Origin of the sequence: Brevibacillus sp. AG, assembly GCF_028369215.1 — a bacterium.
Classification (GTDB): domain Bacteria; phylum Bacillota; class Bacilli; order Brevibacillales; family Brevibacillaceae; genus Brevibacillus; species Brevibacillus porteri.
Genome location: NZ_JAQMYO010000015.1, coordinates 1 through 55,789, shown reverse-complemented (window position 1 = coordinate 55,789; position 55,789 = coordinate 1). Strand labels below are relative to the sequence as shown.

Annotated in this window: 62 protein-coding genes, 2 tRNA genes, 1 other RNA gene and 1 other annotated feature (1 of these 66 cut by a window edge); of the genes, 18 read left to right on the top strand and 47 right to left on the bottom strand. The window is 46.5% G+C overall.

Going from position 1 to position 55,789, the window contains the following annotated elements; all coding sequences use genetic code 11:
* On the top strand, positions 1-457 hold the 3' portion of the coding sequence (locus POF51_RS28210; RefSeq protein WP_271756537.1) for a hypothetical protein. It extends 71 nt beyond the left edge of the window; the window shows 457 of its 528 coding nt (coding positions 72-528); its start codon lies off the left edge, out of view; the stop codon is at positions 455-457.
* A 16-nt stretch (positions 458-473) separates the two neighbouring features.
* Here the strand turns inward: POF51_RS28210 and POF51_RS28205 are convergent, their stop codons facing one another.
* The 10 genes from POF51_RS28205 to POF51_RS28160 all read right to left on the bottom strand — a co-directional run bounded on the left by POF51_RS28205 (position 474) and on the right by POF51_RS28160 (position 9,346).
* Positions 474-740 carry a pro-sigmaK processing inhibitor BofA family protein gene (locus POF51_RS28205; RefSeq protein ID WP_271756536.1) on the bottom strand — a complete coding sequence of 89 codons (267 nt, stop codon included), beginning with the start codon at positions 738-740 and terminating at the stop codon, positions 474-476.
* Between the two features lie 12 nt (positions 741-752).
* Entirely contained in the window at positions 753-983 is a 231-nt protein-coding gene (locus POF51_RS28200) for a DUF2508 family protein (RefSeq protein WP_012683849.1), read from the bottom strand.
* Positions 984-998: 15 nt separating this feature from the next.
* Positions 999-1,976: a CPBP family intramembrane glutamic endopeptidase gene (locus POF51_RS28195; protein WP_069852540.1), complete on the bottom strand. Its 978-nt coding sequence runs from the start codon at positions 1,974-1,976 to the stop codon at positions 999-1,001.
* Between the two features lie 59 nt (positions 1,977-2,035).
* Entirely contained in the window at positions 2,036-2,509 is a 474-nt protein-coding gene (locus POF51_RS28190) for an SRPBCC family protein (protein ID WP_069852538.1), read from the bottom strand.
* A gap of 263 nt (positions 2,510-2,772) precedes the next feature.
* On the bottom strand, positions 2,773-3,369 hold the full coding sequence (recR, locus tag POF51_RS28185) for a recombination mediator RecR (RefSeq protein WP_017246916.1): 597 nt from the start codon (positions 3,367-3,369) through the stop codon (positions 2,773-2,775).
* Positions 3,370-3,397: 28 nt separating this feature from the next.
* Positions 3,398-3,709 (bottom strand): YbaB/EbfC family nucleoid-associated protein, encoded by a 312-nt coding sequence (locus tag POF51_RS28180; protein WP_026042919.1) that lies wholly within the window; start codon positions 3,707-3,709, stop codon positions 3,398-3,400.
* A 45-nt stretch (positions 3,710-3,754) separates the two neighbouring features.
* Positions 3,755-5,458, bottom strand: a complete 1,704-nt coding sequence (gene dnaX, locus POF51_RS28175) for a DNA polymerase III subunit gamma/tau (RefSeq protein ID WP_069852537.1) — start codon at positions 5,456-5,458, stop codon at positions 3,755-3,757.
* 140 nt (positions 5,459-5,598) lie between these two features.
* Entirely contained in the window at positions 5,599-7,032 is a 1,434-nt protein-coding gene (locus tag POF51_RS28170) for a PAS domain-containing sensor histidine kinase (protein ID WP_069852535.1), read from the bottom strand.
* A gap of 230 nt (positions 7,033-7,262) precedes the next feature.
* Positions 7,263-7,527: signal recognition particle sRNA large type (gene ffs / locus POF51_RS28165), an RNA gene on the bottom strand.
* Between the two features lie 55 nt (positions 7,528-7,582).
* Complete coding sequence (locus POF51_RS28160) at positions 7,583-9,346, bottom strand: HD domain-containing phosphohydrolase (protein WP_069852533.1); 1,764 nt, start codon at positions 9,344-9,346, stop codon at positions 7,583-7,585.
* 212 nt (positions 9,347-9,558) lie between these two features.
* Between POF51_RS28160 and POF51_RS28155 the strand changes: the two genes are divergently transcribed.
* Positions 9,559-10,449 (top strand): EamA family transporter, encoded by an 891-nt coding sequence (locus tag POF51_RS28155; protein ID WP_069852531.1) that lies wholly within the window; start codon positions 9,559-9,561, stop codon positions 10,447-10,449.
* A gap of 116 nt (positions 10,450-10,565) precedes the next feature.
* Here POF51_RS28155 and POF51_RS28150 read toward each other — a convergent pair whose 3' ends face one another.
* Positions 10,566-11,225: a DedA family protein gene (locus POF51_RS28150; protein WP_069852529.1), complete on the bottom strand. Its 660-nt coding sequence runs from the start codon at positions 11,223-11,225 to the stop codon at positions 10,566-10,568.
* A gap of 12 nt (positions 11,226-11,237) precedes the next feature.
* Entirely contained in the window at positions 11,238-11,837 is a 600-nt protein-coding gene (locus POF51_RS28145; protein ID WP_017246909.1) for a class I SAM-dependent methyltransferase, read from the bottom strand.
* A 239-nt stretch (positions 11,838-12,076) separates the two neighbouring features.
* On the opposite strand from POF51_RS28145, the gene POF51_RS28140 reads away from it, so the two are divergent.
* On the top strand, positions 12,077-12,385 hold the full coding sequence (locus POF51_RS28140) for a DUF4870 domain-containing protein (protein ID WP_069852527.1): 309 nt from the start codon (positions 12,077-12,079) through the stop codon (positions 12,383-12,385).
* Between the two features lie 78 nt (positions 12,386-12,463).
* On the opposite strand, the gene POF51_RS28135 is transcribed toward POF51_RS28140, so the two are convergent.
* From POF51_RS28135 to POF51_RS28100, 8 genes are all read right to left on the bottom strand, one after another.
* On the bottom strand, positions 12,464-13,096 hold the full coding sequence (locus POF51_RS28135) for an NAD(P)-dependent oxidoreductase (RefSeq protein ID WP_069852525.1): 633 nt from the start codon (positions 13,094-13,096) through the stop codon (positions 12,464-12,466).
* A 188-nt stretch (positions 13,097-13,284) separates the two neighbouring features.
* The gene (locus POF51_RS28130) at positions 13,285-13,674 is read right to left on the bottom strand and encodes a rhodanese-like domain-containing protein (protein ID WP_069852523.1); all 390 of its coding nucleotides are present in this window, start codon (positions 13,672-13,674) and stop codon (positions 13,285-13,287) included.
* Positions 13,675-13,698: 24 nt separating this feature from the next.
* Positions 13,699-13,965: a metal-sensitive transcriptional regulator gene (locus POF51_RS28125; RefSeq protein WP_012683835.1), complete on the bottom strand. Its 267-nt coding sequence runs from the start codon at positions 13,963-13,965 to the stop codon at positions 13,699-13,701.
* Between the two features lie 113 nt (positions 13,966-14,078).
* The gene (locus tag POF51_RS28120; protein WP_017246905.1) at positions 14,079-14,564 is read right to left on the bottom strand and encodes a DsrE/DsrF/DrsH-like family protein; all 486 of its coding nucleotides are present in this window, start codon (positions 14,562-14,564) and stop codon (positions 14,079-14,081) included.
* 84 nt (positions 14,565-14,648) lie between these two features.
* Entirely contained in the window at positions 14,649-15,437 is a 789-nt protein-coding gene (locus POF51_RS28115; RefSeq protein WP_069852521.1) for a sulfite exporter TauE/SafE family protein, read from the bottom strand.
* A 327-nt stretch (positions 15,438-15,764) separates the two neighbouring features.
* On the bottom strand, positions 15,765-15,989 hold the full coding sequence (locus POF51_RS28110; RefSeq protein ID WP_007719853.1) for a sulfurtransferase TusA family protein: 225 nt from the start codon (positions 15,987-15,989) through the stop codon (positions 15,765-15,767).
* 95 nt (positions 15,990-16,084) lie between these two features.
* Positions 16,085-17,236, bottom strand: coding sequence for an MBL fold metallo-hydrolase (locus tag POF51_RS28105; RefSeq protein ID WP_271756535.1), 1,152 nt, complete (start codon positions 17,234-17,236; stop codon positions 16,085-16,087).
* Positions 17,237-17,249: 13 nt separating this feature from the next.
* Positions 17,250-17,831: a sulfurtransferase TusA family protein gene (locus tag POF51_RS28100; protein WP_106836603.1), complete on the bottom strand. Its 582-nt coding sequence runs from the start codon at positions 17,829-17,831 to the stop codon at positions 17,250-17,252.
* 175 nt (positions 17,832-18,006) lie between these two features.
* Here POF51_RS28100 and POF51_RS28095 point away from each other — a divergent pair, with 175 nt between their 5' ends.
* Positions 18,007-18,435 carry a DUF4275 family protein gene (locus POF51_RS28095; RefSeq protein ID WP_069852513.1) on the top strand — a complete coding sequence of 143 codons (429 nt, stop codon included), beginning with the start codon at positions 18,007-18,009 and terminating at the stop codon, positions 18,433-18,435.
* 477 nt (positions 18,436-18,912) lie between these two features.
* On the opposite strand, the gene POF51_RS28090 is transcribed toward POF51_RS28095, so the two are convergent.
* Positions 18,913-19,494 carry a DUF3238 domain-containing protein gene (locus tag POF51_RS28090; RefSeq protein ID WP_069852511.1) on the bottom strand — a complete coding sequence of 194 codons (582 nt, stop codon included), beginning with the start codon at positions 19,492-19,494 and terminating at the stop codon, positions 18,913-18,915.
* Between the two features lie 436 nt (positions 19,495-19,930).
* Between POF51_RS28090 and POF51_RS28085 the strand changes: the two genes are divergently transcribed.
* Complete coding sequence (locus tag POF51_RS28085; protein ID WP_244521843.1) at positions 19,931-20,389, top strand: hypothetical protein; 459 nt, start codon at positions 19,931-19,933, stop codon at positions 20,387-20,389.
* Positions 20,390-20,823: 434 nt separating this feature from the next.
* On the opposite strand, the gene POF51_RS28080 is transcribed toward POF51_RS28085, so the two are convergent.
* Both POF51_RS28080 and POF51_RS28075 read right to left on the bottom strand, forming a co-directional pair.
* Positions 20,824-21,177, bottom strand: a complete 354-nt coding sequence (locus tag POF51_RS28080; RefSeq protein ID WP_017246897.1) for a hypothetical protein — start codon at positions 21,175-21,177, stop codon at positions 20,824-20,826.
* 575 nt (positions 21,178-21,752) lie between these two features.
* A tRNA-Ser gene (locus POF51_RS28075) sits at positions 21,753-21,841 on the bottom strand.
* A gap of 158 nt (positions 21,842-21,999) precedes the next feature.
* On the opposite strand from POF51_RS28075, the gene POF51_RS28070 reads away from it, so the two are divergent.
* Complete coding sequence (locus POF51_RS28070) at positions 22,000-22,719, top strand: pseudouridine synthase (RefSeq protein WP_069852507.1); 720 nt, start codon at positions 22,000-22,002, stop codon at positions 22,717-22,719.
* 39 nt (positions 22,720-22,758) lie between these two features.
* On the opposite strand, the gene tadA is transcribed toward POF51_RS28070, so the two are convergent.
* Positions 22,759-23,241: a tRNA adenosine(34) deaminase TadA gene (gene tadA / locus POF51_RS28065; protein ID WP_017246893.1), complete on the bottom strand. Its 483-nt coding sequence runs from the start codon at positions 23,239-23,241 to the stop codon at positions 22,759-22,761.
* A 184-nt stretch (positions 23,242-23,425) separates the two neighbouring features.
* Here tadA and POF51_RS28060 point away from each other — a divergent pair, with 184 nt between their 5' ends.
* The 6 genes from POF51_RS28060 to nagE all read left to right on the top strand — a co-directional run bounded on the left by POF51_RS28060 (position 23,426) and on the right by nagE (position 29,411).
* Positions 23,426-23,923, top strand: a complete 498-nt coding sequence (locus POF51_RS28060; protein ID WP_056496045.1) for a ribonuclease H-like YkuK family protein — start codon at positions 23,426-23,428, stop codon at positions 23,921-23,923.
* Between the two features lie 370 nt (positions 23,924-24,293).
* Positions 24,294-25,151: a glucose PTS transporter transcription antiterminator GlcT gene (gene glcT, locus POF51_RS28055; protein ID WP_069852505.1), complete on the top strand. Its 858-nt coding sequence runs from the start codon at positions 24,294-24,296 to the stop codon at positions 25,149-25,151.
* A 129-nt stretch (positions 25,152-25,280) separates the two neighbouring features.
* Positions 25,281-25,778, top strand: coding sequence for a PTS sugar transporter subunit IIA (locus POF51_RS28050; RefSeq protein WP_017246890.1), 498 nt, complete (start codon positions 25,281-25,283; stop codon positions 25,776-25,778).
* Between the two features lie 30 nt (positions 25,779-25,808).
* Complete coding sequence (locus tag POF51_RS28045; RefSeq protein ID WP_012683821.1) at positions 25,809-26,075, top strand: HPr family phosphocarrier protein; 267 nt, start codon at positions 25,809-25,811, stop codon at positions 26,073-26,075.
* A gap of 31 nt (positions 26,076-26,106) precedes the next feature.
* Positions 26,107-27,819, top strand: coding sequence for a phosphoenolpyruvate--protein phosphotransferase (gene ptsP / locus POF51_RS28040; RefSeq protein ID WP_069852503.1), 1,713 nt, complete (start codon positions 26,107-26,109; stop codon positions 27,817-27,819).
* Between the two features lie 152 nt (positions 27,820-27,971).
* Positions 27,972-29,411: an N-acetylglucosamine-specific PTS transporter subunit IIBC gene (nagE, locus tag POF51_RS28035; RefSeq protein WP_069852501.1), complete on the top strand. Its 1,440-nt coding sequence runs from the start codon at positions 27,972-27,974 to the stop codon at positions 29,409-29,411.
* An 18-nt stretch (positions 29,412-29,429) separates the two neighbouring features.
* On the opposite strand, the gene POF51_RS28030 is transcribed toward nagE, so the two are convergent.
* Together POF51_RS28030 and POF51_RS28025 are read right to left on the bottom strand one after the other, a co-directional pair.
* A complete protein-coding gene (locus POF51_RS28030; RefSeq protein WP_271756547.1) occupies positions 29,430-29,690 on the bottom strand; it encodes a hypothetical protein in 261 nt (86 codons plus the stop codon).
* Positions 29,691-29,703: 13 nt separating this feature from the next.
* The gene (locus POF51_RS28025; RefSeq protein WP_017246886.1) at positions 29,704-29,916 is read right to left on the bottom strand and encodes a helix-turn-helix domain-containing protein; all 213 of its coding nucleotides are present in this window, start codon (positions 29,914-29,916) and stop codon (positions 29,704-29,706) included.
* A 166-nt stretch (positions 29,917-30,082) separates the two neighbouring features.
* On the opposite strand from POF51_RS28025, the gene POF51_RS28020 reads away from it, so the two are divergent.
* The gene (locus POF51_RS28020) at positions 30,083-30,439 is read left to right on the top strand and encodes a helix-turn-helix domain-containing protein (protein WP_069852497.1); all 357 of its coding nucleotides are present in this window, start codon (positions 30,083-30,085) and stop codon (positions 30,437-30,439) included.
* 95 nt (positions 30,440-30,534) lie between these two features.
* Here POF51_RS28020 and POF51_RS28015 read toward each other — a convergent pair whose 3' ends face one another.
* Positions 30,535-30,882: a winged helix-turn-helix transcriptional regulator gene (locus POF51_RS28015; protein WP_017246884.1), complete on the bottom strand. Its 348-nt coding sequence runs from the start codon at positions 30,880-30,882 to the stop codon at positions 30,535-30,537.
* A gap of 199 nt (positions 30,883-31,081) precedes the next feature.
* Between POF51_RS28015 and POF51_RS28010 the strand changes: the two genes are divergently transcribed.
* Positions 31,082-31,492 (top strand): DoxX family protein, encoded by a 411-nt coding sequence (locus POF51_RS28010; RefSeq protein ID WP_017246883.1) that lies wholly within the window; start codon positions 31,082-31,084, stop codon positions 31,490-31,492.
* 68 nt (positions 31,493-31,560) lie between these two features.
* Here the strand turns inward: POF51_RS28010 and POF51_RS28005 are convergent, their stop codons facing one another.
* A complete protein-coding gene (locus POF51_RS28005) occupies positions 31,561-32,169 on the bottom strand; it encodes a hypothetical protein (RefSeq protein WP_244521842.1) in 609 nt (202 codons plus the stop codon).
* 93 nt (positions 32,170-32,262) lie between these two features.
* Here POF51_RS28005 and POF51_RS28000 point away from each other — a divergent pair, with 93 nt between their 5' ends.
* The gene (locus POF51_RS28000) at positions 32,263-32,439 is read left to right on the top strand and encodes a hypothetical protein (protein ID WP_007719793.1); all 177 of its coding nucleotides are present in this window, start codon (positions 32,263-32,265) and stop codon (positions 32,437-32,439) included.
* Positions 32,440-32,508: 69 nt separating this feature from the next.
* Here POF51_RS28000 and POF51_RS27995 read toward each other — a convergent pair whose 3' ends face one another.
* The 3 genes from POF51_RS27995 to POF51_RS27985 all read right to left on the bottom strand — a co-directional run bounded on the left by POF51_RS27995 (position 32,509) and on the right by POF51_RS27985 (position 36,018).
* Positions 32,509-33,690 carry a NupC/NupG family nucleoside CNT transporter gene (locus POF51_RS27995; protein WP_069852492.1) on the bottom strand — a complete coding sequence of 394 codons (1,182 nt, stop codon included), beginning with the start codon at positions 33,688-33,690 and terminating at the stop codon, positions 32,509-32,511.
* Positions 33,691-33,830: 140 nt separating this feature from the next.
* Entirely contained in the window at positions 33,831-34,238 is a 408-nt protein-coding gene (locus POF51_RS27990; protein ID WP_069852490.1) for a RidA family protein, read from the bottom strand.
* Positions 34,239-34,377: 139 nt separating this feature from the next.
* Positions 34,378-36,018 carry a hypothetical protein gene (locus POF51_RS27985; RefSeq protein WP_271756534.1) on the bottom strand — a complete coding sequence of 547 codons (1,641 nt, stop codon included), beginning with the start codon at positions 36,016-36,018 and terminating at the stop codon, positions 34,378-34,380.
* Between the two features lie 187 nt (positions 36,019-36,205).
* Here POF51_RS27985 and POF51_RS27980 point away from each other — a divergent pair, with 187 nt between their 5' ends.
* Together POF51_RS27980 and POF51_RS27975 are read left to right on the top strand one after the other, a co-directional pair.
* Positions 36,206-36,631 carry a DUF7832 domain-containing protein gene (locus POF51_RS27980; protein ID WP_271756533.1) on the top strand — a complete coding sequence of 142 codons (426 nt, stop codon included), beginning with the start codon at positions 36,206-36,208 and terminating at the stop codon, positions 36,629-36,631.
* 94 nt (positions 36,632-36,725) lie between these two features.
* Positions 36,726-37,463, top strand: coding sequence for a hypothetical protein (locus POF51_RS27975; protein WP_271756532.1), 738 nt, complete (start codon positions 36,726-36,728; stop codon positions 37,461-37,463).
* A 106-nt stretch (positions 37,464-37,569) separates the two neighbouring features.
* On the opposite strand, the gene POF51_RS27970 is transcribed toward POF51_RS27975, so the two are convergent.
* From POF51_RS27970 to guaB, 16 genes are all read right to left on the bottom strand, one after another.
* Positions 37,570-38,109 carry a hypothetical protein gene (locus POF51_RS27970; protein ID WP_069852482.1) on the bottom strand — a complete coding sequence of 180 codons (540 nt, stop codon included), beginning with the start codon at positions 38,107-38,109 and terminating at the stop codon, positions 37,570-37,572.
* Between the two features lie 112 nt (positions 38,110-38,221).
* A tRNA-Arg gene (locus tag POF51_RS27965) sits at positions 38,222-38,298 on the bottom strand.
* Positions 38,299-38,371: 73 nt separating this feature from the next.
* Positions 38,372-39,400: a histidinol phosphate phosphatase domain-containing protein gene (locus POF51_RS27960; RefSeq protein ID WP_069852480.1), complete on the bottom strand. Its 1,029-nt coding sequence runs from the start codon at positions 39,398-39,400 to the stop codon at positions 38,372-38,374.
* Positions 39,394-40,194 (bottom strand): DeoR/GlpR family DNA-binding transcription regulator, encoded by an 801-nt coding sequence (locus POF51_RS27955; RefSeq protein ID WP_017246872.1) that lies wholly within the window; start codon positions 40,192-40,194, stop codon positions 39,394-39,396. Before POF51_RS27955 ends, POF51_RS27960 begins: the two co-directional genes overlap by 7 nt.
* Entirely contained in the window at positions 40,178-41,197 is a 1,020-nt protein-coding gene (locus POF51_RS27950; protein ID WP_069852478.1) for an ABC transporter ATP-binding protein, read from the bottom strand. Before POF51_RS27950 ends, POF51_RS27955 begins: the two co-directional genes overlap by 17 nt.
* Entirely contained in the window at positions 41,197-41,985 is a 789-nt protein-coding gene (locus POF51_RS27945; RefSeq protein ID WP_017246870.1) for an ABC transporter permease, read from the bottom strand. The genes POF51_RS27950 and POF51_RS27945 overlap by 1 nt, the downstream gene beginning before the upstream one ends.
* Positions 41,982-42,827 (bottom strand): ABC transporter permease, encoded by an 846-nt coding sequence (locus tag POF51_RS27940; protein ID WP_017246869.1) that lies wholly within the window; start codon positions 42,825-42,827, stop codon positions 41,982-41,984. The genes POF51_RS27945 and POF51_RS27940 overlap by 4 nt, the downstream gene beginning before the upstream one ends.
* Before the next feature lie 60 nt (positions 42,828-42,887).
* On the bottom strand, positions 42,888-43,697 hold the full coding sequence (locus tag POF51_RS27935) for an alkaline phosphatase family protein (protein WP_017246868.1): 810 nt from the start codon (positions 43,695-43,697) through the stop codon (positions 42,888-42,890).
* Complete coding sequence (locus tag POF51_RS27930; RefSeq protein WP_069852476.1) at positions 43,687-44,784, bottom strand: ABC transporter substrate-binding protein; 1,098 nt, start codon at positions 44,782-44,784, stop codon at positions 43,687-43,689. The genes POF51_RS27935 and POF51_RS27930 overlap by 11 nt, the downstream gene beginning before the upstream one ends.
* A 192-nt stretch (positions 44,785-44,976) precedes the next feature.
* A complete protein-coding gene (gene aceA, locus POF51_RS27925; protein WP_069852474.1) occupies positions 44,977-46,266 on the bottom strand; it encodes an isocitrate lyase in 1,290 nt (429 codons plus the stop codon).
* Between the two features lie 26 nt (positions 46,267-46,292).
* Complete coding sequence (gene aceB / locus POF51_RS27920) at positions 46,293-47,900, bottom strand: malate synthase A (protein ID WP_271756531.1); 1,608 nt, start codon at positions 47,898-47,900, stop codon at positions 46,293-46,295.
* Positions 47,901-48,320: 420 nt separating this feature from the next.
* On the bottom strand, positions 48,321-49,601 hold the full coding sequence (serS, locus tag POF51_RS27915) for a serine--tRNA ligase (RefSeq protein ID WP_069852472.1): 1,281 nt from the start codon (positions 49,599-49,601) through the stop codon (positions 48,321-48,323).
* Positions 49,602-49,654: 53 nt separating this feature from the next.
* Positions 49,655-49,880, bottom strand: a binding site (T-box leader).
* A gap of 128 nt (positions 49,881-50,008) precedes the next feature.
* The gene (pdxT, locus tag POF51_RS27910; RefSeq protein ID WP_271756530.1) at positions 50,009-50,584 is read right to left on the bottom strand and encodes a pyridoxal 5'-phosphate synthase glutaminase subunit PdxT; all 576 of its coding nucleotides are present in this window, start codon (positions 50,582-50,584) and stop codon (positions 50,009-50,011) included.
* A gap of 10 nt (positions 50,585-50,594) precedes the next feature.
* The gene (gene pdxS, locus POF51_RS27905) at positions 50,595-51,479 is read right to left on the bottom strand and encodes a pyridoxal 5'-phosphate synthase lyase subunit PdxS (protein WP_069852468.1); all 885 of its coding nucleotides are present in this window, start codon (positions 51,477-51,479) and stop codon (positions 50,595-50,597) included.
* A 105-nt stretch (positions 51,480-51,584) separates the two neighbouring features.
* Positions 51,585-52,901 (bottom strand): D-alanyl-D-alanine carboxypeptidase family protein, encoded by a 1,317-nt coding sequence (locus POF51_RS27900; protein WP_069852466.1) that lies wholly within the window; start codon positions 52,899-52,901, stop codon positions 51,585-51,587.
* 187 nt (positions 52,902-53,088) lie between these two features.
* On the bottom strand, positions 53,089-54,549 hold the full coding sequence (gene guaB, locus POF51_RS27895; RefSeq protein ID WP_069852464.1) for an IMP dehydrogenase: 1,461 nt from the start codon (positions 54,547-54,549) through the stop codon (positions 53,089-53,091).
* A 166-nt stretch (positions 54,550-54,715) separates the two neighbouring features.
* Between guaB and POF51_RS27890 the strand changes: the two genes are divergently transcribed.
* The gene (locus POF51_RS27890; RefSeq protein ID WP_069852462.1) at positions 54,716-55,729 is read left to right on the top strand and encodes a YaaC family protein; all 1,014 of its coding nucleotides are present in this window, start codon (positions 54,716-54,718) and stop codon (positions 55,727-55,729) included.
* The last annotated feature ends 60 nt before the right edge of the window (positions 55,730-55,789 follow it).

Below are 55,789 nucleotides of genomic sequence, written 5' to 3'. Positions count from 1 at the left end.
CTACCTTTTTCAACTGTTGTTACTAGGCTTGTCCCTTATTTCGCACTCTTTCATGCTACAAGTACCCGCTTATACGCTGATTGTGACGTTAGCGATTCTACCTGTAATACCGATCTGTCATTTGGTTTTATTTCGACTGTATGCCCTTCTACGCGGCCATAAGCCAAAGACAACTGCCGATATGCTCGTCTCTCCGTGGTGGGGTGCAGGCTATCCACTTCCCATCCCGCTATCTGTCTATCGGGGCAGTGAGCTCACGGTAATCGTAGGAAGTATGGCGATAGCAGCCGGGGCTTATGTGTGGCTTTCGAAAGGATACGCGCTCGCCTTGATCACCGGAACGTTGATCGTTGCGCTGCCACGCCTCCTCGCCCTCCTTGCTTCCTTTCGTCAGCCAAGTCGTAGCCGGGTGAAATACGAGGATCGCGGCGTTGCTTTTTTGCTTACCGATGGATAACCGAATCGATACACCTTTACATAACCCATAGCTTGATGACAATCAACGCCGCCAATCCAGGCAAGCGGAGAAGTCCGACGAGCAGAGCCGTCACCGGGTTGATCGGGATGTGGAAGTTAGCCAACTCTCCAACCAGATTGGTGAAAAACAGCAATAGTGCGCCAATTACAACTTGCATGATCCCCAATCCAATCCACCTGATTGGGCCCGTGACAGATTTGCTGGCGGAAATCACCAGCAAAATCCCAACTACAATCAGTGCTATAACCCACCCTGTAGTCATCGGCTTTTCCTCCTATGCCTGTTGGCGATTCCTCTCGCGCTTTGCTTGCGCGAGCAAATACATATACCGCTTTTCGGTCACATGCAAATAATAAATGACATCATCCAAACCGCCATCCGGTTCACTGATCTCCACAAGATGGCGAGCATGCTGCCAGTCCATTCGCGCCTGATTGACTGCCACATCCAAGCTCGCTTCATTCCATTCCACCACGAACCGCGCTTTTTTTCTCCACCTACTCACCTGCAAGCTTCCCCCTCAGTGAAAGTAGTAAAGTACTCCTGTCATGTTGTTCACTGCATGCAACAAAACAGCTCCCCAAATTGATTGGTACCGATGTCGAACGAATCCGAGTAGAAGTCCAATGACAAAAAGCGGAGCGAACAGAGCGATATCCATATGCAGGAGCCCAAACCAGAAACTGCTCAGGAAGATACCCATAATGGGCCCGATTCTCCGAACCAGATAAGTCTGAATCACGCCGCGAAACAAAATCTCCTCCGCAATCGGAACCAATATGCCAATGACCAGAAGTGAGGTGAGCGCCGCCAAAATATCCGTTTCTTTCGCCTGCACAATCTCTTTTTCGATCAGCTGCTCTCGCTCTGATGACAGAGACAGTCCAAACCAGTCCGCAATCGGGTTAGTCACCACCGCATCCAGCACCAGTGCAATCAAAAGAAACAGAGCAGCGAGCATCAACAGCATCCGGCCTAGTCGTACAGGTCGGCGAACGCCGATTTCCCCCAGTCTTCCACGAAACCACAGCGGAATCAAAATCAACAGGAATAGTTGAAAAATAGCTGATTCCAATATCCCTCCGATCGTACCGGTGGAAAAGAAGGTACCTTCCAGTAAAAACCCATACAACAGCAGTACGCCTGTTTGAAACACATGCAGCCAAGCAACAATATGCAGTACATCATTCCCTGTGAGTTCGTCATATTGCCATAGCCATGACGTCTTCTGCCGTCTTTCTCGGAGCAAGCTCACAATAAAACCAACGGTCGCAATGAAGCTAAATACCGTCACTGCAAATGCAAGTAATCCTAGCCATACCTCCGGTTGCCCGATGGTGGTAGCGACCCACTTTCCGTCTTCCCCCTTGTGAAAACGAATCATGGATAGCTCCGCAGCAAACATGAGCCAATACCCAATAAACAGCATGATCGCCCATGGAGTGGACTTTTGTCGCCGTATCCCACTCGCAAGCGACAGTCCTGGTCCTGTCAGCATCTCCTCACGCTCCTATTTCACTGTATGTCTCGTCCATTCAAAAAAGTCCGGCATTTCTATCAGGATTGCAAAGCTTTTATCTGTGCTTCTGCTACTTGCTTGAGATATTCATTACGCGTCCGCAAAAACCGCGTCATATACGCCTCCAAGAACAACCAATCCGCGAGCTTCCCCAAAATACCCAGCGGAGATGTGTAGTCAAAAATATCGATCATCCTCGTCTGATTCTCCGTTATCGGAATGAACTCATGCGTGTGATGAAACCGTTTGAATGCGCCAGAAACCAACTCATCCACGAAATAGCGCGGTTCCTCCATCTCTGTGATTTTCACCGTCAAATTCTGCTTGATACCGAAGTGAATGGCTTCCCAGGTAACCGTCTCCCCCAGGTTTATCAGTCCGCTCGTTACTCCCCCAATCGCTTTCTCCTTTGTGCTTGCGGTCGATTCCATATGCAAATCAATGCTTCTGGCAGCATCGAAGCAGTCCTGTCGCGGAGCATCTATCAAAAACTCCATACGAATAACCGGCATACTGCACCCTCCTCTCGAAACGAAAAAAAGACAGGCAGCCCCCGTCTTCTTTTTTTAATCTATATCGTTCGTATTGAATTCTCTAGGGTGATATTTAAAAAGTCGTCCTTTCAGCACCGAGAAAGTGGCGAGAACCTGAAGAAGGAGGAGCGGAGTGTAGGGGACCTACATGAGCACCGGACTTCGAAGGTGAACGCCAATTTCGATGTCGAATGATCAGCCTTAAACTACATCGTGATCAAAGGACGACTTTTTCAATTTCCTTACAGGTCGCGTCTGCCTTCCAATGCTTTGGTCAGCGTGACTTCATCGGCGTACTCCAAATCTCCACCGACTGGCAAGCCGTGCGCGATACGCGTCACGCGAATGCCAAAAGGTTTAATCAGCCGGGAAATGTACATCGCTGTCGCTTCCCCTTCGATATTCGGATTGGTCGCCAAAATGACTTCCTTCACCTGCTCGTCACCGAGGCGCTTCAACAAGTCGGGAATGCGAATATCCTCCGGACCGATCCCATCCATAGGAGAAATCGCCCCGTGCAAAACGTGATAATACCCTTCAAACTCTCTCGTCTTCTCCATCGCTACCACGTCTCGCGGCTCTTGCACCACACAGATGACTGAGCCGTCACGACGTTTGTCCCGACAAATATGGCATGGATCGAGATCGGTAATATTGTTGCAGACCGAGCAGTAATGAAGCTGACGCTTGGCATTGACCAATGCTTTTGCCAGATCAAGCACGTCGTCCTCTTTCATATTGAGCACAAAAAAGGCAAGCCGCCCAGCGGTTTTTGGACCAATGCCGGGCAACTTCATAAAACCATCAATGAGCTTTGAGACCGGTTCTGGATAAAACATCGCCTACTCCTCTTTTCCTGCCCAATTTTTAGAACAGGCCTGGGATGTTCATGCCTCCGGTAAATTTGCCCATTTCCTTACCTACCATTTCATCTGCTTTGCGCAGTGCATCGTTCACAGCAGTTAGCACCAGGTCTTGCAGCATTTCTACATCTTCAGGGTCTACTACTTCTGGCTTGATCACGATGTCTTTGATTTGCTTATGTCCATCGATTTTCACAGTGATAGCACCGCCACCAGCAGAGCCTTCCACGATTCTCTCTTTCAAGCCTTCTTGCGCTTTTTGCATATCTTCCTGCATTTTTTTCACTTGCTTCATCATTTGTTGCATTTGCTGCATGTTTTTCATTGAGGTATCCTCCCTAAATGGTTATGAGTGTATGATTTAGTCTTTGACTTCAACAAGACCTTCTCCGACGAGCTTGATGGCTTCCGCCAAAAACGGGTCCTCTTCTGGCTCATCAGAAGCGTCTTTTTGACCAACCTGCTGGTCTACACTTTGCCACTCTTCCTCCATGACAGACAAGAGCTGCAGGGGCTTGCCCAGCACCGTAGACATAACGCGCTCGATCACGCTCCGAAGCTCTGCCTCCATCGTCTTATCGCAATGGATGGCACTGTTGAAGGTTACGACAACAGCTTCATTGCCGGCAGCTACCGGTTGACCATTGACTAGCCAAGCCTGGTACTGGATCTTGATCTTTTTCAGTTCGGTCAAAATTTGACTCCACTGCCCGCGCACCTGTCTCGCCAAATTCTCATCCATGGCCTTCGCGACTTCCCTGACTCTATTCATCGGGGTTCGTGAACCACCAGAAGCGGCGGCTATACGCCTTGGCTCGTTCTTGCGCGTTTCTTCGGCCTTTTGTTGGCCGGGAATGCTCACCTGACCTTGCATCACTTGAACCAAACGCTCTTCCAAAACGCGGATGCGATTGGACATCGCGGTCAGTTCCTCGCTGTTAACGGGTGAGGCTCCCATAGATTCCGTCGCATTCGCATTCGCATTAGGCTGGCACATTTTGGCGAGGGTCAGTTCAACCAACACCCTTGCATAGGTCGACCATTTTAATTGCGACAAAGCCTGATTGCAGGTCTCAATCGCTGCGTAAAGCACCGGAAACGAGTACAGCTTTGCAACCTCTGCAAACTGATCATCAATCATGGTCCGCTCGACAATCTCTTCCAACTGCGGCGCTGTCTTCAATAACAGCATATCGCGGTAATAGTAGAGGAAATCGTGCAGGAATTGCTCCGGGTCCTTCCCTTGCACCATGACTTTATCAAATTGCTCCATGACCTGTGCAACATCGTTTTCGGCAATATGTCGCGCAAGCACAGAAAAGTAAGATTGGGCAACTGTGCCCGTAATCTGCATAATATCACTAGCACGAACCTCGTCCTTGCTATAGCTAATCGCTTGGTCCAACAAGCTAAGAGCATCACGGGCTCCACCTTCAGCCATCTTCGCTACGAGCTGCAGGGCCTGCTCCTCCACCTGCACCCCTTGTGATTGGCAAATCTTTTGCAAAAGATCGACCATCACTCTCAGTGGAATTCGGTGAAAATCAAAGCGCTGGCAACGAGAGATAATCGTCGCTGGCAGCTTGTGCGGCTCTGTTGTCGCCAAAATAAAAATGACGTGGGACGGCGGCTCTTCGAGGGTTTTTAACAAAGCGTTAAATGCCTCTGTCGTCAGCATATGCACCTCATCGATGATGTACACTTTATACCTGACGTCGCTCGGGGCAAATTTCACTTTGTCGCGAATGTCGCGGATCTCTTCAACACCACGGTTGGATGCCGCGTCGATTTCCAGCACATCCGTTACAGAACCGTTGGAGATGGCTCTACATGTATCGCATTGATTGCATGGTTCGCCATCTATGGGCTGCTCGCAGTTCACTGCTTTCGCCATAATTTTGGCTGCACTTGTTTTTCCCGTACCTCGGGGACCGTTGAATAAATAGGCATGGGACAGCCTATTTTCGCGTAAAGCATTACGCAAGGTTGTCGTAACATGCTCTTGTCCGACTACGTCTTGAAAAGTCTGCGGTCGGTATACGCGGTATAGCGCGGTATAAGCCATGTTCGTGTGACACTCCCCATCTGCACAGTCCTCTTCTATATCCTATTCAGTATACACGATTGCCACCGTTCGTACAAAGTGAACGGACATGTCTCACAGAAAAACGCCCCGTTCACAATTGTGCGGGACGCATTCTACTCCTAATACGGCAGCATGATATGGAAGGTCGTCCCAAACCCTTTGGAGGAGACACGGATTTGACCGCCAATATCGTGAATGATTTTTTGGCAGACAGACAATCCGAGCCCTGTCCCTTCCTCTTTTGTCGTAAAAAACGGATCAAAAATCTTATCAATAATGTAAAGCGGGATACCCGGACCTGTATCGTGAATATCGATACTCACTTTGTCGCCATCCTGATCGAAATGATGGGAAATCCGAAGCGACCCTTGCTCTCCCATTGCTTCTATTCCATTTTTGCAGATATTAATGAACACTTGCTTCAATAGCTCGGTATCCCCTACGACCATCGGAAGCTTACCCCGAGAGGCAAACTGGACATCAATTCCGTACAGATTTGCCTGTGACTCGACGATCGGCAAAATTTCCTCAAAAACAGTATTTAAGTCGACCATAGAATATTGAATATTACGCGGCTTGCTCAATAGTAGGAATTCACTGACTAAAGAATTGATGCGATTGATTTCGGTGAGCATGATTTCGGTGTACGTTTTCTCCCTGTCCATGCCGCTGTCACCGAATAACCTGAGGAACATTTGCAGAAATCCTTTGATTGAGGTAAGCGGATTGCGAATCTCGTGTGCTGTACCAGCAGCAATTTGCCCGATCATCGCCAAGCGTTCATTCCGCTCGAGCTTTTGGGCGAAGGATCGCAGGTTTGTTATGTCTTTGAATAGAATAAACGCCCCTACTGTTTTCCCTGACTCGTCTTGGAGCGTATTTGCGTCGACAATCAGCTCATAGCGTTGGTTGTCATTGGTCCAGGAAGTCGCGACATTTTGCAGCTTTACGCCTTCCAACAGTTCTTTTTTAATGAACCGATGCGGTTCGGGGATGCCGCTAAATACTTGATCAACGTGTTTATTGATGACGTCCAGTCTCTCCATACCCAGTAGCTTGCACGCCGTCTGACTGGCTTCGATAATGATCGATTTCTCGTCGAGGATAAACAAGCCCATGCTTGTATCATAGGTCAGTTTGGTCAGCAATCGTTGCGACAAAAGCTGGTCGCTTTCTTTTGCGAGTTGGGGAAAATGGATCATGTACAGAAGTTCTTCTGCTTGCTGTGCCATGATCATGACAGATGTGCTCCTGTATCCCCCCTGTTTATTACACCATTCCAGTTCGACCTCGCCTTTGGTTCCCACTTCTTCTTCCTTTCGCAAATATTCCTCATATAGGTGCTCCATGGAGCCTCGATGGGGAAGAAGAGAGCTGATAGGCTGATTGATAAGTTGATCGCGTGAATATCCGGTTACACGAAGCAGTTGTTCGTTGACCTCCACGATACTACCCGCTTGATTCACCAATAAAACGGCAGTAGGCAGTTGATGCATGAACCGCTGCAATCGACCGGACGAGCCAACGAGATGTAACGAAGAAAGAGCACTCATAGCTTGTCCCTCCTGGCCTATGACGTATTTTGAAAGGAAAGAAACCAAATCCTTTCCGCCTATTATGAAAATTCGTGAAAATACTTATAAAACCTTCATTCTATCCACTTGAAAAGCACGGAAATGTTTCGCTAGTTATCGTCAATTTCCAACAAAAAATAATTGGATCGCAAAATAAAAATAGCATGCTTCCCTTCGGAAACATGCTATCTGTACATGCGTGATAAGTACCGTGCACCTATCTTCGATAATCCTTATCCGAGCGTTACTTATGGTAGCAGCTCAGAGCAGGCTACCCTGCGGCACACGCGATGATCCACTTATGGCTGCTTCCTTCCGGACCTGACCAGGTTCATGGGTTCGCGTTGCACAGGACCCGCTCCTCAACACCGCCGCCATAAGGCAGCCTCACATAAGAAAACCTAGGATAGGAATTCAACCCTGCTATTGCGGATTGCAGGTTACAGGGCACCGCAACCTCCCCGTCTAGCACGGTAGAACTAGAATACCAAAGTTAGTAACCGATAGCAAGGAGTAAACCTATCCAGTGCTAGGAAATCTCTCTATCCTTACTAACTCTTCCCTTACAATCCGCCGATTGTGTAATCTGAATAGCTCCATCTTCAAAAGCCTTCTTAAAAATCGAAACAATGGAGGGGTCGAACTGAGTTCCTTCACATCGCAGAATTTCTTCGTATGCCTCTTCTGCTGACATAGCTTTGCGATAGGAACGCGTAGAGGTCATGGCATCAAATGTATCTGCTACGGCCAGAATACGGCCAATCAGTGGAATTTCTCCCCCTTTGAGCTGATCAGGGTAACCTTTTCCATCCCAGCGCTCATGATGATGCCTTACCCCTGGACTGATATGTGACAGATTTTCTATCTGCTCCACAATTTCTCCACTGATGATGGAATGAGTTTTCATGCATTCATACTCGTCAGGTGATAGCTTTCCTGTTTTTAAAAGGACGTGATCAGGAATGGCTACTTTTCCGATATCATGCATTAAGCCAGCATAACGTAAATCATCTCGTGAAAAAGCAAGCTGCTCCTGTTGCTGTAAATAATCGTAAATGATAAGGGCATAGTGCGTAACTCGTTCTGTATGTCCTGCTGTATAAGGGTCCTTCATTTCTACGGCTAAATAAAAGCTGCGAACGATTTGATCCAAGCTCTGTTGGGAATACTCCCGCTCTCGAGTAATTAACGCATGCATCTGTTCTGCCATCGTGTTGAACTTATTCTCCAGTAACGTTATTTCTTTCATCCCCTGTATCGGGACGCGTATGGAAAAATCACCTTTCAACAAGGAGTCCGTGGCGGATACCAAGCTATAGATCGGCTCACCAATCCATTTTGATAAACGATGAGCCACATAACAGGCAAATAAAACAACAATAAAAAGGGTGAAACAAAAGATGAGGTTCAATCGTTGTAATCGTTCGTTTATCCCCTCTCTCGGCAACCATTCAAAATAAGCACCACCGCTTTTTTCTGATACTTGACGGTATATGTAAATGTCCTTGCCTTGGATGAGCAACGAAAAGAGTCCATTTTCATTGGATTGTTCCCACTGACTGCGTGCCATTTCATAATGAGGAAGCGCCGAAACATGATTTCCAATCATAGCTTTATCGGTGTGAATCATAATGGTTCGGGAGGGGGAAAGGACCATCATGCCATACTCTTTTGGAACCACATAGGTACGGATCCAGTCAGTCAGTTTATCCAGATTGATTTCCACCAATAAAAGTCCCGTAGCTTTTGGATTCGAACTCTCCAGGCGCTTCTCGAGAAAAAATGATTTTGGCCGCCCCTCTTGCTCCCTTTTGGTAAGAAAATTCACTCTGTTTTCTCCGGTTCCCCATTGCTCGCGTTCCAGAGATTGATTATCTGTACTCCAGCTCTTATCTTCGTGTAAGGAGAAAACTCTTCCATCCTCACCGAGAAAAACAATATTTCCTACCACATTTTGGTTACGGGAGAAACGCTCAAATAGATTTTGGACGGCTTGTTCCTTCGATGTCCATTCACGCCTGAAGCCAATCTTTTTCCCTTCGACAAAAGATGGTTCCCCTGTTATTCGCCTGGTCAGTCTATTCGCCAATTCATCGGTATCCTTTTGGATAGACTGAAAAAGGGACAAAAGCCGTTCATCGACGAGCCCTATATTCGCATCCATGTTCGTCTCGTATAGTACAAATACTGCCTCTTCGGCTTCTTCATAAAAAAGGAAGCAAATAAGAATAGTAGGGCCAAGAATCAACAATAAAAATGTGGAAAATAATCGATCCCTCCACTTCAGGTACACGAGCCTCCCCCTTTTTTCTGAGCTGTTCCAAACCTATAGCTACTCCATTTGTAGTGGGTACGCTTACATAGTGTCATTTCACTATTTCCCGCTGGGATCAAACATAAACCTTTGTTCGAACTAAAAATGGAATCTTCTTCATCCATAGACAAACGGACGCTGTCGTAATATCCTAGCTAAGAATTATTATCGTATGTGAGGAGATGCATCAGATGAGATACATCCTCCTGGTTTTTCTCGGAGCATGTAGTTACGGCATACTATCAACCATCGTAAAGCTTTCCTACAAGCAAGGCTATTCGCCCGCAGAAGTAATTGGTGGGCAAATGTTTTTGGGTTTTGTGCTGACCTGGATACCCGCTCTTTTCTTCCTGCGGACCAAGCCTCCCCTCCGCCAGTTGCTTTTATTGGTCGCCGTAGGTCTGTCTGTCGGCTCCACGGGAATTATGTACTACAATGCCCTGCAATATATCCCTGCCTCGATCGCCATCGTCCTTTTGTTTCAGTTCACATGGATGGGCGTACTGGTTGAAGCTGTGATGACTCGCCGAATGCCGGGGAAGGAGACGATTTTTTCCCTCCTATTGCTGCTGACAGGAACCCTTCTTTCAGGAGGAATTTTTGAGAGCGGCGGTTTGGCCCAATTTCATATCCTTGGTGTCGTCTTCGGTCTTTTCTCAGCCGTTTCTTTTACATTGTTTATTTTGTTCAGTGGAAAAATCGCCATTGCCATTAATCCGTGGATTCGTAGTTCCAGCATGGCGACTGGCTCTTTTCTGTTGGCCAGCCTGATTTACCCACCCGCTTTTCTATTCAACGGAGCATTGTTGGACGGGTTGTTTCCATACGTATTTTTACTCGCCTTCTTCGGTATTTTTATCCCGACCGTTTTTTTCAATTATGGTATGCCCCACATAGGGCCGGGGATGGGAGCTATATTAGGAGCAGCTGAGCTACCTATGGCTGTGCTCTCCTCCTATGTCATTCTGAATGAATCTGTCTCTATACTCCAAGTGAGCGGTGTCGTGATCATTTTACTCGGAATCATCTTGCCGGAATGGCTGCGCCAGCGAAACATTCGAAGAAACAAGGCTACCTCATAATCGTTGTCCAAAGCCCCTCCATTGTGCCACTGCCGCACATACGGACGGGTTTTTTTATAATAAAAAGCAAAAAAACCTCTGCTCCACGCAGAGGATTGGTTATGATTACATTCAGATTACTCTTGCCGATCACGATCGATCATCAGAGGCTGTGGTGCAGCTGCCATGCTTTTTTGTTTTCTCCAAACGGTAAACCCATAATAAGCAGCAGCAATGAGAATCAGTACACCTAAGACAGAGAAAATCACGGTTCGATTATTCAACAAGGCCACATAAGAAGTAAGCATCTCCACCTTATTTCCCATGAAATGACCAAGCAAAAACAAAATCAACGTCCATACAAAGCCGGTTGTGTACGAAAACAGGGCGTACCGTGGAAACGTCATTTTCCCGATCCCGACCAAGTAAGGAACCACATGCCTGACGACAGGAAAGAAATAGCTGATACATAGAGCGTAGCTTCCGTAACGATCGAGCAGCGACTGCGCTTGATCTACGTACTTGTTCATTCCTTTTTTGCGACTAATCCAGTTCAGTGCAGGTGCACCTAGCCATCTCCCGAGCACATATCCCAATGACAGCCCAGACACGACACCCAAATAGGTCGCAATAAATGCAGGAACAACATGCAGAAGTCCCATCGAGGTCAGCACTCCTGCAGACAGCACGATCACCTCGTCAGGAATCGGCATACCAACAATCCCTAGCCATAACATAAAGAAAAGAGCAAAATAGCCAAACTGACCCACAGACTCGGACAGCATATCGACAATCATGTAGAAATCCTCCTAGCCGACACCCTTGCTATCATCCTTCCGGCAAATGTAGACAAAGGCAGGTGGCAGATTCAATGGAACCATCTTCACCGATACTTGCTCAAATACAGAGGAAAGCTGCTTTTTCATTTGCAGCGAATATTGAAAGGCGACAAATACTCCGCCTGGTTTTAGTGCATGATATACCTGATCCATAATTTGATCACGCAGCTCTTGTGGGAAGTTGGCAAATGGCAGTCCTGACAAAATACAGTCGGCTTTGCCCAATCCCGCGTCCGAAAGAACCCGATTCAAATCTACCGCATCTTCATGGAATCGTACATCGGGAAATAGTGGTTCCAACCTTTTGCGCATCTTGGTCTCCTTTTCAAAAGATACCAGTACGGCTTCCGGTTTTTTCTTTTGCTCGATCCACTTCGTAAAAATCCCCGTTCCCGCTCCTAATTCCACAATTGTATGTGCGTGCTCCCAGTCGATGGGCGCAACCATTTGTTTACAAAGCGCACGGGAGCTAGGAGTAATACTGCCTACTTGGCCAGGTGACCGCAAAAAATTATAGAAGAACATCATCCGATCCTTCATGCTGGACGGATGATGACAATCGATCATCATGTCTATATGCTCCCTTCTCAGTTCTTGCTTATCCATTTATCATATCCAAAAAACATTACGAATTATCTACCAAAAACGAAAGATTTTCTTACTACTATAACAGTAAACGAATGGAAATAAAAATTCCTCCGTCTATAGTCGGATCAAATAATCACGCTTATGATGGTTTTTTTGAGTGATATCCATACGTTACAATGACAGTAGATCAAGTTTTACATCTAATCAAGGAGGACTTATTTATGGATTATAAAGGTGTAAAAGTCATAACGCACGCTAGCACATTTTTTGCACCGATCCTTGTGCCCATTCTTGTCTGGCTGCTCGTACAAAATCGTGACGCCAAAAATATGGCGCTGCAAGCTTTGTTTTTCCACATCATTATGACGGTGCTCATCGCTATTTCTTGGTTCTTCACCTTCTTGTTGATTGGGATTCCGTTCCTGATTGTGTTTGGACTGATGGCGATCTACTACCCGATCAAAGGTATCATTTATTCCTTAAATGGACGCCCGTTTTCCTACCCATTCGTCGGTGGGATTGGCAGATAATCTCGATACACAACAAAGACCAGCTATCCTTTTGTAGGAAGCTGGTCTTTTTGTTAAGGAGCCTAATTCCAATCGAGATTAGGAGCCTACTGTGAAGCGCTCATTGCGATGCTTCGGATTTTCGATTTCATCGAGCATGGCTACAGCATAATCGGCATAGCTCACATAGCTCTGTCCGCTAGCGTTCACTAACAGATGGTCTTTTCCGAGTCGGTACGCGCCTGTTCTCTCCCCTGCTGGGTCAAAAAAGGCAGATGGACTGATATACGTCCATTGAATGCCGTTTGACTCTTCCAATACACGCAAGTACTCTCCATGCTTTTGCGCAGTTGCCAAGTAAGCCTTAGGGAAATCAGGAGTTTCTACGAGGCGCAGTGTCTTGGCCTCGTCTACAAACAGACTGCCTGCACCACCTACAACGAGCAAACGTGTAGAAGAAGCACCCTTCAACGCTTCAATCAAAGCCTTCCCTGATTCTACGTGCAGATGTTCTTGACCTGCTGGTGCCCCAAAGGCATTCACGACTACGTCAAAGCTGTTCAAATCTGCCGCTGTCAGGTCAAACACATCTTTCTGAATCACAGCTACGTCGGCTTGCTCGATTTTCGATGCATCACGCACAATCGCTGTCACTTGATGGCCACGATCCAGCGCTTCTTTCATAATTACCTTACCTGCTTTACCGCTTGCTGCTACAATTGCAATCTTCATGATGATATTCCTCCATTTTGTATGTTGTAGATGTAACCGAATTAGTTACAACTCTTTCAAAAAGAATAGGCACTTACCGCATCGCCTTGTTGTAATCATTGTAGTTACAACGAAATGAAATGTCAACCCTGTTTTTTATCTCATGAAAAAAGCACCCGGGTATTCAAACATACACCAGGTGCTAGCTGTTATTTCTTTTTCGTTGGACCATTCCAAGTAATGAACCCGCCTTGTAGATGGGCCATCTGAGGAATGCCGTGTTTCTTTAAAATTTTTGCTGCCTGCTTACTACGCATCCCGCTCCGACAGTATAGCAATATATCGTTTTTGCTGGAAATTTCTTTTGCACGATTGTCGAGCTGAGACAAAGGGATGTTCACCGCTGATGGAATGTGACCCGCTTTATATTCGTGCGGCTCGCGTACGTCGATGAGCAGTACCCTGCTTTTTTGGTTGACCCGTTCCTTGAACTGGTCTGTTTTGAGATTTTCTAATCCCTTCACAGGAAGGAAGCGAGAGACCAAATACCAAATGATGATCGCGTAGGCTAACAGCAAAAGAATCGTAGTGAAACTCATAGGAAGCTCCTCTCCAAAATCGGTTTAACGGCTCTTGACCAAAAGCTCTACGGCTTCTTTCACCAGCTTGCTCGTGTCTCCTCCAGCAGCCTGCTCTTCTAACAAACAGCGTTGCAGGTTTTCCGCTACAATCTGGGCAATAGCCTTATCTGAAGCGTTGCGAACAGCGGAGAGCTGCGCTACTACGTCTTTGCAGTTTTTCTGCTCGTCCATCATTTTCAGCACACCGCGGACTTGTCCTTCGATTCGTTTTAAACGTCTTTTGATATCGTCACTGTAGTTGTAATCCATATGAATTCCTCCTGTTTCACGACAAGGCATACGTATCAATCTTGGAACTACCTTACATACAGGTATCTTATGCGAAATCCAGGTAATGTCAAGCAAGCTGCCTACGCTGCTGTTTAAATGAATAGGTTTACTTTTGCCTGTGTCGCATCCCCCAAATAAGCGGCCACACCTGCATACTCCATTCCGTCGAGCAATTCCTCCTGTTTGAGACCGAGCAAGTCCATCGTCATCGTACAAGCGACCAGCTTCACTCCCTGCTCCTGAGCCAGCTCGATGAGTTGTGGAAGCGTCAGGGCATTGTGCTTTTTCATGACATGCTTGATCATCTCTGGCCCCATGCCCATCATGTTCATTTTAGACAGTCCGAGCTTCTTGGCGCCTCTTGGCATCATCCAACCGAACGCTTTTTCAAGCCACCCCTTTTCTACTTTCACGATCTCGTCCTTGCGCATGGTATTCAGTCCCCAGAAGGTGAAGAAAATCGTGACATCATGATCATAGGCCGCAGCTCCGTTCGCAATAATAAAGGCTGCAATCGCTTTATCCAAGTCACCGCTGAACAACACAATCGTCGTTTTTTCTTTTTGTTGTTTTTCCATGTAAGAACACCTCTCCGATATACTTATACTTGTATAGGTATGAAAATAAGCGAAAGAAGCTTTTGCAACGAAAAGCATCTTTCCTTATAGAATGTCACTCCAAATCTTGATAGCCGTTCCACAAATCAGCACAATTAGGCCATAGCGCAAATATTTCACATCGCTCTTGGCGCTGATCATACTGCCCACCGGTGCACCCAAAACACTTCCGATGACCGTATACAAAACGGGCAAGAGCGGAATTTGCCCACCCGACAGCTTCCCGATCACACCACCTATTGCGGAGATGAATACAATAGCCAAAGATGAGGCAATCGTCACCCGCGTAGGTATTTTCAACACGGTCAGCATGATCGGAATGAGGATGAACGCCCCCCCTGCACCGACAATCCCGGATACAATTCCTACGGCAAACGCAGCACCAGCAGCAATGAAGCGGTTATATGCGACCTCCCCTGCTGCCGCTTCTGTCCCCCTATTTTTCACGAGCATCAAAATCACGGCGATGATCGCCAGTATCCCGTACACCACATTGATGTTTTCATTCGACAAGTATTGGGAGAGAGCCGCACCAATCAGGCTGCCCGCCAAGATGCTTACCCCCATATCCCTGACGAGTCCTTTATGAATCAGGGGCGAGTTTTTCCCGTTTCTTTTGCGGAAAGCCAGTACGCCAGATAGCGACGCGAAAAATACTTGAAACATCGATATCACCGAAACTTCCTGGGCAGAAAACTGCGCCACGCCTAGTGCCGGTGGTATAAACAGGAGCATCGGATAGCTGATGATCGCTCCGCCAATCCCGAGTAATCCGGAAAAAAAGGAGCCGACAAAACCGAGAGAGACCATGAGCAGAAGCAGTAAAACGTCCATATATCCTCCTCGCATTCCTACCTAACACATCGGAATGCTCAACCATCTTTTCAAATGAACCATCTTCAAGTAAAATTAATCCCAAGTAAATAACTGTGAATAAGGTGATTTAAATGGTCCGCTTTTTCAAATCCATTTTTCAGCATCGGTGCCCCACCTGCCAAGAACCTTTGCGCTCACACAAAAATGCCTTGTTCAGTGAAAAGCAATGCCCCAATGGCCACTACAAAGAAGAAATCTATACGCACCTTGGCGTACGTATCGTTTATGAAAATCAGGAGTAAGCGAGCACTACAAAAACGGTCAAAAGTGCTCGCTTCTGTCTCCTTACAGCTTTTTCACTAGAAATTTGTACACACCGTTCTCAACCTCATGGGAAACCAGCTCATTCCCTGTTTGTTTGACCCAAGCAGTGAAGTCGTTCAAAGAGCCTTTGTCCGTCGAGAGTACTTCCATGGTTTGACCGGATTGCATTCCGTCCATGGCTTTTTTTGCTTTGACGATTGGCATCGGGCAAGCCAGACCTTTTGTATCTACCACAATATCCGCCATTTTTCATTCCTCCTGTTATATAAATGCCTGTTCAAAAAGTCGACTTTTCAGGACTACTTCGTGATCAAAAGACGATTTTTTGAACAACCTTTTCGTTATTTATCGTGAATGGCGCAGCGATTTGGCCCTACTTCCATCTCTTGTTGTTCCTCTTCGCTCGGTTTTAATTTCCCCATATTCACTTGACGAATCTCTTGATACGCATTCGGCTGCGGCGGCAAATGATGCGTAACGATATGCCGGAATTCACTTTCATCTGCAATCGTTAGCCCTGGATTGTTGCGATACAGGTCACCCAAACGGGCAGATACGGTACCCATTGGACCAAGCTCCGTGTAGTTGCCAAAATGAGCAGGCAACACGACTAAATGCTCGGGAAGCTCTTTATATCGATTATACAAGGTGTTGTGCAGGTCTCCCACCCAATCTTCTGCTTTCCCAGCCAAATCCGGGCGTCCGATCGAAGCGACGAACAGACTGTCTCCCGTGAGAAAATACGTATCATCAACAATCAGTGACGTACTCCCGATGGTATGTCCGGGGGAATAGATCGGCAGGATCGCAATTTTGGTTGCACCCACCTGAATTTCTTGCCCTTCCTCTAGCTTACGATAGGAATACGTAACTTCTTCCGCATCTTTTTCTGGGAGCCAATACGATGCATCGAGCCGATCTGCCAGCTTCTTTCCACCGGAAATATGGTCGGCATGCAGATGAGTATCGATGATGTGCTTGATCGTCCACTGATGCTTTGCTGCAAATGCTTCGTACACATCCGTCATCCGCAGTGTATCGACGACAGCCGCCTCCCCTCCTGATACGATCATGTAAGACAAGCAGCCTTTTCCAATGCGGACAAACTGATAAATCGCTCCGCCATCACGGAGGTCTCCCACCTTCACTGGCTCCAGATGCTCACTCCACGCCTTCATTCCTCCTTGCAGGTAAGAAACATCCGTAAAGCCCGCTTCTGCTAGCATCTCTGCGACAAAAATGGAAGAGCCCTCTTTTGCACAGACGACCAACACCTTCTGTTTCACAGGGATTTTCTCAAGAACAGCCTCCACCCCATCCAGCAAATCAAAGTAAGGGATGTTCATGCTCACTACTCGATGCCCTTCGATTTGCCAAGCCTCGTAATCGCTCGTATTGCGAACGTCGAGAATAAACAATTCCTCCTGCGCAAAAAGAAGCTGCGTTAGCTCGTGTGCTGTCATCGCCTTCACACTTGTTTGTTGTTCCATCATCTTTCTCTCCCCCTTATTGTTTTTCTGCCGGGCCATTCCAGCCAGACATACCCGGTACTACATTGGTGATTTTGGTAAAACCTTTTTCGGCCAGCAACTGACAAGCCATGTCGCTGCGTTTGCCGGATCGGCAGATGATGTAGATGTCATCATCGAGCTGTAGCTCATCCAAGCGCTGCCCCAATACTCCCAGGGGTATTGAAATGGCTACAGGAATGCGGTGAAAAGCGTATTCTGCCGGCTCTCGCACATCAATGAGTGTCAGCTTCTCGTTGGCTTCCAGCCTTTTTTGCAGTTCTTCATTGGAAATGGTCTGTAGGAAGTTCGTCTCCTCCTTCACCTCATGGGTACTCGCTTTTCGCAGGAAATGCTTGAATACTTCCCCCTCCTGAATCGTGCCCAGAAATTCATGCCCGGTATTGTTTGCCCAGCTTTTCAAATCGGCCATTGAGCCTTTATCAGTCGCTTTTACCTCCATCACTTGACCCGGTAACATCTCTTCCATCGCTTTTTTTGTGCGTACGACAGGCATTGGACATGCCAAGCCTTTGCAATCTAACGTTTTATCAGCGGTGAAATTCGGTTGTGCAGACATTTTGTCTACCTCCTATGTTTTGAGTAGAAATGTGATTGATCAACTTTATACGTATACCCCTATGGGTATTATAATATGCGCCTCGTTTTTCTTTGTCAATAGGCGAGACGTGACCGACTCACTCATTCATACGTATTTTCTTAGAAATGATCTTGTGTCAACATGGAGGCGCCCAATGAAACTAGCTGATCGGATGAAGGAGAAGAACACGAAGACAACAGAGCTGTCTATTTGGGGACCGTACTTACGGGAAGAGTGGGAGAAGCATTTTGCGAGCCATCTGACCGAAGAAGATAAAGAGAGGATTTTTCTCAAAAATAAAGACGGCTACCAGGGGTATCTGTGGCATTTATTCAGCAATAAGCTGAGGGATTGTCTTGAACGCGAGGAAGCGGATGAAGCCTTTCAGCAAGTTGCCCATGAGTCGTACTATGTGTTTTACCAGCTTTCCAATGAAGTGTTGATCTTGGAAAATGCTGCGGTGTTTTCTGTCGCGGACTTGGAAACGGAATACGATGTGTATGTCGTGGATAAGGATTTTACGTGGACGTATGTGAAGACCCATGAAACCCAATGGTGTGGGCCTTATTTTTGTAGGAAGTAGGATGGGGAAAACAAAAAGAGGAAGCATCCGGATACCTTTAGAGGTATACCGCCATGCTTCCTTTTTTGATGGAGGAATTAATTATCGTTGCTGGAGATACTGCAAACTGTGTTGGGGCTCTTGTTTATAAATTAGGGCGTGATCGGGTTCTTTTTTGATGGAGTGACCAATCATTCTGAACGGCTCTAATAGGGTAAATTTCGATTTTTCAATGACTATCCAATCCCTTCCACCTACACCTAGAATAAAAAAGCATAAAAGGGCCTTTGTAGCTCGTTTGGTAAGGGGTCTAAACATAACCGGTAGCAAAGGAATTTGGCCTGATCAAGATGTTGATCGTGCTATTCGTGTTGGGTTTAGCCTTCACAATCGTCTATCTTCTTCGAGAATAACCGCCGTATACCGAAAGGTACGTACGGTGTTGTAGAAAGTCGGCTATCCATTAGTTGGATAGCCGACTTTCCGATTCTCTGAACTTTATTTTGAAAAATTCACTTCAACATCCATTGGATCAACCAAATGTCCAGGTGTCTTCTTATAGAATCTATAAAGTTCTACTGGAGTCCCTTTATCAATTCGTTTATAAATCTCATGATTAGGGAAACCATCGTGTCTTCCATTAAAACTTACACGTCCAGTTTTTCTATCAACAGAAATGTTGTACTCCCAGTCAATCGCAGGGGAAAGTTCCGGCAAAGCAGAATTTCCAGCCGAACCTTTGATATATAGGGACGCAGTCGTTGGGGTTAAAACTGTATTCTTATATGTGATATCCTTGTCACTTGTCAACGGATATTCTTTAATATATTCCTTTCCGGTTGCCCTATTTTCAATTTTCGTTCTAGTTGGTCCCACCGCTTTGTATACATCAATTGTGGAAGTATTCCAATTAATCACAATGTGTTGAGCCATTTTAAATAGCTTATTCTGATTTTCCGTCCAGTAGGTAAAATCACGGTTGTTTCCTTCACCATAATAATTGTTATAAGGATCAGAAGTAACTAATAACCATTCTTCAGGGATAAACGCTGCTACACGCAATTCTACAATATTTGCCATTTATATCCATCTCCTATAGGAATTATAAGATGAATGATAAGGGCGCATAACATAAAGGTCGCCCAACCTTCATGCTATGTTGATATCAATCACCTTCACCCATATAGGTAATCAGGATTGGTTTTCTACAACCGAACGTTAAACTTTTTGATAAATTGTCCTTCAATTAAAGGGATCTCAGTCATTTATGCCACGACATCGAAAATCTCAGAATAGGTCAAATCTACTGGGCCAAGTAATTAGCATTCAAGCATAAGTAGCGAAAGACGCTTAAATAACAAAGATATCGCGACCCGCTAATGAAATGTATTTGATAATATGTGGAATTTATTGATAAATAATAATAATATTGAAACTAATTCACTTGGGGGAGGGAGCGACCATTTGTATTAAAGTGCGCTCTACGTTAGTAGGTCTTATTTACGGTTTGGTAACTATGTTTTTTTTGAGTTTTATCATTTCTTTTCTCGGAGATTTCGCAGCTGGCGGCATGTCGGTTGGGGGAGCATCGTTTGGGGGATGGTTATGGTTTTTTGTGACATCCCTATTTCCTGTATCTGTTATTTCTGGTATTTCAGGTTACTTCCAGGCATTCAGGAACATTCGCCTATGGGTATATTGGGTTTTATGTGCTTTTCTAGGTTTTATAATCCCCCTTTTCATGGGGTCAGTTGGTGCTACGCTGATGCTTATTTTAGAGTATGGCTTTGAGCGTGTAATGACCCCGTCAACAGAGATTACAGCGAATGATATCATGCTTGACTATTTTAAATTAGCACCCCTATATGCCCTGATAGTACTACCAGTTACGACACCCTTTTTGGCTCTTTGGCTTAAAGGAATGCAAGCTTTTCTAACCTATGTTGAAAATAAGCGGAAAAAGGAGACCTTGTGATCTGTAAGGATCGAATCTCCTTCGAACCGACCAGATCATTATGAGCGTCAATAGGCTAGTAAATGGGGTACAGCCAGCAAAGTAACCAGAAACCCACGTTAAGGGAAAAAGTGGCTTATTTGTCATTTGGTTGGCGGTCGCCCAAACAAGAGCCTCAACTTTTTAGTTGGGGCTCTTGTTATAAATTAGAGCGTGATCGGGTTCTTTTTTGATGGAGTGACCAATCATCTGAACGGTTCTAATGGGGTAAATTTCGATTTTTCAATGACTAGCCAACCCTACACCTAGAATAAAAACGCATAAAGGGGCCTTTGTAGCTCGTTTGGTAAGGTGTTTAAACATAACCGGTAGCAAAGGGATTTAGCCTAATCAAGACGTTGATCGGGCTATTCGTGTTATAAAAAATTTTAAAAAAACCCTCCATTTGGGAGGGCCTACGACTTAACTGCTTGCAGGTTAGACTCTAATTTTTTTCGAAGTATCCCTAAATATTTCCGTTTGTATTTGTTTACGCCTTGTTGAGATATGCCTAAATGCTGTGCAACTATTTCTTCTGGAACTCCATTGATGACTACTTGCTCAATAACAAATCTTGCTTTATCCGGAAGGGAATTCAACATTTCTTCTAAGTGTAACTTAGAATCTACAGAAGACATTTGATTCTGCCCACAGATATTTTCTATGATCGGAAGCTCTCGGGTGGAAATCTTCTTTGCTTGATACTGCAACCGCCAAGCGATCCTTCTTAAAACTCTTCTACACTCCTCTATTAATAACTCATCGTTCATGCTTTTCACCGTCCTACCTTATAGGTAAAAAAAGAAGGTAAAAAACAACCGTTTTTTATAAATTATTCCATTCTTTTTTACGCAATTTCATTGCGTTTTCGTATCATATTAAGATTTTTTTTGGGGGCATTGGTTGTAAAAAAACCTCATTTTTCTTCTATATGTATGAAAGCGACAAAGTGACCCATTTCGAAGTTGCTTTTAAAAAACATATCAGAGCTAATATTATATGGCACCATTCCATGAACCTGGTCGTAAAAATCTTCTCGTTGTATTGCATTGTGAAATACAATCTTGAGGCTAAATTGTGTTGCGTAAAACTCTAAAAAGAGTAAGATTCACCCTCATGGATACAACATAATTGGTCTTGTGCTGCATGCCTTATTGTGGTTAAAATCGGCGTTTTTAGCTGTCCGCATCCCCTTAACGTTGTTAATCCGCGTTTTGCTGGCGGTACCCGTTATTAGACGCAAAATTAAAATTTGCTTACAGTTTTTGTGATATAAAAAAATGAAGCATATCTCTGCCACACTGGCAAAAATATGCTTCATTCTCTTCGATCCGAAAAATCTAAGCGGAGAGAGTGGGATTCGAACCCACGCACGCCTCACGACGCCTAACGCATTTCGAGTGCGTCCCCTTATGACCACTTGGGTATCTCTCCATATTTGGTTTGTCAGAAACATTATTTACTATAGCAAAATACAGTCAAAAATGCAAGACTCATTCCTTTGCATTCCCCTTGATTTGCGCGGCTCATTAGGCCAAACTAATAACAGCACACACGATTGTATCCGATCAGAAGAAAAGCGAGGAACATATATGAAACGTGAACGTTTGGACAAGGTGCTGGCCAATATGGCAATCGGCACGCGCAAGGAAGTGAAAGCCTTAGTGAAACAGCGACTGATCGTCGTGGACGGCGTTGTCGCAACAGACCCGGGGATGCATGTCATTGCCGAGGAACAGGAAATTCTTGTGGATGGAGAACCGCTTAACTTTAAGCGCTGGGTGTACGTTTTACTGAACAAGCCGCCTGGAGTCGTTTCTGCTACAGAGGACAATGTCCATGAAACCGTAGTGGACTTGCTCCCGTACGAGTGGGCTATCAAGGTGCATCCGGTAGGCCGACTGGATATTGATACCGAGGGTCTCTTACTCTTGACCAATGACGGTCACCTCTCCCATAGTCTCTTGTCCCCGAAAAAGAAAGTGGACAAGGAGTACTTTGCCCGCATCGATGGCCGAGTTACTGAGCACCATGTACAGGAGTTTGCCAAAGGCGTGGAATTGGAGGACTTCACTACACTGCCAGCCAAGCTGGAGATTATCTCTTCAGGAGAAACATCAGAGATTCGCGTCACCATCATGGAAGGAAAGTTCCATCAGGTAAAACGGATGTTTGCTGCTTTCGACCTGCAAGTCACCTATCTGCAACGGATTCGTATGGGCCCGCTTCACCTTGACCCGTCACTCGCCCCAGGTGAGTATCGCGAACTGACCGAAGAAGAGCTGCACCTGCTGCAAAACGTAAACAAATAAAAACCGCCTGCATGCAGACGGTTTGTCCAGACAGCCCGGTCATTCCTGTACCGGCTGTCTTTTTTTCCGCAATCCACGAAAGAAGTCCTTGAGCATCTGCCCGCATTCCTCTGCAAGAACACCCTCTAAGACTGGCACCTGATGATTGAAGCGTGGTTCCGCGAGCAGGTTCATTAATGTCCCGGCACAGCCAGCCTTCGGATCGCGAGCGCCATACACGACCTGTTCGATACGGCTTTGAACGATTGCACCTGCACACATCGGACATGGCTCCAACGTCACGTACAGCGTACACCCGATCAAGCGCCATCCACCCAAGCGTTCACTTGCCTCCCGTATCGCGATCAATTCCGCGTGCAAGGTAGGGTCTTTTTGTGTTTCCCGCAAGTTGTAGCCGCGACCTACGATTTCCCCGTCGCGCACGATGACCGCACCGATCGGAACCTCGCCAATCGCAGCGGCTTTCCGGGCCTCTTCCATGGCTTGTTTCATATAATAATCATGTTCATTTGCTTGTATCACGTTTCCCTAAAGCTCCTTCAAAAACAGTCTTTCGTCCCGAACAAACGGACCATTTTACCCAAAAAAGTTGATTCAAGAAGTTTTTGTCCCTACCTGTTCACATACTATCTGCGAGATTACATACATTAATGATGTAAGGAAGAAGTATGAAAATCATTGTTAGCCTCTTTCTGGAGGGATGTGAGTGGGCTTAACCTCTGCAAATACGTTATTTGATCGCTTTCACAGTCCGACTAGAGGTCTACTGGCAAAAGAAGAAGTGTTTTCCCACATCGAACATACCATCTCATCAATAGGTGGTCCATTTGAAATTATTGTGGGGGCCGACTCTCAATTAAAAAGCCGCGGGACTTTTTTTGCTCTTGTGATCACAGTGATTCGTCCCGGCCATGGGGGCACCTTCTTTTATCACAAATTTCAAGAACGCCGGTACTCATCCTTGCAACAGCGTATATTTCAGGAAGCGATGTACGCAGTCGGACTTGCCACAGAAGTACGCCAATATTTGCGGGACCACCACTTAGATACTCCCATCCGCCTGCATTTTGATATCGGTACGAATGGCCCTACCCGTAAGTTTATCCAGTCTTTGTTGAGCTTAGCAGAAACCAATCACTTTCGTGCCGAAATCAAACCGAACTCCTTCTGTGCATCTACGATTGCCGACAAGTACACCAAGTAACAAACCAGGCGGATTGCTAATAAGGCGTCCGCTTGGCTTTGTTTTGCCGTTATCCTGCTTGGTTCAAACAATTCGGGACAGGCTTCTGCTTCTCCTGCCCACCGTGTTTTTTCCCGTTAACAGGGTGATTGACAATGTACGAGACGTGAGCTATTATAAGCTTTAATTGAAGCGTTTTCACAAGGCGTGTTACTGGTAATGCAGGCATGAGCCGAGAAGATCTTTTTCTTGTTAAAAAGGTTTTTTCGGCTCTTTTTTCTGATTAATGTCATGGTTCATCGACATTTTTCATTAAATTGGATGGTGACCGCTTGCGGTAAGCAATTACGGTCATGGACCGTTTTTGTCTATCTAAAGGTGGTGGAATGGATTGTCCCGTGAAAAGGAAAAAACGTACGCAATTACGCGTGTGTTGAACCATAACGTCGTACTCGTGGAAGAACCCGGATCCGGACAAGAAATTGTCCTGTTCGGAAAAGGAATCGGATTTGGCGCAAAACCCGGGAATACCATCCCCGCCCATGACTCGCGTGTGGAAAAGCGCTTCAGGCTCGAAAATGAGAACCATCAGAAGCAGTATCAGAACATCTTGAGCCAAGTAGATCCTGCTGTCGTAGGAATTGCGGAAGAAATTATCGCTCTCATTGCGAGTGAGATTACGCCAGAATTGAACGAACACGTCCACGTTGCCTTGCCTGACCATATCCAATTTGCCATCTATCGGCTCAATAACGGCATGGAAATCGTGAATCCGTTCTTGTTCGAAATCCAGACGCTGTACACGAAGGAGTACGCGCTGGCAAACCGGGCAGCGGATATGATCAAGAACGCATTCGACCTGGACATTCCCGATAGTGAAATCGGATTTCTGGCCTTGCACATTCACTCCGCGATCAGCTACGTCCCAGTAAAAAAGGCTGTCCAATTCACCAACATCATCACGGATTTGGTAAGCCTGATTGAAGAACGAACAGCTATTACGATTGAACGCAGTACCATTGACTACGTTCGCCTCATTACCCATTTGCGCTTTGCCGTTGAGCGCATCCGTCAACAAAAATTCATCAAGAACCCGCTTCTGGACCGAGTCAAAACCACCATGCCAGAAGCCTATCAATTGGCAACAGAGCTGGCTGAATACATCTCCACCCGTCTCGAGATCGCTGTACCAGAAGACGAGGTTGGTTACATGGCTCTGCACCTTTATCGCTTATTACAACAAAATTAAATCATAATCCTGCGTGTTACTAGCTCGACTAGGCATGAGCGGTGAGATCATACGGACATAGTAAGTATGTCGTCGTATGAATTCAACCGTCTCATGCCTTTTTTGGTTCAGACGCAAAAGGAGGATACTATGCTACGCAGTCTTTTTTCCCGAAAAAAACAACAACAAGAGGTAACCTTTCTTGCACCTTTAACAGGTACCGTACTCCCCCTGTCCGAAGTTCCTGATCCTGTATTCGCAGGGAAAGTCGTCGGTGATGGAGTAGCGATTTTGCCAAGTGCAGACACTCTCGTCTCCCCTGTCGATGGAAAGGTAACGCATCTTTTCCCTACTCACCATGCTATCGGGCTGTCGACTGAAAGTGGTCTTGAGATATTGATGCATATTGGAATCGATACCGTGAAATTAAACGGGAAAGGCTTTACCCCGTTTGTCTCGGTTGGCGATCAAGTGAAAGCTGGCGACAAGCTCATCCAATTCGACAAGAGCGTACTGGAAGAGGCGGGTTGTCCGATTGTAACACCGATCGTTATTACAAACGGTGATCGGGTTGCTGAAAAAAATGTGGTGGCAAAAGCAACTGTGCAAGCAGGTCAAGAGCCACTGATGACTGTCGTCTTAAAATAAAGCGAAGTGCATGGTTGAAGGAGGTACAACATGGTTCAATTTGAAGTTACCGTCAATGTAGAGGGTGGGCTCCACGCGAGACCAGCAGCTCTACTCGTGAATTGTTCGTCGCAATCTCAGTCAAAGATTACGCTGAGCAAAGGGACAAAACACGCAGATGGCAAAAGCATTCTCGGCATCATGACGTTGGGTGTTTCCCAAGGTGACACCCTGACCGTTCAGATCGACGGCGCGGATGAACAAAACGTAGCCACTGCGATTCAGCAGCTATTGGAGCAATCCTCGTCAAACATATAGTGTAAACGACGGACAGGAAGGTGAAGGATGTATGTTAAAAGGAATCCCGGTTTCCGCTGGCATTTCGATTGCCCCTGTTTTACGCCTCACACACGAAACAGCCATCGCGCAGGCAGAGTCCACCACTCCAGTGGATACGACTCAGGAGCTAGGACTACTTAGCAAAAGCGTAGAGCAAGCACGCGAACAACTGGAAAAGCTAAAGGAACAGACAGAGGAGCAATTAGGCTCGGAAAAAGCGGCCATCCTCTCTGCTCATATCGCCTTTTTGGATGACCCGGCATTTGTCGGGGAGATGAATGCGCTCATCGAAAATCAACAACTGGCGGCATCTGCCGCTGTCTCGCAAGTAGCCGATCAATTCATTGCTCTATTTGAGAGTATGGACGATGCCTACATGAAAGAGCGCGCGGATGATATTCGTGATGTGAGCCGCCGTCTGATTCGAAATATTTCGGGCGGTGACACCGTCATCTCCTACCCGGAAGAGCCTTTCATCCTGGTTGCATGGGACGTCACCCCATCCGAGACGCTTCAGCTTCCACTCGAGCATGTACGGGGAATTGTCACGGCAAAAGGCGGCGCTACCTCTCATGCAGCCATATTGGCACGCTCTCTCGGTATTCCCGCTGTCATGGGTGCAGGCGATACCTTAATGGAAAAAGTAGACTCCGGAAATTTGCTGATCATCGACGGAACCTCTGGACAGCTGATTGTTTCGCCTGATGCGGATACACTGGCTGCCTATCAGGAAAAAGCCGCGCAGGAAGAAAAGGAACGCCAAATGTACGAAGCCATTAAGGAGCTGCCTGCCGAAACAACCGATGGCCACCGTGTTCACCTGATGGCAAACATGGCCGTGCCAGAAGAATCGGATGCACTGGTCGCATCTGGTGTAGAAGGAATCGGGTTGTTCCGCTCCGAGTTTTTGTTCATGGATCGCAGCACCCTTCCCGATGAGGACGAACAATTTGCTGCATACAAGCATGTAGCCGCTGCTTTTGGCGACAAGCCAGTCATCATTCGCACCTTGGATGTTGGCGGTGACAAGCATTTGCCAGCACTCGCGCTTCCACAGGAGGAAAACCCGTTCCTTGGCTTCCGCGCCATGCGCATCTCATTAGCCAGACCGGAATTGTTCCTGGTGCAATTACGCGCTCTCTTGCGTGCCAGTGCATTTGGTCGCCTGCTGATCATGTTCCCGATGATTTCCCATCTGGAGCAGCTGCGTGAAGCCAAACGATTGCTGGAGCAAGCGAAAGCAGAGTTGCGGGCAGAAGGAATTGCTTTTGACGAGAAGATCGCAGTAGGCATGATGATGGAGATTCCGGGTGCCTGCCTGCAAGCAGATGCGTTTGCGAAAGAGGTAGATTTTTTCAGCATCGGCACGAATGATCTCGTTCAATATACGCTGGCCGTAGACCGGATGAATGCCAATATTGCCGAGCTGTACAGCTACTACCATCCAGCCGTATTACGATTGATTTCCCAAGTCATCCAAGCTTCCCATCGGGCGGGCATTTGGACCGGACTGTGCGGGGAAATGGCGGGAGATCCGTTGGCAACAAAGCTCCTGCTCGGATTGGGACTCGATGAGTTCAGCGGTGCCGCTTCGGTGATGCCAAAAGTCAAAGAACGTATCCGCTCCACCAGCGTAGAAGAAGCGAAGCAACTGGCCGAACACGTTCTTACACTCTCTACTGTAGACGAGGTTGTTCAATATCTGAAAGACAAAGCCTTATAAAAGGTTTTGTCGCCTGAGTAGTGTAAGCGCTTTCAACATATCGATCAGAATGGTCTCTCTCCGGCTTATTCCTTGTGCCCTCATCATTTTGCCATTCATCCGGAGAGCGGCTTCCCTGATAAATTCATTTCATTCCAAGGAGGTTTTATCCTATGCTCGCTTTTCTGCAAAAGATTGGGAGAGCCCTCATGCTCCCGGTTGCAACGTTGCCAGCCGCAGCGATTTTGCAAAGCTTTGGTCTTCTCAAATTCGAGAAGGACCTCAATCTCGGCGCCTTTGGTGCATTCATGGACTCCTACATCGCTCCGCTTTTGGCTGCTGGTGGTTCAGCCATTTTTGACAACCTGGCTTTAATCTTTGCTGTCGGTGTTGCCATTGGATTGGCGGGAGATGCTGTTGCTGCTTTGGCTGCTGTCATCGCCTACGTCGTATTAACGAAAGTACTTGCAGCTGTTCCTGCTGCCTTGCCTTTCATCGCGGACGATTTGAAACTGAACATGGGTGTCATCGGCGGTATTATGGCGGGTGGTATTGCAGCGTTTTTCTATAACCGCTACCATTCGATCAAGCTACCAGAATGGCTAGGATTCTTCGGTGGAAAACGCTTCGTCCCGATCATCACTTCTCTTTCCATGGTTGTCATCGGTTTGATTTTCGGGATCATTTGGGGGCCCATCCAGATTGCCCTTGACTCATTGGGCTCTTGGATCGTAGGTCTCGGCGCAACAGGTTCTTTCTTGTTCGGATTCTTCAACCGATTGCTCGTTCCATTTGGTCTGCACCACGTACTCAATGCGATTGCCTGGTTCCAAATCGGTGACTTTACCGATGCGACAGGAAAAGTCGTACACGGCGACTTGCATCGTTTCTTTGCGGGAGACCCATCAGCAGGAATGTTTATGACTGGTTTCTATCCGATCATGATGTTCGCACTTCCTGGAGCGGCTTTCGCTATTATTCACTCAGCGCGTCCTGAAAAACGCAAAGTAGTTGCTTCTATGTTTATCGGTGCAGCTCTCGCTTCGTTCCTGACCGGGATTACCGAGGTAGTTGAATTTGCGTTCATGTTCGCTGCTCCACTCCTGTATTTTGTTCACGCGATATTGACGGGTGTGTCCGGGTATATCGTGACCTCTCTAGGTATCAAGCACGGCTTTGGATTCTCAGCGGGTCTGATCGACTACGGCATCAACTACCACCTCTCTACGAATGCTTGGATGATCATCCCGATTGGTCTGGCATTCGCCGTGGTCTACTACGTCCTGTTCCGTTTCCTGATCGTGAAGTTGAACCTCAAGACGCCAGGACGAGAAGATGACGAAGAAATGACAGTTACAGCTACAGGAAGGAACAATTCGATGCAGGATAAAGCGATCCAAGTGCTCACTCACATTGGTGGAAAAGAAAACGTCGTTAGCGTAGACGCTTGCATCACTCGTTTGCGTCTCGTCTTGAAGGATGACAAGAAGGTCAACGACAAAGCCTTGAAGGACCTCGGTGCAGCAGGTGTTATGCGACTGGGTCAAGGAAGCGTGCAAGTCGTCTTCGGAACCCATTCGGAGCTGCTAAAAGAAGAGATCAGCAAGCTATAAAATACAACGAATGCCCGGTCACGGTGAAGTCCGTACCGGGCTTTTTTCTGTTTCCTGAACGGGTAACGGACGCGACCCGGCATCATTCCCACCATGTGTCGTACTATATGGGCATCGCGCGTTGTTTTCCAACTCCTTTTCAAATAGTATCAAGCGCTCGAGAAATCCCTCGCAAGCCGGCATACTCTGTGGCGCCATCATTTCAATTTCGTAAGCGACGGTTTTTCTCCATATTTCCAGCTGCCTTCTATTTGCCTCCCAAGCGTTCAAGCCCCCCACCCCTTTTGCCAAATCAGCAAACCATTCGGATAAAAAGATCAAGCATGTTACATCTTAGTTTTTTAGCCAACACTGGCAAATGATTAGCCTTGAAGTCATATTCTCCCTTCTCGTACTTCAAGTATGTCGAAGCATTTCGAAACCCGAGTGCTTCCGCCATTTCTTGCAAGGTCAACTTGCACTCATTACGTCGTTGCGCGATAAATGGGAGGTTGAGTCTTTCCACCAGTTATCTCCTCCTGATTTGCAAAAATGGCAAATATTTATAGTTACATCATATCCTTTCAATTTTAGCAAAGTCAATACAGATTTTGTCATATTAGCAATCTTGTTTTTTCCGTTTTGGAAAATTGTTAGAATGGAATTGCCAAAACGATAAAGGTGGTCTCACGATGTCCATAATTGGTCAACGCATAAAATGGCTGCGCGAACAAAAACAATGGTCACAACTTCAATTAGCTGAAAAGCTGGGCATACATAATACCGTACTTTCGCGGATCGAGTCAGGCGAAAAGAAGGGCGTCGATTTTCATCTGATTTCCAAAGTCGCAGATTTATTTGAAGTATCCACCGATTTTCTCCACGGGCGCACGGAGGAACCATCTTGGCAACGCGGTTCTGTCCGGGAAACACCGGCGACCTTCTTAGATGTCGATGGCCTGTCAGAGGACGAGCTGGTTGAGGTCAAGCGCCATATTGAATTTTTAAAGTGGAAGGCTTTGCAAGAAAAGAACGAAGATCCTTCGTAAAGATGAACAGATAACAGAAAAACCCCTGTCTCCAGGGGTTTTCATCGTGGCAAGCGTCAGGCGTACTCTCCTGATGCTTTTTTATATAGGCTGTGTTATTCTTCGCTGTCGTTAGCCATTTCGTCTGCATTCAACTCGATCCAGCTCTGCGACCAGGTCTCAATCCCTTTGAGCACTGGAGTCAGAGCTTTCCCCATCTCCGTTAAGGAATACTCTACGCGGACAGGAGCAGAATCAGTAAACACCTGCCGATGCACGAGTCCTTCCTTCTCCAAATCCTTCAAACGCTCAGAAAGTAGCCTTCCGCTAACTGGCAGGGCCCCTTCCAATGCACAAAATCGCTGTGGTCCCGACAACAACTGGTATAGGATTAGACCTGTCCATCGCTTTCCCAACAACTGCATACCTTTTTCGAACTTCGGACAGAGGGTAGACTCTTTCATAGGTATCACCTCATTCTCCTTTCAGTATACCGCTCTTTGTTCAATCCATCAAAACCAATGATGCGAATCAACCTTGAAAATTTCAATTGCCAACCGTTGGGATTTTAATCGAATGACTTGACTTAAGAAATTATTATTGTATACTTACTAACGAAAAGTAACTTTGTTACACATTTAAATTTATCGGAGGGATTCATACATGTCAAATCGTTTTGAATGGAGCGCACTTATTCTACGTGTGATTGCTGGTCTTACTTTTGCCATTCATGGAGTGGCTAAATTCCAAATGGGGCTGGAGAATGTCGCTGGTTTCTTCGGAACCATGGGACTTCCTGCATTCATTGCTTATCTCGTAGCCTTCTTGGAGGTAGTCGGTGGTATCGCCTTGATTCTGGGTCTGGGTACTCGCGTGTTCGCAGGTGCGTTGTCTGTTGTTATGATTGGTGCCATCTTTACAGCCAAGCTCGCTGCTGGCTTCCTGGGCGGTGAAGGTGGAGCTGGTTATGAATTGGATCTGGCCTTGCTTGCGATGTTGGTTGCTCTTGGCATCAGCGGCAGCTCCAAGTTCGCACTGGACACTATTCTGTTTGGAAAAAGCTCGGTTGAGTAATTCCATTGTTACACGTATAAAAGCCAGTCTGAAGGTCATATTCGAGCCTTCTGACTGGCTTTTTCTCTTTATTCTTTTTGCGGCGATTCCTCGATCATTTTTTTATTGATGATTCTTATTTTGTCTGCTGGAGATTGCTCGTCCTTTGCACTAATAAATACGGAGTTATCTCCCGCTTCAAAAAACATGACATAATCCTGATCGGCCATGCTCTTATCTTCACTGACAGGCGGCCCCAGATTTTTACGGATCGTGTCCAGATTCGTTTCATTTAGATGAAGACCCGCCAAATCAATTCCATATACGCGATCCTGCCCATCAAAATAAATGAGCGCACTCTTTAGCTTCTCAAAGACTTCATAGCGTCCGCCATCCCAATAATCTTGTTTCGTTACCTTTCCGTATAGCGCAGAAACCTCATCCCGCTTCATCCCGATGTGGATATCGAAGCCACTGATTTCGTTTTTGGCAAGCAGCTGCAAAAATTGCTCATCCAGCGTAATTTGACGCACGGTAGCGGTTTGCTTCTCTTGCTTTTTGTCACCCCCGCTATTTCCCGCCTCTTGCTTCTGCTCGGTAACAGGTTGTTGTTTAGAATCTGTTGATACGCTCGTGTCAGGTGAACAGCCTCCCACAATCAAACCTGCCACTACGGTCATACACACCCATTTTCTCAACCGACTTCACTCCTTTATCTCCTCTTGAATGGTCTCATCGCAACTTCGTCACTGGTAAGACGTATCTTTTAGTGAAAGTGAGGTGTTGTATGAATGCCACTCTGGTTACTCGTCGTACTTATTTTCGGAGGTCTCTTGCTGATTGGAGCCATCATCGATTGGATTGCCAAGCGCCGGAAGCAGAGAGTCCTCATAGAGCGTAACAACCGTGATTCCCATTCCTTTGATGAAGGATACGATCCGAGAAATAAAGACGAATATCTCAATTGATAGACGCTACTCCCCATCATTTGGTTACGAAACCGTCCCTAACAAAAAAGACCCCGGAAAGGGTCCCCTTCACACTACAATGCTGATGATAATTCCTGACAAAATGCTGACGAGTGTTGCCCCATACAGCAGCTTTAGTCCAAACCGAGCGACGACATTTCCTTGCCTTTCATTCAAGCCTTTTACCGCGCCAACAATCGTCCCGATGGAGCCAAAGTTCGCAAACGAGATCAAAAACACCGACACGATGGCGACCGTTCTCTCGCTTAACTGACCTTGAATTTTCGTAAAGTCGAGGATGGCGACAAACTCGTTCGCCACTATTTTAGTGGCCATGATACTTCCCGCTTGTACGGCTTCATGCCAAGGAACCCCCATAAGAAAAGCGAGGGGAGCAAAGACATACCCTAACAACGCTTGGAACGAGATACCGAATACCGCCGTGAATAACCCGTTCACCATCGCAATGATTGCAATAAATCCGAGCAACATCGCTGCCACGACTACAGCTACTTTAAATCCATCTAGAATGTACTCCCCGAGCATTTCAAAGAAGGCCTGTCTCTCTTCTTTTTCTTGATCGAGCAAGTCATCTTCCGGCTTCACTATATACGGATTAATAATGGAAGCAATGATAAAACCACCAAATAGGTTAAGCACCAACGCAGCTACTACATACTCCGGTTTGAGCATGGTCATAAAGGAACCGACAATCGACATAGACACGGTGGACATCGCAGAGGCGCACAATGTGTACAGCCTGTTTTCGGGTATAGCACTGAGCTGTTTTTTCACGGTAATAAACACTTCGGACTGCCCGACGATCGCCGAAGCAATCGCATTATACGACTCCAATTTTCCCATGCCATTCACTTTGCTCAATACGAGTCCCACATAATGAATAAATAAAGGGAGAATTCTCGTGTATTGCAGAATGCCTATCAGTGCAGATACGAACACAATCGGCAGCAAAACTTGTAAGAAAAACGGAGACGCACCCGGATTCGCAATGCCACCGAAAACAAAATTGATCCCCTCGTAAGCATACTCCAGGAGTACAGAAAAACTGCTGGCAATGCCTGATATTAAAATGAGTCCAATACTGGTTCGCAACAACAGCAAACCAAACACGATCTGAATCAGAATCATGATGAGGATAGGGCGATACCGAATGTGCTTTTTATTACTACTTGCCAGCCAAGCAAGCAAAAATACCGTGATCAAACCTATACCTGCGATGATATAATTCATGCAACCAACTCCAATAGCAAAAGATTTAGAGCCGACACGTACCATTGCCGATCCGCTTATCTCGCTCCATAATCTTCCCAAAAGAGCACAAAAAAACCCTCCTGAACGATGAATAATCGAACAGAAGGGGGATGGGACATCTATATATCTGCAACGGCGATAGCCTCAATCTCAATCAACAGCTCGTCCCTGATGAGCTTGCTCACTTCAACGGCAGAGCTCGCTGGCGGGGTTTCTGTATTCACGTACTGATCTCGAATCTCACGGACAATGTGCATCTTGGAGATGTCGGTCACGAAAAAAGTCAATTTCACTACATGCTCAAAGCTGACTCCTGACGCTTCTAACGCGAATTGGATATTATCGAAAACTTGTTTTGTCTGTGCGGCTAAATCGCCTGTGCCGACCACTTGGCCTTCCCTGTTGAGAGCCACCTGTCCCGATACATAAATCGTCCGTGCGTTCCGAACCTCCACCGCATGGGTGTAGCCAAACGTAGGTGGCATTGTTTCAGGGTTAATGAAGTTGATTCGCTTATCATTTTGCATCTGACATGCTCCCTCCGATTCTCATTTATTGGTAATTCATTCTACCATACCCGAAAAATTCTGACCATTCCTCGAGTTCTCAAAGAAAGAGAGGAATGAATAACCCGTCTCCAGCTCGGCTGAGGACGGGTTTTGCTTTTTATTGGTTTCTATTGGAGGAATTAAATTGATCAAATAGCCCGCTTCCAGAGCTTTTTGGCTGTTCTTTTTTGTTTACGGCTTCAAATTGCTGAAACAGTCCGCCATCATGCTTCTTTTTTTCTTCTACTCTTATTTCTTTCTTTTTGGGTAGGGGCTGTTGAATCGGTGTTCTTTCTGGCGTTACATTCTTTTTCTTTCTCGTATGGTTGGTGTTTTTCTTCATGATCTTGTTAGGCGGTTGATTCTTCTTCTTTTTTCTTCTATTCATATACCAATACCATAAAGGAAGAATACCGAGCATAATCGTACCCGCCGTAATGAGATACAGCTTCCAGATCGATTGCCTTTTCTCTTCCTCCTTTTTTTCTTCCCGCATCTTTTGGACAGCCTGTTCAAAATCACGAACCTTATAATTTTCTTTAACAGACGACAAGTTCTTTACAAACCCAACCGAGCCCCTTCCATAATAGATAAAATTCCGCAGGGCATTGTTCACTGTCATCTGGTATATGTATCCTGTCGGGACACCTGAATCCTGGATTTTTTCTTTGATCTCTCCCATAAGATCAGGAGAAGTCGGATCAATCATTTGGTCATATTCCAAAACTTCATAGTTCTTAAGTTCTTTTTTTCCTACTAACTGAACATTTTCCTCATTATTGAACAGAAAATACCTCGGAATCCTATTGATACTCTTCCGATAGACTTTGTTTTTCGGGAAATTATGCAAGGCCATTTCGTTGCTATGCATTTCCAGCGTTTGCTCTGACAGCAGTACCTCTTCTGCTTCTACGATGGGGAGGTTTTTCTCTAAGGCTTCATATTTAGGGAGCCATTGAATGATACCATCTGGGTCTAAAAACATGTAAATGTCCTGATATTGAAAGGATGCCACATAGATTTGATCCGTTGGCAGGCTATTAAGATAAAACTCTTTTTCAAATGGTGTTGGATCGAAATTGTATGGGATGTTAAATACTGTTGCCCCATTTATCTCACTCTCATCTACCTCTTCTAACTGTCCGTTATTATGTACGGTAAAGTATAGGGGACCATTATGAGTTGGGTCACCCCAAATGGTCGATTGATAATATTGATTCGGTTGTAAATGGTATGGTCCAATACCGCTATCGATTTGGATTAAGAGTTCGGACCGCTTGATTCTTTCCTCTTCCGCAGCGGCTTCTTCGCTCGTCTCCTCTTCTTGGCTTGTCTCTTCTTCCACGTTTTCTTCTTCATCATCGTCGTCGTCAGCCTTTTTTTTGATTTTAACCGGCTTGGATGATTTGAAACCGCTTGACGGTTTTGCGCTTTTTATCGAGGAGCTTGAACTTTTGCTGGTTGAGCTTGAACTTTTGCTGGTTGAGCCTGAGCTTTTTCCTGAAGAGTACGAGCTTCTGCCGGACGAATATGAGCCTGTACTAGATGACCCTGAGCTTCTGCCCGACGAATATGAGCTGGTACCAGATGATCCTGAACTTTTGCCTGAAGAATATGAGCTGGTACTAGACGAACCTGAGCTTCTGCCAGAACTACTGGAGCTAGAGGAACTTGAACCTCTAGATGACGCAGGCTCTACAGGAAGGATTACTAGACTAATCATTACAGCGCTAAGAAAATAGGCAAGCAAATTCCGCATGAAATATAACCCCTCTATGAACCAACCAATGGTTTTCTCTATATAACAGTTAAATACTACCACTTCGCATCATGGCAATGCTACAAAATTCCTACCCTTCCTTCTTCATCCTCTTTTGGCTTTTTACGATTACATCTATCCTGTATAATTTTTGAAAAATGGGCAATTAGAAAGAGAGGATTCGCTAGTGACAACGGTATACGATAAAGCGAAATATCATTACGAAAACTTTGAGGAAGATCTGCCTCAAAAACAGGCATACGTACATACAGGTTTTTTCATCGGCTGGTTGATTGAAAATGATATGGTTAGCGAGGAGTTTCAAAAGAGTTTTGCAAACCTGATTGCTGATTTTAAACAAAGGAAGATGACTGGTCCTGAAGTTTATGAGAAGACGGGTGGAGTATTTGCTAAAGATATGCTGAATGAAGAAGGAAACCAGTTCGCAATGTTTTACTTCGATTTCGATACGGGGGAGTATCGCTATCATTATCTCGAAGCGTTTGATTGTGAGCCAAGCGTGTACCACGTGGAAGATACTTGGGGGAATTACGATCATATCAAAGATTGGATCGACAATGAGTATGAGTACTGGTGCGAGAAAAATGAATAGGACCCTGAAACGCGTAATCCCTCCTATCAAATTGGCAGTACAATTCGCAGTAATAGACGCAAATTCTCATAACATGTCTATCTAAGAGGAAAACATGAAAAACTTTATAACTTACGGTTTATTTCTAATTGTTATATTAGGAGTCGGATTAATTGGATGTTCTTCAAACAATCAGAAAACTACTGATTCTGTAGGCTCATACAGTAACCAAAATCAAAACCGGGAAGAACTGATTATCACAAGTGAAAGTGAAACGATTACCATTCCAATTGAACAAATCCCTACTATACGTACATATTTAGAAGAATACACTACCAGTTCATCTGAACGAAAAACTGAAATAGATCGCATGAGAGTTAACCCACTTCCTAATCCCAACGCTACCTACGCAGTCATAAGTTACAGTTGTGGAATAAAGTTATGTGACAATGTTCTTGTAAACTATAAAAACGATCAGGTCACATCTATCCCCCTCCCGCAATCAAGCTTTTTTCAGGAGGCTCTATTTACGGTCGATAACAAATATTTAGCTATAAAATTTGGGAAAAATGAAGGAGCAACTGTAAGCAGAAGTAGTTTAGTGATAATTGACACCGTCGAAATTAAAAACGCGGAGTTTCAAAATAATAGCGAAATAATCAGCAAGATAACTAATGGAAATTTCACCGTACCCATTCGTAATTTGCATTGGGAAAATGATACGACGTTAAAAGTAACGATTCCCGATATAAAGGACTACTCGTTTAAAACTATTGAAAAATGGGTTAATGAGGAAAGTGAAACTAAAATCAAAGAAGTAAAAATTACTTTGGGGAGTATTCCAAATGTGTAACCTCGAATAAACGAATCTACATGCTAGACGTCTCTCCACATCATCTTAAACAAAGAACGTCCACTCCTATTTAAAGTGAACGTTCTTTCTGTGTTTGTTATCTTTATTATTTCTTCACGATAAAATCAGACATAACTACCTTCTCCCATTGGATTCCTTTTGGACTCACGTTGGTGTAAAGCGTTATGGAGTCCGCATCTTCCATTACCGCTTTCAAATGAAAATTCATGTCCTTGGGCTGCAAATATTCATCATACAGCTGTTGGTAGTTGGGATCGTTCTTTTCTTTTGCGACTTTGATGTATTCTACCGTGTCAGGGTCTTTCTCAAAGTTTTTGTATTTCACTTGATATGCGAATGTCGCTTCTACTTTTCCATCTACTGTTTTCTCTTCATAATCCGATAGTGTAAACTCCAGCAACTCATAGTAGGGGGAGAAAGCTTTCTTGCTCTCTTCTTCCATATAGCTTGCGATTTGGTTATAGCTTGTAGAGCTGTCGACCGATTGTTTCGGTTCTGTGCCAGTGTTCGTTACTTCTTTTGCAGGTGGCGCGGCAGTCTGATTTTGTACGACCGCATCTGAGCTGCAACCACTGAAGAAAATCGCCAAGACCATAGCCATACATCCTACAATCACTTTTTTCAAAAGAACCCCCCCTTATTTCGTTCGTCATTTGATATACGTTATACATTGGAGGCATGCTACACGTCTCAACAAAAAAAGAAAAAACCTTGATACACCAAGGTTTTTTCTTCGATGGCGTCCCCGAGAGGATTCGAACCTCCGACCTACAGTTTAGGAAACCGTTGCTCTATCCTGCTGAGCTACGGGGACAAATATGATCACCTACTTTCTTATTATATGTGTATATCCATTTTTCGGCAAATCCTATCCGTTCCAGTTCCTATCAGCAGTTCTCGTCTGGAATAGCTGATGCATAACGGATTGGCTTCATGATCCGTTGACGACCGGAAAAAGTAGCAATCTCCGTTACTCCCATTGAATGGAGGATCTCCAGATTCGCCGCCACGTATCTCCCAATATCGTCGGGAAAGTGCGCGTCGGACGAGAGTGTCAGTGGAACACCATGCGCCACCAAAACGTCGAGAAAAGCGGGACTTGGGCACATTTCCTTAACAGGATAACGGTAGTACAGGCCTGCATTGATTTCGGTCGCTGTATCCGTTTCTCTCAAAGCAGTTGCGATCCGGTGGTAATAGGGAACTATCTCTGATTCCTCAGGGCGATAGGAGAACACTTTCAGATTGTCCAGATGGGCAACAAAATCAAATAAATTGCTCCTGATCATGGACTCAACCGTGTGGAAAAAGTCCGCGTATAACTGTTTCAGGTCATGCTGCTCAAACAGATGGCGAGTCTCGGGATTGTCAAAGCCCCATCCTTGCATAAAATGAACAGAACCGATCACATAATCCCACGAAGCGCCTGCCAGCAAGCTTTCCAATTCTGCCTCCCCGCCGATAAAGTAATCCGCTTCGATCCCCAGCCGCAACTCCACACCGCTTGCCGACCAACGCTGCTTCGCTGCCTCGATAGCGACACAAAAGTCATTAAGACTCTCGGTGCATACTTGATCAAGCCAAGTACGCTGCAAGCGACCCAAATCGGTATCACTGAGGTCTAGATACCGTTCAAAATAGGGACGGGCTTCACGAAAGCGGTATAAATGATCGACAATCCCCACTTCCTTCAAGCCTTTGTTTAACGCTTCACGTAAATACAGATCGATCCAGGACGGTTCGTAGCACCCCAGAGACATGCGGTTATTTAATCGCGCAAGACTATCCAGCAGCCAGGCGCGGGTATGTCGAGGTTCAGTAAGCGGATAAAAGTGGTCGAGGGCAGTATTGGTACGGTCGAGCCAACGCAATGAAAAAGGCCCTTCTTCCAGATGAAGATGATAGTCGATCAGCATGTGAAGTCTCTCCTTCCCGGATGTTCGCTTATCCAGGTAGTTTGAATGCCAGACGAAAGCCATTCATCCGGCATCGGTTGGTCACAAACAACCGCGCTGACATCCTGCCAGCCGCAAATACGAAAAAATTGCGTTTGGCCGATCTTGGTTGTGTCTCCCAATACATAGACTTGCTCTGCCCGCTGTACCATCATGGTCGAGCATAGCGTTTCTTCCATGTCATAGTCGGTGAAGCCATCAGCCGTCATTCCTCCACAGGAAATAAACGCTTTATCAAAATGAAAACGAGAGAGCAGCTCGCAGGTAAACGCCCCGGCAACCGATTGTTGGGCCGGATGGGTCAGGCCCCCCAGCATAATGACCTGACCGTTGAATTGATTGGCTTCCAACAGCTCGTTTAGTAAAGAAGCCGCGGGGAGCGAATTCGTAACAATCGTTAATTGGTTGAGGCCTTTTATAGCACGTGCCAATTCCAGTGTTGTCGTCCCGACATCGAGTGCGATGGTATCCCCGTCAGACAAAAGTTCTGCCGCGATTTGCCCGATTTTCGTTTTTGCCGTCTGTTGAATCGCCTGTTTCTTTTCAAAGTGCGGTTCACGCTTCGCCAAATGATACGGGATAGCTCCTCCGTACACTCGTTTTAACAAACGTTGCTGTTCCAATTGGTCCAGATCACGTCGTATTGTCTCCGGTGTTACTGCCAGGTTTTTTGCCAGACTCATCACCTGAATTTTACCGTGGCGGTTCAATTCGTCTAGTATCACTTGCTGTCGTTCTTCAGGCAATAGTGTCATAAAGCGGAATCACATCCTTGGGACCTACATACATTGTTTTTGTTGTGCCTATCTGCTCCTGCTCGAAAGACAGGTGCAGAGTGTCCACCAGTACAGGAACATCACCAATGTTCAGCTCGTAACGGGTAATGTTGCCGAGCATGGTTACTTGAGCGATATTCCCGGTCAAGCAGATGTCCTCCCCAGTCAAAGGCTGTTCGTGAAACGTCTCGGGACGAATTGCGAAACGTTCAACTGCCGGATGAGACAAATGAGGCGCGATTTGGCTAAGCTGCTCGGCAGTCAGCACGTTGTAATTGCCAATGAAGCGAGCAACAAATTCAGAGCGAGGTTGCGTGTAAATCTCTTGAGGACTGCCGTGCTGAACGATTCGTCCACCATTCATGATGTAGATGCGGTCACTGACAGCCATGGCTTCTTCCTGATCGTGCGTAACCAGCACAGTCGTCATGTTTAACTCTCGTTGGATCGTGCGTAGCTGCTTTTGCAAATTTTTACGAATCTGAGCATCAAGCGCGCTAAGCGGCTCATCGAGCAAAAGCACTTTTGGACGGGTGACCAGAGAACGGGCAAGTGCCACACGCTGCTGCTGGCCACCAGACAATTCACGCGGGTAAGCCTGCTCCTTTCCCACCAATCCCACCAGCTCAATCATTTCTTGGACACGCACCCGAATCTCCGTTTTCGAGATTTTGTTCATTTCCAGGCCAAAGGCAATGTTTTGACTGACCGTAAGATTGGGAAAGAGCGCATACGATTGGAACACCATGCCGATCTGCCTGTTTTTTGGAGACACGTCCGTCACATCTTTGCCGTCAATGTAGATCATGCCCGTATCAGGGGCCGTCAAACCACTGAGGATGCGTAACAGCGTACTTTTGCCACACCCGCTAGGACCAAGCAAGGTAACCAGCTCACCTTTTTCAATCGCAAGATCGAGTTGCTGCAACACGTGTTGACCGTGAAAGGTTTTGGACAAGTGTTCGATTTGGACGTAGCTCATTAGGGAACCTCCTTGCGTGCGAAGCTTCGGCGCGTGAATTTTACAACCAGGCCAGTGATGATAGCCATGAGGACAAAATAAGTAACGGTAATTGCGCTGGCGACATGCCCACTTGACGATAGCTTGGCGTATAGATACATCTGCAGGGTTTCGTATCTTCCTCCCACCAGGATGTTAATCAATACGAATTCACCAAACAAAATGGAGAACGACAAGAGCGAGGACACGAAAATTCCAGACATGATATTCGGAACGATAATCCGTACAAACGCCTGCCAGTGGCTCGCACCCAAGAGCTCGGCTGCCTCCATCAACGAACGTGCCTGCAAGGCAAGCAGGCTGTTGCGCGTTCCCTGATATAAATACGGAAGCAAACCGACCAAATACGCCCCGGCGGTGATGATGACCATTGGAATTCCGTTTCCTGAATAAGTACGGATCAATCCGACCGCCATGATGACACCCGGAACGGCATAGGTCAGCATCACCAAAATTTGAACCAGCCTCTCCATCCGGGGAGCGTAGACGATAATGGAGAATACAGCAGGAACAATAATGACAACGGCAACGACAGTCGTCAGAAAGCTGAGCAAAAAAGAACGCCCGAATGCCTGCAAAAATCGGGGATCGGCATACAGCTCCGCAAACCATTTTCCTGTGAGTCCTTCCGGCAAAACCGTGCTATTCCACTCGGTTGCCAGTGAGTAAAGGATGGTAGCCGCGACAGGCAAAAACAAATACAGCATGAGCAACGCAAACGACAAGGATGGCAAACTGATCCGCTTCAAGACAAATCCCTCCGAATCTTCCGCGTCAGCCACTCGTTCACGAGCAGGGCGGCGGCAAGCGTCAGGCCGAGCAGTACAGCGAGAGCGCTACCCAGCTCGGGTCTGGCAAAAATGTCGCCAGATACTAACGCACCAATCCGAATGGGCACCAGATTGTAGTTGCTCCCGGTGAGCGCGTAGGCAGAAGCATACGCACCCATTGCGTTGGCAAACAGAATGCTGAATGTGCCGACGATGCCTGGAAGCAGTACCGGAAAACCGATTCTCAACCAAAACTTCGAGGGACTGGCCCCAAGCAGCTCGGCCGCTTCCATCCATTGTTTCTGAATGGCGTTGTACAGGGGATACAACAGCATGACTGCCAGAGGCAGTTGAAAATAAATATAAACAAGCGTTAAGCCGCTCCACGAATACAGAGTAAATGACTGACCAAAATCAATCCCCAGTTGCTTCGCGAGCAAAACAAACAATCCACTGTTTCCCAACAGGACAATGAAGGCAAATGCGAGCGGAATCCCCGCAAAATTGGAGGTTAAGTTCGTAATGACAAGAATTCGCTGTTGCAGTGACTGTGGGAAACGGGTAATCGCATAGGTAGCGAAAACAGCAACGACGATTCCAATGAGAGCAGACAGGAATGAGATGAGCACGCTGTTCTCAAAAGCCTGCAAGTAATACGGATTTGAAAAAATCTCACGATAGTGACTGATGGTAAAACCGCCGCCCCCCTCGGCCTGAAAGCTCCCTCCGATCATGGAAAGCAATGGGACGAGGAGAAACAGAGCGATCATTGCAAAGAACGGAATCGTCGTGACCCAGAGCATACTGACAAATCGTTTCATCGCAAAAGCTCCTTTCTTAGAGGAAAAGACGCCCCCTTAGGGAGACGTCTTACTCAGCCCTCATACGTTCAATGGCTGCATCTCTTTGGAGGGGGAGATGCCGAGCAAATGGCAGGCAAGCGGCGCGACCTGCAATTGCGGAATTGCCTCCTCGCGAATACCCGGAGATATCAGGTTGCTGATGACAAACAAGGGAACGTCCCGGTCAGCGCTAGAAGTGCCGCCATGATTTCCATCAGCTGTCATCCCATGATCGGCTGTTACGATGATTTGATAACCCGCATCGATCCACGCAGGAAGCACATTTGCCAGTATCGAATCTGCCGCCAGAACCCGATTTCGATATCGCGCGGAATCGGCCGTATGCTTATGTCCGTCATCATCGATATTCATGGAGTGGACGTAAAGAAAATCCGGATTGTACCCATTCAACAAAAAGTTGGCGTCAGCAAACAAGTGTGTATCCGGATAGTGATCTTCCCAATAGAACATCCCGTTTTGTATCGGCTTATCGGTGTTCAATTGAATTCGGTCGTGAAACGGATTGAACGGGGCCTTGTTATAAAGCTCGCTTACCCAGCAATAAGCGGCAGCAGCGTTGGACATCCCATTTTTCTGCGTCAGGTGAAAGAGACTCTCCTGGTGCGAAAGCCGAACCGCCTGATTGCTGGAAATTCCGTTTTTCCACACAGGGGTTCCCGTTAAAAGAACCTCGTACAAAGGACGAGAGAGACTGGGCAATTCCGATCGTACCTGGAAGCGAGCCGCAATACCGTACTCGACCAGGTGATGCAGGTACCCCATGTGCGAGATGGCTGTGTCAAATCTCAATCCGTCGAGCACAATCATGGCGAGCTTACTAGCGCACATGGATTAACACCTGCTCTTGCCATAGCTGCGGCAATTTTTTAGCTGTCTCTTCCCAAGCAGTCAAATCGCCCACCGGACGTGCGTTTTTATACATTTCATCGGGGAGCAGCATGGCTTTAGCGGATTCGTCCAGCTTGGCGTTAGCACGAATCGGTCGAGCATAGCCACGAGCCAGATTGGACTGTCCAGCGTCGGAGAGAATGTATTCACGAGCCAACATGGCAGCGTGTGGGTGCTTGGCGTACTTGTTAATTACAGTTGCGTACCCGCTGCTGACTGATGCTTCCTCCGGGATCAGGACATCAAAGCGGTTTTTATCGATTTTGTCCCGGTACCCGAGCGCGTTGAAGTCCCACAAGATAGCGACTTCGACCTCACCCTTTTCTAGATTGGCAAGGCTCGGATCGCTCGTACTGAGCCGCTTGTTTTTTGCCAACTCAGCGAAAAAGTCTATGCCGGGCTGAATATTTTTCTCATCTCCCCCATTAGCATAGGCCGCGGCCAGTACGGCAAATTGTGCCTGATTCGCTTTCATGACATCGCCGATCGCGATCTTGAAGCTGCCGTTTTTCAAATCTGCCCAGGTCTTGGGAGGATTTTGTACCTTTGTCTTGTCCGTAATAAAGGCCAGTGTTCCGGTATAGCCCAGCAACCAATGTCCTTCATCATCTTTTGCCCAGTCGGGAATGTCGTTCCAGTAAGAGGTTTTGTAAGGCAGCGTCAGCCCTTTTTGCTTGGCTAACGGTCCAAAAGCGATGCCTACGTCGCCGATATCTGCTGTGGCGTCTTCTTTTTCTGCTTCAAATTTAGCCAATTCTTCTGCGCTCGACATGTCCGTGTCCGTATGCTTCAAGCCGTATTCCTTTGCGAGATTGCCCCAAGTCTCTCCCCAGTTTGCCCACGTGTCCGGCATACCCACGGAGTTGACTTCTCCCTCCTGCTTTGCTTTTTCCACGATTTGATCCAGGGTCAATTGCGACGTATCCAGAGAAGTGCCTGATTTCGTCTCGGTGGCACATCCCGCAAGCAGAAAAACGGATGTCATGACAACAACGGTTCGTTTCCAGCTTAACTGGTTCCCTCTCATCTTTAAGGCCCCTTTTCGTTTTTATTTGTGTTTGATTCCTTTGTTTTTTCTAAGCTAATCGTAAACAACAAAAATGAAACTGATATAAATGCGTTGTTAAAAAGCTATTAAGACTCTATGAAAAATAGACGTGAACGCAAAAAGTGGCCCTCTGAATACCAGAGAACCACCGTAGTCCTTCGTTTTTCCTATTTAATTATGGGCGAATTGCTCCTCTTCCGTCGACCCGCTAAGCGCAGTCGTAGAGGAATTGCCGCCAGAGATAATCTGCGCGACCTCATCGAAATACCCGGTACCAACTTCACGCTGATGACGAGTTGCCGTATAGCCATGTACTTCGCTGGCAAACTCAGCCTGCTGCAATTCAGAGTAGGCAGCCATTCCGCGGTCACGATAGCCGCGCGCCAGTTCAAACATGCTGTAATTCAGGGAGTGGAAGCCAGCAAGCGTGACAAATTGGAACTTGTAGCCCATCTCGCCGATCTCTTCCTGGAAGCGAGCGATGGTCTGTTCATCCAGCTTCTTTTTCCAGTTGAAAGAAGGAGAGCAATTGTACGCTAACAGCTTGCCCGGGTATTTGGCATGGATCGCTTCTGCAAAACGGCGTGCTTCCTCCAAATTCGGCTCAGAAGTCTCGCACCAGATCAAATCTGCATAAGGAGCGTACGCCAGTCCACGGGCAATCGCTGCATCCAATCCGCCGCGTAGACGGAAGAAGCCCTCTGCTGTTCGTTCACCCGTCAGGAATGGTTTATCCTGCTCGTCGATGTCGCTGGTAATCAGGAAAGCGCCATTTGCATCGGTACGTGCCACGATAATCGTTGGAACCCCCATTACATCTGCCGCAAATCGTGCGGAAATCAGGTTACGGACGGCTGCTTGCGTCGGAATCAGTACCTTCCCACCCATATGGCCGCATTTTTTCTCGGAAGCCAGCTGGTCTTCAAAATGCACCCCCGCTGCGCCCGCTTCAATCATACCCTTCATCAATTCGAAGACGTTCAGTGGCCCACCAAAGCCCGCTTCTGCATCTGCTACGATCGGAGCAAACCAATTCGTCTCGGTACCCCCTTCTGATTGATCGATCTGATCAGCCCGTTGCAATGCCTGATTAATTCTTTTTACGACTTGGGGAACACTGTTTGCCGGGTAGAGGCTTTGATCAGGATACATCTGACCAGACAGATTGGCATCGGCCGCTACCTGCCAGCCACTCAAATAAATCGCTTTTAATCCTGCCTTTACCTGCTGAATCGCTTGATTCCCGGTCAAAGCCCCCAACGCTTTAATATGGTGCTCGGTATGCAAGAGGCTCCACAGACGCTCTGCCCCTAGACGAGCCAGTGTATGTTCGATTTGTACGGAACCGCGCAGACGAACGACATCTTCTGCCGTATATGGACGTGTAATTCCTTCAAAACGCTCGCCTTGCCAGCTTTGCTCCACCTGTTGAATTGCTTCTTGCTTGTTTGCTTTCGTCATTTTCATTTCCCCCACTCTTTTTATTTTTACAAATAGCGATAACCCGGTACAGTTAGGAAGTCTTCGAAATCTTCTGTCGTTACCAATTGCAAGAACAGATCACCAGCAATCGGATACTTGCTGTTGTCGTACCTCTCTTGACCGATTGCTTGCTTGATCGCTTGCAGCTCCTCACTCAACCATTGCTTCACCAAACCTTCCGTCACCTTTCTACCATCCTGCAAGACTCCGTGACGATGACGCATCCATTGCCAGACTTGTGCCCGCGAAATTTCTGCTGTAGCCGCATCCTCCATCAGATTGTTGATCGGTACAGCCCCAGAGCCTCGCAACCAAGCCTCGATGTACTGTATGCCTACGCTTATGTTCGTACGGACACCCGCTTCTGTAATCGTGCCCTCTGGAACTGCCAGCAGTTTCTTAGCGGATACATCCACATCTTCACGTTTGTACCAGATTTGGTTCGGCTCTCTCATCAAGCGATCGAACACTTCCATAGCTACCGGCACTAGCCCTGGGTGAGCAACCCACGTCCCATCATGTCCATCGTACGCTTCCCGCTCTTTGTCAGCGCGCACTTTGGCGATGGCTTCTGCATTTTGTACCGGGTCATTTTTCACCGGAATTTGTGCAGCCATTCCGCCAATGCAAGGCGCCATCCGTTTATGGCAAGTCTTCACGGCCAGCGTGGTGTATGCTTTCATGAACGGAACTGTCATGGTTACTTGGGCACGATCCGGTGTAATGACATCAGGCTGATTCCGCAGCTTTTTGATATAGCTGAAAATGTAATCCCAACGTCCGCAATTCAGTCCTGCACTATGCTCGCGCAGCTCGTACAGAATCTCATCCATCTCAAAAGCTGCAAGAATCGTCTCGATCAATACTGTCGCGCAAATCGTGCCGCGTGGAATATTTAATTCATCCTGCGCGAAAAGGAAGACGTCGTTCCAGAGGCGAGCCTCCAGATGGCTCTCCAGTTTCGGTAAGTAGAAATACGGTGCTGTCTGATTCGCGATAAGAGCGTCTACGTTGTGATAAAAGTAAAGTCCGAAGTCAAGCAGGCTGCCGGAGATCGGTTTTCGATCGAGGAGAATGTGCTTTTCTTCAAGATGCCAGCCACGAGGACGCACGATCAAAACCGCTGTCTTTTCATTGAGGGTGTATGATTTGCCTTCCGGACTGATGTAAGAGATATTGCGGCGTACCGCATCCTTCATGTTGATTTGGCCTTGGATGGTGTTCTCCCATGTCGGTGAGTTGGCGTCCTCAAAATCAGCCATGAAAAGCCGAGCACCCGAGTTCAGTGCATTGATGACCATTTTCCGATCACCCGAAGGTCCCGTAATCTCCACCCGTCTGTCCTGCAAATCTTTGGGCAATGGAGCAACAGTCCAATCTCCTTTACGAATATCCGCTGTTTCCTGTAGAAAATCGGGTAGTTGACCTGCATCGATCTGCAATTGACGCTCCACGCGTTTAGCCAACAATTGTTGTCGTCTATCGCCAAACCTTTGCTCCAGCTTCATCACGAATTGAATCGCTTCTGGTGTCAGGATATCTTGATAACCGGGGTGCATTTCACCGGAAATCTGCACCTCCAGTGGATATGGATTCGTTGGTACGGTAGTCAAAACAGCTCCTCCTCCCTTACTCCAAAGTTATTATGATACAGATTGATAAAATGTTTTTTATTATATAACAGCAAGAGCAAAAAAAATGTCCTTACTCCTGATACCCGCTGCCACTGCAATGGCTGCAGCATACATGACCATCTCCCAAGCAATTGTGGCAAGCCGCTCCGTTGGCATCATGACCAACGCCTCCACATTTTGGGCAATTTTGTTCTCCGTTTCCTTCACATCGATAGCAGTCCATTCTCCATTCCTCCATTTCTGTATTAAAACAATATTCTTAAAATTTGTTTTTATTATATAACAGAGATTAGTACAGTGCAACACGTTTTTTAAAAAATTCCACCTGTATTAGTACACAATATAAAACAGCCCTTGACCCGTTATGGATCAAGAGCTGCTTTCCTTATCTCTTGCTTATTACTTCGGTGCGATCTTGTCTACTCCGCCCATGTACGGTCGAAGAACTTCTGGAATCACGATGGCTCCATCTGCCTCTTGGTAGTTCTCCAAGATCGCTGCTACTGTACGTCCAATCGCCAAACCAGAACCATTCAATGTATGCACAAATTCCGGCTTCGATTTTGTATCGCGACGGAAACGGATATTGGCGCGGCGCGCTTGGAAATCTTCAAAGTTCGAGCAAGACGAGATTTCACGGTATGTGCCACCGCTTGGAATCCAAACTTCCAGGTCGAATTTCTTCGCAGCCGTAAATCCTAGATCGCCTGTGCACATGCTCAAGACACGGTATGGCAGTCCAAGCAGTTGAAGCACCTTTTCAGCGTTTTTCACCAGTTTGTCGAGTTCGTCATAAGACTCTTCTGGTTTCACGAATTTCACCAGCTCAACTTTGTTGAATTGATGCTGACGAATCAACCCACGCGTATCACGGCCAGCAGAACCCGCTTCCGAACGGAAACATGCGCTAAAAGCAGTGTAGTAGCGAGGGAGATCTGCTCCATCCATGATTTCATCACGATGCATATTGGTGACTGGCACCTCTGCAGTTGGAATCAGGAAGTAATCTGGTCCCTCGATTTTAAATGCATCCTCTTCGAACTTAGGTAATTGACCCGTTCCCGTCATGCTCGTGCGGTTGACGATAAACGGTGGGATCACTTCTTCATAGCCATGCTCATTCGAGTGCAGATCCATCATGAAGTTCATCAGTGCGCGCTCCAGACGTGCGCCCAAGCCTTTATAGAAAACAAAACGGCTTCCTGTTACTTTTGCCGCCGTTTCAAAATCGAGGATGCCTGCTTGGCTAGCCAGCTCCCAGTGAGGCTTAATCTCGAAGTCAAATGCACGTGGCTCTCCCCATGTCCAGGCAATCACGTTATCGTCTTCTGTCGTCCCGATCGGCGTGCTTTCGTGCGGCAGGTTCGGGAGGCTCAGCAAAATGAACTCCAACTGCTCATCCAGTTGGCGCAGCTCTTCATCCAAAGCTTTGATGCGTTCATTTACTTCTTTCATTTCAGCGATCAGATGGTCTGCATTTTCCTTATTGCGTTTCATAACCGCTACTTGCTCGGATACCGTGTTACGCTTATTTTTCAGCGCTTCTGCTTCTTGGATGATTTGGCGACGCTTTTCATCTACTTCTACGAATTGATCCAACGCAGAAATATCTTCATTGCGGTAAGCCAAACGGCGTTTTACTTCTTCCAAATCCTGGCGTAATACTTTTACGTCCAACATGTGTAAATCCCTCCGAATCGTATTGAAAAAAAACAAAAAACACCCGTCCCCTGGTAAGGGACGAGTGTTGTATACCCGCGTTGCCACCCTCGTTGACACATGCAGCAATCCTTCATGCATATGCCCACTCTTCCGTCATAACGGGACGGTTCCGGGCAAAGTTGTTGTTCCTTTGCCACTCCGAGATGGATTCTTTCACATAACCGGATCGGTTTGCACCTACCACCGACTCTCTAGGCCTGGCTCTTGTGAAGTACTTGTTCTCATCATCGCATTCTCATTCATGAATACTATTATTGTTAACTGTACTACAGGTTCTATACGTATGTAAAGAGCAGCCCACCTCGATCTTTTCAGAAAAAAAGAAGATCGGCGCCTTTTTGACGGCCGATCTTCCGGTATGACAGCTAGCTTCTGTATTCCTTGACCATGTCGAGAAAGTATTTGTGCAGTCTTGTATCTTCGGTCAATTCTGGGTGAAAGGCTGCTGCCAAATAGTGACCGCTTCGGGCGACAACAATCTTGTCTTCGTGCTTGGCCAAGACTTGACCGTTCTCTCCTACTTCCATGATATACGGTGCCCGGATGAACACTGCCGGGTAATCTGCCGCCACACCCGCAACAGGCATCAAGACTTCAAAGCTCTCCTTTTGGCGACCAAAAGCATTCCGCTCGACTTTGATGTCCATCAACCCTAGATGGCAATCGTCTTGTCCTTGAATCTGTTTTGCCAGAAGGATCGATCCTGCGCAAGTTCCGAAGATCGGCTTGTTCGCCTTACCGAACTCTTGAACCGCCTCCATGAATCCGTACTTGTGCATCAGCTTGCTAATCGTGGTGCTCTCTCCGCCGGGAATGACCAGCCCGTCGAGGTCATCCAGTTCTTCTACTTTTTTGACCGGGACGGCTGTGGCACCAACCTCTTCTAGCAGTCGCACATGTTCTGCTACAGCTCCTTGTAGAGCGAGTACGCCGATTTTCATGCTACTCACCTTACCAGCCGCGCTCTTGCATGCGATCAGCTTCACGAATTTTGGAGATTTCGATACCTGGCATTGCCGTCCCCAAGCCTTTGGATACGCGAGCAATCAGTTCGTAATCCGTGTAGTGGGTGGTCGCTTCCACAATCGCGCGAGCAAACTTCTCTGGATTCTCTGATTTAAAGATACCAGATCCAACAAACACGCCATCGGAGCCCAATTGCATCATCAGGGCAGCATCTGCTGGTGTTGCTACTCCGCCTGCTGCGAAGTTTACGACTGGCAGCTTACCTGTTTTGTGTACCGCTTCAAGAAGTTCGTATGGAGCACCCAGGTTTTTGGCTTCCGCCATCAGTTCATCGTAGGACATGGCTTGCACTTTGCGGATTTGGGACATCATCGTACGCATATGACGAACAGCCTCTACAATGTTTCCGGTTCCTGGCTCACCTTTTGTGCGGATCATGGATGCACCTTCTCCGATACGACGGAGAGCTTCACCCAGATCACGGGCGCCACATACAAACGGTACAGTGAACTCTTTTTTATTGATATGGTACAAGTCATCTGCCGGAGTGAGTACTTCACTCTCATCGAGATAATCTACACCCAGAGACTCAAGAACACGCGCTTCAACAAAATGACCGATACGAGCTTTTGCCATAACAGGGATCGAAACAGCATTCAGTACTTCCTCTACAATGCTAAGGTCCGCCATACGCGCAACTCCACCAGCTGCACGAATGTCAGACGGTACACGCTCCAAAGCCATTACAGCAACAGCACCCGCTGCTTCTGCAATTTTTGCTTGTTCAGCATTTACGACGTCCATAATAACGCCGCCTTTTTGCATTTCAGCCATACCTCTTTTTACGCGGGATGTTCCTACTTGTACCATGTCATTACCCCCTACATCATGAGTCAGAACCGAAACTGTTATGTGGTGTTATGGTTCCTGTTACCGTCATTGTAAACGATAGATGTAGGGGAAAACAACAATTATTTAATTTCCTGTCCCACTGCTAAACAAATTGCTGAAAAACTCTATGATGCTGCGGAAGAACAGACGAATCCAGCTGGCTTCCTCTACTGCCTGTCCTGCTACTACATCAACACCTGCTTTTGTCGCGTCTTCAGGCTGCAAATAATCCGTATCCTTCATGCCTTCTTCTTTCAATACGATCTTACCGACAACCTGTCCTTGCGTAATTGGCGCGGTCAGATCCTGGAAGGTAACAGTTGGTGTGAATTTTGCTTCGGTACCGATCTTTGTAATCATATTTACTTCGCTACCTGTAACGGCTGGAACTGTTACCTCTACACCGTTTTTCACAGGGGCTATTTCAAACCCTTTAACTGGTACATTCTTGTCCATTTGTTTCGTCAGTTTGTAATTGCTAAAACCGTAGTCAAACAGTTTTCTGGTCTCCGCGAAACGCTTTGTATTGCTATCTGTATTCATTACTACACTAATCAAACGCATGTTGTCACGAACAGCCGTCCCTGTAAAGCAATAGCCCGCTGCAAGTGTATGCCCTGTTTTCAATCCGTCTACGCCCGGATAGTAGCTAATCAGACCAGGCAGCATCCAGTTGAAGCTTTTCTTGCTCCACTCTTGTGGGGTACCTGTTCGGAATGTGAAGTTTGTTTTTTTGGAAACTTCCAATGCCTCAGGGAAATCACGGATCAGAGCACGTGCGAGGATAGCCGAATCACGTGCGGACATCAAATTTTCTACTTGATCGGTTTTCACTGAATACGGGCCCAACTCATTAGCTGGCAAACCTGTAGAAGTGACAAACATCGTATTTTTCATACCAAGCTCTACTGCTTTTTTGTTCATCATTTCAACAAAGGCAGCTTCACTGCCTGCGACCTTCTCTGCCAAAAGTACGGTTGCGTCGTTAGCAGAAACGATTGTCATCGCTTCTGACAATTGTTTAACTGTAAATGATTCACCTAAATTCAGGTACACACCAGACGAATCTGAAATTTTCGCGATATAAAAAGCATACTCACTTACCGGGACAACATCATCCCAGTTAATTTTCTTTTGTTTGACGGCTTCTTGAACCAGGTATTCAGACATAATTTTACTCATGCTAGCTACCGGAAGTGCTACGTCAGGATCTTTACTATAGATAACCCTTCCCGTCGATGCCTCAACAAGAATGGCAGACTTCGCTTCCAGTTGTAAATTCGCTTGAGATGCTACAGGGGCAGCTTCCACCTTTGAAACCATTCCTCCCATTGCTGTAGCAAAAACAGCGACCGAAAGGAACAGACCTGTCAATCGCTTTGTCCATGTCTTTCGCTTCATGTAATCTCTCACTCTCCTATTTCTATCGATTTCATTTTTCATGAAACAAGCACACAATTGTAAGTGTACCATAGGTTGTAGGGAGGCTTGAAGCGAGATTCCTCCCATTTCCACATGTTAGTAGCTAGTAAAAATCCCCTCTCTTATTAAAAGAAAGGGGATTTAGGTCTTCCGTACTATTTTTCGCTTAGGAAATCGAGTAGTTAGGTGATTCTTTTGTAATTTGAACATCGTGTGGGTGGCTCTCACGCAAGCCAGCGCCGGTAATGCGAACGAACTGGGAGTTTTGAATCAAATCTTCAATGGTCTTCGCCCCGCAGTATCCCATACCTGCACGCAGTCCACCAATCAACTGATACGTAACATCTGCCAATGGGCCTTTGTAAGGAACACGGCCTTCGATCCCTTCCGGAACGAGCTTTTGTGCGTTCTCTTGGAAGTAACGGTCCTTACTGCCGGCTTTCATCGCGCCGATCGATCCCATTCCGCGATATACCTTGAAACGACGACCTTGGAAAATCTCGAATTCGCCCGGGCTTTCTTCTGTACCGGCGAACAGACTGCCGATCATGATCACAGAAGCACCTGCACCAATTGCTTTTGGCAAATCACCGGAGTATTTAATGCCGCCGTCGGCAATAATTGGAATATTGTACTCTCGCGCTACTTGTGCACAATCGTGGATCGCTGTAATTTGAGGAACGCCGATACCTGCTACGACACGAGTTGTACAAATGGAACCAGGACCGATACCAACCTTCACCACAGATGCGCCAGCTTCGATCAGATCGCGAGTAGCTTGTCCAGTTGCCACGTTTCCTGCGACGATTGTGAGCGTTGGGTATTCTTTGCGAACTGCTCTTACCGTTTCAATTACGCCTTTAGAATGCCCATGAGCCGTATCAATCACCAGTACGTCCACGCCAGCTTGTACAAGTGCTGCTGTACGCTCAAACGTGTCTGCAGATACCCCAACAGCAGCACCACACAGCAAGCGGCCTTGTGTATCTTTTGCTGCATTCGGGTATTGAATTGCCTTTTCAATATCTTTAATCGTAATGAGTCCACGCAGGATGTTGTTATCATCCACCAACGGGAGCTTTTCGATCTTATGTTGTTGCAAAATCAATTCTGCCTGTTGCAGTGTAGTACCGACAGGAGCCGTCACCAGGTTTTCCTTGGTCATAACCTCTTTGATCTTGATGGAGAAGTCATGTACAAAGCGCAGATCGCGGTTGGTGAGAATTCCGATCAGTTTTTGATTCTCATCCACAATCGGAACACCGGAGATACGATATTTACCCATGAGAGCATTTGCTTCTTCGACGGTGTGTTCTTGGGACAAAGAGAATGGGTTGGTAATAACGCCACTTTCAGAGCGTTTTACACGATCTACTTCGCTTGCTTGTTGCTCGATGGACATATTTTTATGGACAATCCCGATACCACCTTGGCGAGCCATGGCGATTGCAAGTCCAGACTCCGTTACGGTGTCCATCCCAGCACTGATCAGAGGAATATTCAGCTTCACATTCTCACTCAATCGTACTCGTAGATCAACATCCCTTGGCAAAACTTCAGATTTTCCTGGAATGAGCAATACATCGTCAAACGTTAAGCCCTCTTTAACAAATTTGTCTTCCCGCACAGTTGAAAGCTCCTCTCGGCGAATGGTTTAAGACAGTTTAACAAACGGCTTAATTTACTGTCAAGAAATGAGTATATCGTTCGGTTATAGATTCAATTAGACAGATAAATCAAAAAACAATTAGGGAAACTTAACCATATTACGAAAATTGCTAAAGGTGGGTATCATGGATAACGCTTGGAAAACATTACGCTATTTTGAGACAGAACCAACTGCACGTAAATATTTGGCTGCCTGCTATCATGACATGGGTGTTGAGCATGCCGAGCGACTAGCTTTTCAACAAAGCTCGCGTTTCCTGTTTCTCTGGAGACAAGCCAGACATTTTTATTCCACTTCCGCTGTTGCCGACTTGTCCATCCAGCCATTACTGCTGTTTTATGGATGCTCTCACTTGTTGAAGGCGATGTTATTGACTCGAGATCCGTATTATCCCCAAAACAGTCGTGTTCTTCAACATGGTGTCACGACACGAAAGCTTAAACGAAACGCCTATATGCTAATGGAGGATGAAGTTCGTCCACAAAAGGAAGGTTTTTTTGCCCAATTAGCTCACGCGTTCCAGCTTGCGCCGTTACAAGATCGCTATTCAGTCCATAACTTATTTTCATCCATCCCCAGCGTCAGCGATAGTTACGGAATTGCTACGGATAAACCACGTAACTGGTTAACGCTAAAGATTGATCAAATCAGTCAGGATGATTTGGTTCGCATTACCTTTCCTGAAAAAACGGACGGGCCCTTATCCTATTCAACTGAGACTTTCATCCAATACATTCGCAGGCTTGCTCCAGCTGTTTGTAACTTGGAAAAACTCGCTTCGGTAAATAACAAAAATATAAAGGAACTGACCCTTCCTCAGTGTGCCCTGTCTGAACTGGATCAACACCCGTTATTTCGTTTGCATCAGAACGTCCTCTTCTTCTGGAATGGGTCTGCTTCTTCTCTACCTCTTCCCGAATGGGCTAGTCATTACTTGCTGCTTTATGTACTCAGCATGCTTTGCCGCTATGAAACGGAGTGGTGGGGAGAGCTGACGATGTCTCACGGACTTGTTGAGCGATATTTGGTCGAACATTTTTTGGATAACCACATGGATACTTTCCCCTCGGTTATTCGAAGGCATTTTCACCGAAATCACCGGATGTCCCTTCCCTCTTTGCCGTCCGATCTGTATTAGTTTTCCTGCCACTGATTTCTCTACACGAAAAAACCTTCCTGCCATAATCAGCAAGAAGGT

What these genes read in the sequence shown, in the direction of transcription:
- POF51_RS28205 (WP_271756536.1), bottom strand. Translation starts at nt 740, where the DNA reads ATGACTACAGGGTGGGTTATAGCACTGATTGTAGTTGGGATTTTGCTG.
- POF51_RS28195 (WP_069852540.1), bottom strand. Translation starts at nt 1,976, where the DNA reads ATGCTGACAGGACCAGGACTGTCGCTTGCGAGTGGGATACGGCGACAA.
- POF51_RS28190 (WP_069852538.1), bottom strand. Translation starts at nt 2,509, where the DNA reads ATGCCGGTTATTCGTATGGAGTTTTTGATAGATGCTCCGCGACAGGAC.
- recR (WP_017246916.1), bottom strand. Translation starts at nt 3,369, where the DNA reads ATGTTTTATCCAGAACCGGTCTCAAAGCTCATTGATGGTTTTATGAAG.
- POF51_RS28180 (WP_026042919.1), bottom strand. Translation starts at nt 3,709, where the DNA reads ATGCAGCAAATGCAACAAATGATGAAGCAAGTGAAAAAAATGCAGGAA.
- dnaX (WP_069852537.1), bottom strand. Translation starts at nt 5,458, where the DNA reads ATGGCTTATACCGCGCTATACCGCGTATACCGACCGCAGACTTTTCAA.
- POF51_RS28170 (WP_069852535.1), bottom strand. Translation starts at nt 7,032, where the DNA reads ATGAGTGCTCTTTCTTCGTTACATCTCGTTGGCTCGTCCGGTCGATTG.
- POF51_RS28155 (WP_069852531.1), top strand. Translation starts at nt 9,559, where the DNA reads ATGAGATACATCCTCCTGGTTTTTCTCGGAGCATGTAGTTACGGCATA.
- POF51_RS28150 (WP_069852529.1), bottom strand. Translation starts at nt 11,225, where the DNA reads ATGATTGTCGATATGCTGTCCGAGTCTGTGGGTCAGTTTGGCTATTTT.
- POF51_RS28145 (WP_017246909.1), bottom strand. Translation starts at nt 11,837, where the DNA reads ATGATGATCGATTGTCATCATCCGTCCAGCATGAAGGATCGGATGATG.
- POF51_RS28140 (WP_069852527.1), top strand. Translation starts at nt 12,077, where the DNA reads ATGGATTATAAAGGTGTAAAAGTCATAACGCACGCTAGCACATTTTTT.
- POF51_RS28135 (WP_069852525.1), bottom strand. Translation starts at nt 13,096, where the DNA reads ATGAAGATTGCAATTGTAGCAGCAAGCGGTAAAGCAGGTAAGGTAATT.
- POF51_RS28130 (WP_069852523.1), bottom strand. Translation starts at nt 13,674, where the DNA reads ATGAGTTTCACTACGATTCTTTTGCTGTTAGCCTACGCGATCATCATT.
- POF51_RS28125 (WP_012683835.1), bottom strand. Translation starts at nt 13,965, where the DNA reads ATGGATTACAACTACAGTGACGATATCAAAAGACGTTTAAAACGAATC.
- POF51_RS28120 (WP_017246905.1), bottom strand. Translation starts at nt 14,564, where the DNA reads ATGGAAAAACAACAAAAAGAAAAAACGACGATTGTGTTGTTCAGCGGT.
- POF51_RS28115 (WP_069852521.1), bottom strand. Translation starts at nt 15,437, where the DNA reads ATGGACGTTTTACTGCTTCTGCTCATGGTCTCTCTCGGTTTTGTCGGC.
- POF51_RS28110 (WP_007719853.1), bottom strand. Translation starts at nt 15,989, where the DNA reads ATGGCGGATATTGTGGTAGATACAAAAGGTCTGGCTTGCCCGATGCCA.
- POF51_RS28105 (WP_271756535.1), bottom strand. Translation starts at nt 17,236, where the DNA reads ATGATGGAACAACAAACAAGTGTGAAGGCGATGACAGCACACGAGCTA.
- POF51_RS28100 (WP_106836603.1), bottom strand. Translation starts at nt 17,831, where the DNA reads ATGTCTGCACAACCGAATTTCACCGCTGATAAAACGTTAGATTGCAAA.
- POF51_RS28095 (WP_069852513.1), top strand. Translation starts at nt 18,007, where the DNA reads ATGAAACTAGCTGATCGGATGAAGGAGAAGAACACGAAGACAACAGAG.
- POF51_RS28090 (WP_069852511.1), bottom strand. Translation starts at nt 19,494, where the DNA reads ATGGCAAATATTGTAGAATTGCGTGTAGCAGCGTTTATCCCTGAAGAA.
- POF51_RS28085 (WP_244521843.1), top strand. Translation starts at nt 19,931, where the DNA reads ATGTTTTTTTTGAGTTTTATCATTTCTTTTCTCGGAGATTTCGCAGCT.
- POF51_RS28080 (WP_017246897.1), bottom strand. Translation starts at nt 21,177, where the DNA reads ATGAACGATGAGTTATTAATAGAGGAGTGTAGAAGAGTTTTAAGAAGG.
- POF51_RS28070 (WP_069852507.1), top strand. Translation starts at nt 22,000, where the DNA reads ATGAAACGTGAACGTTTGGACAAGGTGCTGGCCAATATGGCAATCGGC.
- POF51_RS28050 (WP_017246890.1), top strand. Translation starts at nt 25,281, where the DNA reads ATGCTACGCAGTCTTTTTTCCCGAAAAAAACAACAACAAGAGGTAACC.
- POF51_RS28045 (WP_012683821.1), top strand. Translation starts at nt 25,809, where the DNA reads ATGGTTCAATTTGAAGTTACCGTCAATGTAGAGGGTGGGCTCCACGCG.
- ptsP (WP_069852503.1), top strand. Translation starts at nt 26,107, where the DNA reads ATGTTAAAAGGAATCCCGGTTTCCGCTGGCATTTCGATTGCCCCTGTT.
- nagE (WP_069852501.1), top strand. Translation starts at nt 27,972, where the DNA reads ATGCTCGCTTTTCTGCAAAAGATTGGGAGAGCCCTCATGCTCCCGGTT.
- POF51_RS28020 (WP_069852497.1), top strand. Translation starts at nt 30,083, where the DNA reads ATGTCCATAATTGGTCAACGCATAAAATGGCTGCGCGAACAAAAACAA.
- POF51_RS28015 (WP_017246884.1), bottom strand. Translation starts at nt 30,882, where the DNA reads ATGAAAGAGTCTACCCTCTGTCCGAAGTTCGAAAAAGGTATGCAGTTG.
- POF51_RS28010 (WP_017246883.1), top strand. Translation starts at nt 31,082, where the DNA reads ATGTCAAATCGTTTTGAATGGAGCGCACTTATTCTACGTGTGATTGCT.
- POF51_RS28000 (WP_007719793.1), top strand. Translation starts at nt 32,263, where the DNA reads ATGCCACTCTGGTTACTCGTCGTACTTATTTTCGGAGGTCTCTTGCTG.
- POF51_RS27995 (WP_069852492.1), bottom strand. Translation starts at nt 33,690, where the DNA reads ATGAATTATATCATCGCAGGTATAGGTTTGATCACGGTATTTTTGCTT.
- POF51_RS27990 (WP_069852490.1), bottom strand. Translation starts at nt 34,238, where the DNA reads ATGCAAAATGATAAGCGAATCAACTTCATTAACCCTGAAACAATGCCA.
- POF51_RS27985 (WP_271756534.1), bottom strand. Translation starts at nt 36,018, where the DNA reads ATGCGGAATTTGCTTGCCTATTTTCTTAGCGCTGTAATGATTAGTCTA.
- POF51_RS27975 (WP_271756532.1), top strand. Translation starts at nt 36,726, where the DNA reads ATGAAAAACTTTATAACTTACGGTTTATTTCTAATTGTTATATTAGGA.
- POF51_RS27960 (WP_069852480.1), bottom strand. Translation starts at nt 39,400, where the DNA reads ATGCTGATCGACTATCATCTTCATCTGGAAGAAGGGCCTTTTTCATTG.
- POF51_RS27955 (WP_017246872.1), bottom strand. Translation starts at nt 40,194, where the DNA reads ATGACACTATTGCCTGAAGAACGACAGCAAGTGATACTAGACGAATTG.
- POF51_RS27950 (WP_069852478.1), bottom strand. Translation starts at nt 41,197, where the DNA reads ATGAGCTACGTCCAAATCGAACACTTGTCCAAAACCTTTCACGGTCAA.
- POF51_RS27940 (WP_017246869.1), bottom strand. Translation starts at nt 42,827, where the DNA reads ATGAAACGATTTGTCAGTATGCTCTGGGTCACGACGATTCCGTTCTTT.
- POF51_RS27935 (WP_017246868.1), bottom strand. Translation starts at nt 43,697, where the DNA reads ATGTGCGCTAGTAAGCTCGCCATGATTGTGCTCGACGGATTGAGATTT.
- POF51_RS27930 (WP_069852476.1), bottom strand. Translation starts at nt 44,784, where the DNA reads ATGAGAGGGAACCAGTTAAGCTGGAAACGAACCGTTGTTGTCATGACA.
- aceA (WP_069852474.1), bottom strand. Translation starts at nt 46,266, where the DNA reads ATGACGAAAGCAAACAAGCAAGAAGCAATTCAACAGGTGGAGCAAAGC.
- serS (WP_069852472.1), bottom strand. Translation starts at nt 49,601, where the DNA reads ATGTTGGACGTAAAAGTATTACGCCAGGATTTGGAAGAAGTAAAACGC.
- pdxT (WP_271756530.1), bottom strand. Translation starts at nt 50,584, where the DNA reads ATGAAAATCGGCGTACTCGCTCTACAAGGAGCTGTAGCAGAACATGTG.
- pdxS (WP_069852468.1), bottom strand. Translation starts at nt 51,479, where the DNA reads ATGGTACAAGTAGGAACATCCCGCGTAAAAAGAGGTATGGCTGAAATG.
- POF51_RS27900 (WP_069852466.1), bottom strand. Translation starts at nt 52,901, where the DNA reads ATGAAGCGAAAGACATGGACAAAGCGATTGACAGGTCTGTTCCTTTCG.
- POF51_RS27890 (WP_069852462.1), top strand. Translation starts at nt 54,716, where the DNA reads ATGGATAACGCTTGGAAAACATTACGCTATTTTGAGACAGAACCAACT.